Here is a 57,671-nt window from a genome sequence, read left to right on the forward strand (position 1 = left end):
AACGCGAGCCGCACGGTGACGCTCGCGTCGACGACCTCGACGGGCCGGACCCACACGACGTTCGCCAGCGCGACCCCCGCGCCGGCGCCCGCCGCGGGCGCGAGCGCGCGCTCGGCCGCCGCGTGGATCATCTCCAGGTACGCGGCGCCCGGCAGCACGCGGCGGCCGTGCAGCAGGTGATCGCGCAGGAACGGCTCGCCGCCGTCGAACGTCGACGTGAACGCGACCTGCGACAGCGTCGACACATTCCGGTGCAGCAGCGGATGAAGCCGGCGCGACGGATCGTGCGCGTCCCGCGCGCCGCCGTACACGTCGCCGCCGAACGGATAGCCCGGCAGCCCGATTCGCCGGCCGCCGCGCGAGAGCGCGCGCCAGTCGACGTCGTCGCCCGCGACCCACCGCTCGGCGAGCCGGTGCGCGTCGCCCGCGTGCGCATGCGTCGCGTCCGCGCGCGCGGCGCCGCGCGGCGCATGCGCGCCGCCCGCCGCGACGTAGGCGGCGAGCTGCTCGCACAGCATGTCGATCGAGTCCACGACGAACGCGGCGCGCGAGCCCATCGGCTGCCGCCCGCGCTGCAGCGTGAACGCGACGTCGGCGAGCGCCGGCCGCCGCGCGTCGTCGCCGCGCAGCGCGTCGAGCAGTTGCGCGGCGCGCTGCGTCAGTTGCGCAGGCGTCTTCGCCGACAGCGGCACGACCGTCTGCGCGTCGGGCGCATCGGGCGCATCGGGCGCATCGGGCACATCGGGCGCTCCGGTCGCGCCGGTCGCAATCGCGGCGTCGCGCGCGTCGCGATGCGCTTCGACGAGCGCGTGCGCGTTCGTGCCGCCGACGCCGAACGCGCTCACCGCGGCGAACGTGCGGCCGGCGCGCGGCGCGATCGGCGTCGCGCGCTCGACCACGTAGAACGGCGACGACGCGAGATCGAGCGCCGGATTCGGCGCATCGAAGTTCAGGCTGGGCGGCAGCATGCGCTGCTCGAGACTCAGCGCGACCTTGACGAGGCCGACGAGCCCGGCCGCCGTGTCCAGGTGCCCGACGTTGGTCTTGACCGAGCCGAGCCCGCAATGGCCCGTGCCCGCGCCGTGCGCGCGATACGCGTCGGTCAGCGCGGCCACTTCGATCGGATCGCCGATCTGCGTGCCCGTGCCGTGCGCCTCCACGTAGACGATGTCGGCCGCGCGCACGCCCGTCCTGCGCAGCAACGCGTCGATCACCTGCGCCTGGCCGCGCACGCTCGGCGCGTAGAAGCCGGCCTTCGCCGCGCCGTCGTTGTTGAGCGCGACGTCGCGCACGATCGCGTAGATTCGGTCGCCGTCGGCGAGCGCTTCCGCGACGCGCTTGACGAGCACCGCGACGACGCCCTCGCCCGGCACCATGCCGTCCGCGTTCCGGTCGAACGTCTTGATGCGGCCGTCGCTCGAGAAATTCAGCCCCGGCTGGTGGACGTAGCCGAGCCGCTCATCGGCGAAGAGCGTCGCGGCCGCGACGAGCGCCTGCTTCGCGTCGCCCGCGCGGATCGTCTGCCACGCCGCGTACAGCGCGGCGAGCGACGACGAGCAGTTCGTGTGGACGTACAGGCTCGGCCCGGTCAGCCCGAGCTTGTACGAGATGAGCGCCGGAATCGTGCCGCCCTGCTCGAGTATCCATCCGACGTAGTCGGCCGGATCGTCGAGCACCGCCTCGGCCGCCGCGCGCGCGCCGTCGGCCTGCTTCGCCGCGTACCGGCTGTGGCTCGCCGATACGAACACCGCCGTGTCGGGCGCGTCGGCGGGCACGTAGCCCGCGTCCTCGAACGCAAGCCACGCGTGCTGCAGCAACTGCCGCGCCTGCGGGTCCATCAGCGCGGCGTCGCGCATCGAGACGCCGAAGAACTCCGCGTCGAAGCGGTGCTTGTCGGCGATCGTCGCGCGCACGCCGACCGTCTGCCGCGCGCCCGCGAGCGCCGACGCGACGCCGTGCGCCATCAGCCGCCGCGCGTCGAGCCGCTCGAGCGCCGAGCGGCCTTCGCGCAGATTGCGCCAGAACGCGCGCGCGTCTGCGGCGCCCGGCACGCGCAGCGCGATGCCGATGATCGCGAGGCCGTCGGCCGGCGCGTCGCCGTGCGAGGCGGCTCGCGCGGGCTCGCCGTCGCCGCCGGCCGCGCCGCCGCGCGAATCGATTGCGGCGGCCTTCGATGCATGCGCATCGGACGGCGCGGCCGGCGGCGCGTCTGCCCGCTCGTCCGCCGCCCGGGGCGCTCGGTCGCGCTGCGCGCCCGCCGCCTCGCCTGCCGGCCGGCCCGGCGGCGTCGCCACCGCCGCGCCGGCTTCGACGCCCGCGCGCGCGTTCGCGCCGCCGGCGCGCGGGCGCGCCTCGGCCGACGCGATGTAGCCGGCGATGTCCCGCACGCACGCGTACTTGAACAGCGTCGTCGCGGAGAACGTCACGCCGAACCGCTGCTCGATGCGCGCGGCGAGCGCGACCGCGAGAATCGAGTCGCCGCCCGCGTCGAAGAAGCCGTCGGTCGGGCCGATGTCGCCGACCTTCAGCGTCTCGCGCCACAGCGCGAGCACCTCGCCCTCCAGGCCCCCCACCAGCCCGCCTGCCTCCAGCCCATCCGCCGCCTGCGCGCCGGCCGCCGCGGCGAGCGGCCGCGCGGCAAGCCCGCGGCGGTCGATCTTGCCGTTCGGCGTGAGCGGCACGGCGGGCAGCGCCTCGTAGCATGCCGGCACCATGTGCGCCGGCAGCGCCGCGAGCAGCCATGAGCGCAGCGCGGACCACGACGGCGCGGCCGCGCCGCCGCGCACGACCACGTAGCCGACGAGCCGCTTGAGCCCATGCGCCTCGTTGACGACGGCGACCGCGTCCTCGATCGCCGGATGGCGCTTCAGGTGCGCCTCGATGTCGCCGAGCTCGATGCGAAAGCCGCGCAGCTTCACCTGCGCGTCCGAGCGTCCGGCGAACTCGAGCGAGCCGTCGTCGCGCCAGCGCGCGATGTCGCCCGTGCGGTACGCGTTCGCGCCGCGCCCGGCATTGACGAACGGATCGCGAACGAAGCGCTCGGCGCTCAACTCGGGCCGGCCCAGATAGCCGCGCGCGACGCCGTCGCCCGCGATCACCATCTCGCCGTAGAGGCCGGGCGGCAGCAGCCGGTCCTGCCCGTCGACGATGTACACGCGCGTGTTCGCCAGCGGCGCGCCGAGCGTGATCGGGCGGTCCGCCGCAATCGGCGCCATCGTCGACCAGACCGTCGTCTCGGTCGGCCCGTACATGTTCCACGCGCGCGTGCCGGTTTCGGCGAGGCGCCGCCGCACCGTCTCGGTGAGCGGCTCGGCGCCGCAGAGGAGCGCGACGCGCTCGGCGTTGCGCCAGCCCGCTTCGAACAGCATCGCGCACGCGGTCGGCGTGATTTGCATGATCGTCGGACGACGCTCGGCGATCGCCTCCATCAGCACGCGCGGATCGCGCGCGGCGTCCGCTTGCGCGAGCATGCACTCACCGCCGACGGCGAGCGGCAGAAAGAGCTCGGGCACCGACATGTCGAACGCGTACGTCGCGAGCGCGAGCATCCGCTCGCCGGCCGCCATGCCCGGCGCGCGCGCCATCGAGCACAGCAGGTTCACGACCGCGCGGTGCGGCACCATCACGCCCTTGGGCTTGCCCGTGCTGCCCGACGTGTAGATCACGTACGCGAGATCGTCGGGCGTCGCGCGCGGCAGCGGCGCGCGCGAGCCGCCCGCCGCGCAGCGCGCCGCGTCGAGCATCACGCGCGCGCCGTCGGCGCAGAGCGGCGCCGCGACGGGCGCGGATTCGGCGTCGGTGAGCACGTGCTCGAGCTGCGCATCGTCGACGATCGCCCGCAGGCGCGCGTCGGGATAGCGCGGATCGAGCGGCACGTATGCGGCGCCCGCCTTCATGACGCCGATGAGCGCGGCGAGCAGATCGACCGAGCGCGTCATGCACACGCCGACGAGCGCGCGCGGCGCGGCGCCCGCATCGACGAGCGCCGCCGCGATCGCGTCGCTGCGGCGCTTCAGCTCGCCGAAGCCGAGCGCGTCGCGCGCATCGGACACCGCGCGCGCGTCGGCGCGCGTGCGCGCGTGCTCGTCGACCAGCTCGTGCAGGCAACGATCGTCCGGATACGGTGCCGCCGTCGCGTTCCATCGCGATACGATCCGCTCGCGCTCGGCCGGCGTGACGAGCGGGTAATCCGCCAGCGGGCGCCGCGGATCGGCAAGCGTCGCGTCGAGCAGGTGGACGAAGTGATCGAGCATGCGCGCGGCGCTCGCGTCGTCGAACAGATCGGGATTGAATTTCAGGTGCACGACGCTCGCGGACGCGCGCTCGAACACCTCGACGCCGATCTCGCTCTCGCCCGCCTGATGCTCGATCTGCAGGAAGCGCGCGCGGTGCCGCGCGCAGAACGCGGCCTCGGCGTCGGCGCCCGCGAAGTTCTGATACGCGAAGAGCGCCTGGAACACGGGCGCGAGCGCCGCGTCGCGCGGCACGTTGAGCCGCTTGACGAGCTCCGGGAACGGATACGCGGCGTGATCGCGGCCGGCGTTGAGCGTGCCCTGCACCTGCGCGGCGAACGCGGCGAACGTCAGCCGTGCGTCGACGCGGCTGCGCAGCGGCAGCAGATTGACGAAGTTGCCGACCGCGCCGCGCGCGGCGAGCGGCCGGCGCGACACCGGCACGCCGACGACGATGTCGTCCTGCGCGGCGTAGCGCGACAGCAGCAGCTTGAACACGGCGAGAAACAGCGCCGCGCGCGTGAGCCCGCCTTGCGCGGCGAACGCGGCGGCGCGCTCGCCGAGCACCTCGGGCAGCGCGCGCTGCACGACCTTGCCGTTGAACGTCTGCTGCGCGGGGCGCGGGCGGTCGAGCGGCAGCTCGAGCGCGGGCGGCGCGCCGTCGAGCGCGCGCCGCCAGTAGTCGAGCGTCGCGGCGGCGTCCGCGCTCGCGAGCCAGCGCGCCTCGTCGGCGACGTACGCGTCGTGTGCCGGCGCGAACGGCTCGATGGCGGGCGTCGCGCCCGCCGCGCGCGCGTCGTGCATCGCGAGCAGCGTGTCGACGAGCGGCAGCGTCGACGCGCCGTCGTACGACAGATGATGGACGACGAGCATCAGCACGAAATCGGCGCGGCCCCGCTCGAACGCGAAGAGCCGCCACAGCGGCCCCGCGCGCAGATCGAACGGCTCGCGCTTCGCGTCGGCGAGACGCGCGGCGAGCGCATCGTCGGACAACGCGCCGACGCGCTCGTGGCGCAACTGCGCGGGCGCCGACGAAAACGCCGCGCGCCGCGGCTCGCCGTCGCGCTCGACGATCGTCGACGTGAGGATCGGAAACGCGAGCGCGAGATCGAGACACGCGCGGCGCAGCGCATCGATGTCAAGCGCCCGCGCGACGTGCAGCACGACGGGCACGTGATACGCGGTGCTGCCGGGCGCCGCGCGCTGCGTCGCCCAGATGCCCTGCTCGACCGACGAAAGCGGCGCGCTCGCCGAGCGCTCGCGCAGCGCGTCGAGCACGCGCTGCGCCGAGCCGGTGTCGAGCAGGCCCTCGCGATAGGCGAGCAGTATGTCTTTCTTGTTCACGTGGTCTCCGTCAAACCAGGTCGACGATGTCGTCGAGATCCATTTGCCCCGCGCGGAAGCGCTCGAGCAGCGCCGCGAGATCCGCGGGTGCTTTGGATGCCTCGGATGCTTCGGATGCTTCGGATGCTTCGGATGCGTCGGATGCTTCGGATGCGTCGGATGCCTCGGTTGCTTCGGACACGACAGACGCTTCAGCCACGTCGGACGCCATCGCGGCATCCGGCGCTCGCGCAGCCTCGGCGGCGCGCCGCCCGCCGTCGCGCGCGATCCGCTCGGCGACGTGATCGCGCAACGCGCCGAGCGTGCGATGCGCGAACAGCTCGCGCACGCTCAGCTGCACGCCGAGCGTCTCCTCGATGCGCGTCGCGAGATGCAGGTCGAGCATCGAATCCGCGCCGTACTCGCCGAGCGGCACCGCAAGCTCGAACGCATCGGGCGCGACGCCGAGCGCCTGCGCGAGCGCGTCGCGGATCACCGCCTCGATCCGCGCGTGCGGCGCGTCGGGGGCCGGCCGCCCGGGCCGTGCGGCCGGCGCGCCGGCGATCTCGCGCGGACACTCCCAGTGGCGCGCCCCGTCGAGCGGCGGCTGCGCGAAAACGCGCGGCGCATGCCGGCTCGACACGTCCTCCTCCAGCACGACGTGCGCGTTGACGCCGCCGAAACCGAAGCTGTTGACGCTCGCGCGGCGCGGCACCGCCGCGCCGTTCGCGTCGTCTCGCGGCGCGGGCCACGGCGCCGCCGCGCGCGCGACGACGAGCGGCGAGCCCGCGAGGTTCGCGTGCGGATTCGGCCGCTCGAAGCCGGGCACGCCCGGCAGCACGCCGTGACGCAACGCCATCAGCACCTTGCAGACCGCGAGCAGCCCCGAAGCCAGCTCGACATGACCGAAGACCGGCTTGACGCTGCCGATCCGGCACGACGCGGCGGGCGCGGCCGGCGCGGGCTCGCCCGACAACGCCGCATACGCGTCGCGAATCGCGTTCAGCTCGATCGCGTCGCCGACGGGCGAGCCCACGCCGTGCGCTTCCAGGTACGACACGGTGCGCGCGTCGATGCCCGCGTTTCGATAGGCGGCGGACATCGCCTCGCGAATGCCGGCCGCGTTCGGCGCGGTCAGCGCCGCGCCTCGGCCGCCGTGATGAACGGCCGTGCCCTTGATGCATGCGTAGACGAAGTCGCCGTCGCGCCGCGCGGCCGCGAGCGGCTTGAGCACGAGCGCGGCCGCGCCCTCGCCGCGCACGAAGCCGTCGCCCGCCGCGTCGAACGAGCGCGTGCGCCCGCTCGGGCTCAGGAAGCCGAGCTCGGCGAAACCCTCGAACTTCTCGGCCGACAGCAGCAGATTGACGGCGGCCACGACCGCCTGGTCGCACTCGCCGTCGCGCAGGCTGCGCACCGCGCGATGCAGCGCGACGAGCGACGACGAGCACGCGGTGTCCGTCATTTCGCTCGGCCCGCGCAGGTCGAGCGCGTACGAGATGCGGTTGGGCATCAGCGCGGGCGCCATCGACGTCATCGAGAACGGGTTGTCGGCGGCGTCGAGGCCGGCGCCGTATTCGTTCGCGCCCGCCGCGACGAACACGCCGGTCCGGTGCGCGGCCGCGCGCGCCGCGTCGCCCGCGTCCTGCAGCGCGCGCCACGCCTCGGTCAGCAGCAGCCGCTGCTGCGGGTCCATCCGGCGCGCCTCGCGCGGCGAGATGCCGAAGCGCGCCGCATCGAAGCGATCGATGCCGTCGAGCACGGCGGCGCGGTAATCCGCGCCCGCGTCGGCGGGATCGCGCGTGCGCAGCCACTTCGCGCCCACGTCGCGCACGCACGAGCGCTCGTCGACGATGCAGCGCCACAGCGCGTCGAGGCCGTCCGCGCCCGGGAAGCGGCAACTCGCGCCGACGATCGCGACGTCGAACGACGCCGCGTCGCGCGCGGGCGATGCGGGTGACGATGCCCGCGCGGACGAGATGGACGATGCGGACGATGCAAGCGAAGTGTCCGGCGCATCCGCGCCCGTGCGAGCGCGCGGCGCGGCGTCGAACGCGGACGATGCGGCGGCGTCGACGGCCGGCAAGCGCGCGGAGACGAAATCGGATGCGGACGACGATGCGAGCGACGATGCGGGCTCGACATCGCGCGCGCCCGCCGCTGCCGGCGCGCGCGCCGCGAGCTGCGAGCCGACGTACGCGGCGAGCGCGTCGACCGTGTTGTGCTCGAACACGGCTGTCACGTCGAGCGAGAGATCGAGCGCGCGGTTGATCGCGTCGACGAAGCCCATCCCGATGATCGAGTCGAGCCCGTAGTCGCCGAACGCGCCGTCGCCCTCGATGCTGACCGGCTCGACCTTGAGCGCCTCGCCGAGCAGGCTGCGCAGCAGCGCGGCGGTGCGCGTCGCGTCGGATGGCGCGGCGGGCGATTGCGTGGGCGCCGGCGTCAGCGCCGTCTCCGTCTCCGATACCGCCTCCAACACCGATTCCGACTCCGCTCCCGTCGCCCACGCCCACGGCTCGGCCTCGCGCGCACGCATCGCTTGCGCATCCGCCGCGTCGACGACGTCGCCCGCGTCGGCGAGCACGATCTGCTGGCCGAGATCGTGCGCATCCGCCCACGGGAACGCGACGTCGGCATACCCTTCGCTGCGCAGCGCGAACGCCCAGTGGTGCGCGTCGAGCGCGGGCGAGCCGTCGATGCGCAGCGCGGCGTCCTCGTATGCCCACCAGCCGTCGAGCAGGCCGAACGTCAGATGCGTGAAGAGCGACTTGTCGCTGATCTCGTTGACGACGAGCAGCCCGCCCGCCCGCAGCGCGTCGCGGCAATGCCGCAGGCTCGCGCGCACGTCGGCCGTCGCATGCAGCACGTTCGTCGCGACGACGATGTCGAAGCCGTGCGGCGCGATGCCCTGCGCGGCCGGCGCGCGCATCACGTCGAACAGGCCGTAGCTCATGAACGGCGCGCCCGCGCCGAAACGGGCCGCCGCGTGATCGAGAAAGCCCGGCGAGACGTCGGTGAAGCGGTAGTCGTCCACGCGCACGCCGCGCTCGCGCAGCACCGCGAGCACGCGCGCCGTCGTGCCGCCCGTGCCCGCGCCGACCTCGAGGATGCGCACGCCGCGCTCGCGGACCACGTCCGCCGCGCGCGCGGCGACGATCTCCGCGACGGCCAGGTTGAAGTAATCGGCGACGGGATGATGGCGATAGACATTCTCGACGAGCGCCATCGAGCCCTTCGGGAACATGATTTCGGTCGCCTTGCGCCGTCCTGTCACGATGTCGGCCAGATGGCGCAGCGTCGCGTCGACGAGCGCGTATTGCGCGCTTCGGCCGGCGTCGCCGTCGCACGCCGCGCCGAGCCGCGCCCACGCCCGCCACGCGTCGTCGGCCGACATCGCGGCAGCCGCGTGCGCGCCCTCGCGCAACGCGCGCAGCCAGTCGAGCGACGCGGCGAACCAGCGCGCGTGCCGCGGCGCGATGCCGAGCGCGGCGCGCAGCGCGTCGCCGCCCGCTTCGGCGGCGCGCCGCGCGCCGAGCGCGTCGAACGTCGCGTCGAGCAGCGACAGCAGCACGTCGCGCCATTCATCGCGCTGCAGCCCGCCATGCAGCCGCGCCGCCGCGGTCCGCTCGGCGTCCGGCCGCACGCGCGCGACGCTGTCGAGCGCGCGCGGGCCCGCGCCCGGCGCATGCAGCGCGACGCGGCGCGGCGTCATGAGCGGCGCGATCGCGTCGTCGCGCCGCACGTTGATGAGCGCGAGCTGGCCGACGTCGCACGCAAGCAGGCATTCGAGCGAGCGCATCGCCGCGTCCGGCTCGATCGAGCCGATGCCGAGCCGCGCCATCCGGTCGCGGTGCGCGGGCGTCGCGACGACGCCCGCATGCCCCCAGAAGCCCCAGTTCACCGTCTTCACGGCGAACGGCGCACGCGCGGCGAGATGCTGCGCGAACGCATCCTGGAACGCGCAGCCCGCCGCGTAGTTCGCCTGCCCCTGCGGGAACGAGAACGCGGCGAACGACGAGAAGAACAGCATGAAGTCGAGCGGCTCGTCCGCGAACGCTTCGGCAAGCCGCACGCTCGTGTCCAGCTTGGCCGCGAGCACGCGCCGGAAGTCGGCCTCGGTCATCGTCGCAAGCGTCGCGTCGCGCAGCGCGAGCGCCGAATGCACGACGCCGTGGATCGCGCCGTAGCGCGCCTTCACCGCGTCGCGCACCGCGCCCATCGCACCGGCGTCGCTCGCGTCGGCCTGCAGGTACAGCGGCGGCGCGCCGATCGATTCGAACGACGCGCAATCGGCGGCGATCCGCCCGTCGGCCGCGCGCCGCCCGACCCATACGACGCGTGCGTCCGCGCGGCGGATCAGATGCTCGGTCAGCACGCGGCCGAGGCCGCCCGCGCCGCCGACGATCACGTAGACGCCGCCGCGACGGAACGCGGATTCGCGCGCGGCCGGCGCGTCGACGCGCGCGAGCGCGCGCCGGTGCCAGCGGCCGAGGCGGTTGATCCGCGGGCCCTCGCCCGCCGGCCCGGCTTGCGCGACGAGCGCCGCGCCCGCGTATGCGCGAGCGCGCTCGACGTCCGCGCACAGAACGCGCCAGCGCGGCAGATCCCGGCCCAGCACGCCGGCCATGCCGTGCAGCGCCGCGTGCGCGGGATCGATCGGCTCGCCGGGATACAGCGCGACCGCCTGCTCGGTGACGATCGCGAGCGTGAGCGCGTCGTCGCGGTAGCCGTGCGCGAGCAGCGCCTTGACGATGCGAAAGAGCGCGATCGCGCCCGACTCCTGCGCGTCGATCAATGCCTGAGCCGAGCGCGCGTGCGCGCCCGGCGCGACGAACACGAGCGCGTCGAGCCGCGGCGCGTCGCCGAGGATCGCCGCGAGCCGCGCGGCGTCGGCCGCGTCGGATGCCGGCATGCGGCGCACGCTCGCGCCGCCGAACGCCGCCGCGGACAGATCGTGCACGCAGGCGTCGTCGGCGATCGCGAGCACGCTGCGCGGCGCGACGGCCCGCGCGCCGGCGTCGCGCTCGGGATCGAGGTCGCACGCGAGCCAGCGCGGCAGCAGCAGCCAGTCGTCGCCGTCGGCGGCCGCCGGCGTCGCCGCCGATGTCGATATCGCCGGCGATGTCGCCGCCGATGTCGATGTCGCCGCCGATGGCGATTCCGCGGCCGGGCCGAATGCGGCCCGCGCGTCGCCGCCGGCAACCGCTTCGTGCGGCGCACCCGCCGCCTGCGCCGCCGTCCGCCACGAAGCGGCCGCGCGCGACGCGAAGCCGCGCATCGTCACGCAGGCTTCGCCTGCGTCGTCGCACAGCACGAGATCGAGCGCGCCGTCGCCGGCGCGGCGCGCGAGCGCCCACATCGCCGGGCCGCACGCGCCGTGCACGTCGAGCCGCGCGAGCCGGTAAGGCGCTGCGAGCAGGTCGCCGTCGAGGCCGTGCAGGCCGATGAGCGACTGAAGCGCGCCGTCGAGCAGGCCAGGCCACATCACGAGGCGCGGGTCCGCCGGGCGCGCGCTGCGCAGCCGCGCAAGCGCGCGATCGCCATCCGCCCACACGCGCTCGATCGTCCGATGGCTCGGCCCGTACTGCACGCCACGCCGGGCGAACGCGCGATAGCACGCGTCGGCGTCGAAGGCGGGCGCCGCGCGAAACGCGTCGCGCATCGCATCGACGTCGATCCGCTCGCCGCCGCCGCGTGCGGCGCGCGACGGCGAGCGTCCCGTGCAGCAAAGCGCCGGCTGCGCGTGCGCGGACGTTTGCGAGATCGAGAACGCGATGCCGTCGCCGTCGCGCTCGAGCGCGATCTCGAGCGTCGCGCCGCCGTCCGGCACGATGCACGGCCGCAGCCATCGCACGTCCTCCAGCGTCGCGCCGCCGTCCGCATGCATGTCCGGCGCGGACGCTGCGAGCGCGGCGCGCGCCATTTCGAGATACGCGACGCCCGGCAGCACGCGGCGGCCGTCGACGCGATGATCGGCAAGCCAAGGCTCGCGGCCATCGAATTCGACGACGAAACGCTGGCGGCCGAATTCCGAGCGGTTCGCATCCAGCATCGGATGCAGGCCGCCGCCCGCGCGCGCCGCGCGCCGGCGCGCGTCGAGCGGCGCCGGCAGCCAGTGGCGCGTGCGCGCGAACGGATAGACCGGCAGATGCATGCGGCGCGGCGCGGGTCCGAACGGCGCGCCCGGGCCGTATGCGCGCCGCCAGTCGATCGACGCGCCGCGCACCCAGTCGTCGAGCGCCGCGCGGTGCTCGCCGCGCGCGAGCCGCGCGTCGGCGACGCCGGCGGGCGGCGCGTCGCCGCGCCGGGCGCGGCCGTTCCCGCGCAGTTGCTTCTTGCCCGGTTCGCCGCGCGCGAACGCATCGAGCGAGGCGATCAGATCGGCGATCGACGTCGCCTCGAACGCGAGCCGCTCATCCATCGCATCGCGCCCCGTCTGCAGCGTATAGGCGATTGCGTGCAGATCGGCGTCGCCCTCGCAGCCGGCCGCTAATTCGCGCAACTGCGCGGCGCGCGCGCGCAGGCCGTCCTCGTTTCTCGCCGACAGCACGATCCACGCCGGCCGCGCGCGGGCCGGCGCGGTCGATGCGGGCTCGTCGCGGCCGTCGCGCTCGTCGTCGCTGCGGTATTCGCGCACGATCACGTGCGCGTTCGCCCCGCCCGCGCCGAACGACGACACGCCCGCGACACGCTCGCCATCGCCCGGCCGCTCCCATCGCTCCAGCGCGCGCTGCACGCAAAACGGCGTGGTCTCGAACGCGATGTTCGGATTGAGCGTGTCCGCGTGCAGCGACGGCACGAGCATCCGATGCCGCATCTGCAGCAGCACCTTCGTCAGGCCCGCGATGCCCGCCGCGCTTTCCGCGTGCCCGATGTTCGACTTGACCGAGCCGATCGCGCACGGCGCGCCGCGGCGCGCGCCGGGCTCGCCGAACGCGCGCGCGAGCCCGGCGATCTCGATCGGATCGCCGAGCGTCGTGCCGGTGCCGTGCGCTTCGACATAGCTCACGTCGCCGGGCGCGACGCCCGCCTCGCCGAGCGCGGCTTCGATCACGGCCGCCTGCCACGCCGGATTCGGCACCGTGTAGCCGTTGTTCTTCCCGCCGTGATTGAGCGCCGTCGCACAAATGACACCGTGGATCGCGTCGCCGTCCGCGATCGCCGCGCGCAGCGGCTTGAGCACCGCGACGCCAACGCCCTCGGCCGGCACGTAGCCGTCGCCGCCCGCGCCGAAGCTTTCGCAGCGGCCGGCGCTCGACACGAAGCGGTTGTCGGCGAGCATCAGATACTTGTTCGGATGGACCGACACGTTCACGCCGCCCGCCAGCGCCAGCTCGCATTCGCCGCGCTGCAGGCTGCGGCACGCGAGATGGAGCGCTGTCAGCGACGACGAGCACATCGTGTCGACGGCCATGCTCGGCCCGTGCAGGTCCAGGTGATACGACACGCGATTGGCGATCGACGCGGCGCTGCCCGACAGCGCGGCCGGCCGGCCGGCCGCCGATTCCTCGATGCCGTAAAGCTGGTATTCGGAGTACATGACGCCCGCGAACACGCCGACGCGGCCCGCGCCGAGCGACGCGCGCGCGTAGCCCGCATCCTCGATCGCCTGATACGACGCCTGCAGGAAGAGCCGCTCCTGCGGGTCCATGCGCTCGGCGTCGCGCGGCGCGATGTTGAAGAACGCCGCGTCGAATTCGTCGACGCCTTCGATGAAGCCGCCCCACTTGCTGTAGGTCTTGCCCGCCACGCCCTTCTGCGGATCGAAGAAATCGCCGTGGTTCCAGCGCTCGGCGGGAATCTCCGTGATGCAGTCGCGGCCGTCGCGCAGATTGCGCCAGAACGCGTCGAGGTCGCGCGCCTGCGGATAGCGGCCGGCGAGGCCGATCACGGCGATCGCGTCCGCCGTCGCGGCCGGCGGCGCGCTCGCGGCGCGCGAGCGCGTGGCGGCCGTGGCTGCGGCAAACACGCGGCGCGGCGGCGCGAGCGGCGCAACACGCGACTGTTCCGCCTGTTCCGTCTGCGTCGCCCGCGTGGCCGCGCCCAGCGTGGCCAATGCGCCGGCCGCGCCGTGCTCGGCGCGCGCGTCGGGCGCGAACCACGCCGCGCCCGCATGCCGTCGCACGAAATAGTCGGTCAGCTCGGCGAGCGTCCGGTATTCGAAGAACAGCGTCTTCGGCAGCGCGTCGACATGCCGCCCGAGCGACTCATTGAGCGCAACGACGGTCAGCGAATCGATTCCGTATCGCTCGAACGGCGCGTCCGGCTCCAGCCGTGCGACGGGCACCTTCAGCACGTCCGCGAGCAGCGCACTCAGGCGCGCGCCGACGCGCGCGCGCAGCGCCGACGCGCCATCCGGCGAGCCCGCGCCGGCAAGCGGCGCGATCGATCGCGCCGCCTCGTCGCGCGCCGAACCTTCGGCGGCGGCCGCGTGCGCGCCGCGTTGCGGCGCTCCGGCGTCGGGCGGCGTCGCACGGGCGTCGATGCCGGCGCACTCGACGCAGGCCTCAGCGTCGGGGGCGTTGTCGGCGTCAGCGTCGGCGTCGGCGCCGATGTCGACTTCGGCGTCGCCGCCCGGCGCGCTCGCGTCGAGCGCGCGGGCGATCGCGCGCAGCGTGCGCTCGCCGCGCACGAACCCGAGGCCGACGTCGGCCCGGCCCGCGCGCTCGCCGATTTCCCGCGCGAGATGCGCGAGCGCGACGGCGTCCAGCCCGTATTCGTCGATGTCGGCGTCGACGTTGATGTCATGCGCATCGACGCCGATCAGCGACGCCGCGAGCGCGCGCAGCGCGTGCAGATCGACGCGCGCGGCGGGCATCGGCCGCGCCGCGCGCGCGCGCGGCGGCATGGCGTCCGACGTCGCGAGCCACGCGGCGATCGCCGCGCGCTCGCCGTACAGCACCGCGACGTTCGCGTCGTCGCGCGCGAGCGCCGCGCGCCACGCCGCGATGCCCTCGGCGCTCGGCAGCGGCGCGAGCCCCGTCGCCGCCGCGAGCCGCGACGCGATCGCCGCGGGCATGCGCATCCCCGCATCCGCCCACAGCGGCCACTGGATCGACAACGACGCGCCGCGCGACACGCCGCCCGCCACTCGCGCGCGGCGCTCGGTCATGTAGCCGTCGACAAACGCGTTCGCCATCGCGTAGTCGGCCTGCCCGGCGTTGCCGAACGCGCTCGCGAGCGACGAGAACGCGACGAAGAAATCGAGCGGCGCGTCGCGCGTCGCTTCGTCGAGCCACACGGCGCCCGCCACTTTCGGGCGCAGCACCGCATGCACGCGCGACGGCTCCTTCGCGACGACGAATGCGTCGTCGACGACGCCCGCCGCGTGCACGACGCCGCGCAACGCTTCGCCGTCCCGCTTCAGGCCGGCGATCCATGCGTGCACCTGCTCGCGATCGGCGACGTCGACGCGGCAGTAGCGAATCCGCGCGCGCTCGTCCGCCGTCGCGAACAGATCGGACGGCGCATGCGCCGAGCGCCCGAGCAGATACACGCGCGCCGCGCGCGTGCGGGCAACGATGTCGCGCGCGATCGCGCGGCCGATGCCGCCCGCGCCGCCGGAGATCGCATAGACGCCGTCGTCGCGCAGCGGCGGGCCGCCTGCGGGCTCGCGGCCGTCGCGATCGTCTTCGTCGGCATCGATCGCGAACGCTTCGCGGCCCGCGCCGCCGTAGCGCAGATGCCCCGTCCACGCGCGCTCGGCGAGCAGCGCCGCGGCGAGCCGCGCGCGGTCGAACGACTCCGACACGAGCACCACGTGCCCGCTCGCGAGCGGATTCTCGTCGGCCGCCGTCTTGAACAAGCCTGCAAGGCCCCAGGCCGTCGCCGAATCCGCTTCGCGGCAGACGGCCTGAAACAGCACGGGCCGGCCCGGCTTCGCGGCCAGCTCGCGGCGAACGGCGGCGAACGCCTGCGTCGCGCGCGCGGCGAACGCATCGGGCAGCGCGTGCGACGACACGTCGTCCAGCATTTCGCAGCGCACGGCGTCATGCGCGGCCAGCTCGGCCGCCAGCGCGCCGAAGTCCGGCGCGAGCAGCACGACCCGCGTCGCGGCTTCGGCCGCGCGCGGATCGGGCTCGGCCGCGCGCCAGCGCCACCCGCGCAGCGCGGCCGTCGCGCGCGCGGCGGGCGGCGCCCCCGCCAACTTGCGCCAACGCGCGGAAACCCAGCCGCGCAGGCTCGCGCAGATCGCGCCGTCGTCGTGCACGAGATCGATGTCGATCGGGCGCGTATCGACGCCGCCCGCGCCGCCGCCCGCGGGCGCCGCGACGCGTATCGCCGCCCACATCGTCCGCGCGGCGCGCGAGTACACGTGCAGCGCGCGCAGCATGAACGGCACCGCCGCGTCCTCGCGCGGCGCGCTCAGCGCCGCCGACGCCTGGAACGCCGAATCGACGATGCCCGGGTGCAGGCCGAAGCCGTCGAAATCGGCATCGGCGAGCGCGCCGAGATCGAGGCGCGCGAGCGCCGCATGCTCGCCGAGCCGCACGTGCGCGACGCCGCGATGGGACGGCCCGTAGCCGATGCCGAGCGAGGCGAAGCGCGCGTGGAGCGCCGCCCCGTCGACGCGCTCGCCCGCGCAGGCCGCACGCCATCCGTCGAGGTCGAGCGGCTCGGGGGCCGGCTCGTTCAGTTCGTCGACGACGCCCTCGCTGTGCAGCGTCAACGCCGCGCCGACCGCCGCCGCCCGATCGGCCGGCCGGCTCAAGATGCGATACGCGAACGCCGTCCCCGACGGCGTCAGCTCGACGTGCACCTCGGCGCCCGCGTCGCCCGCGACGAGCGGCGCGCGCCAGACGACGTCGCGCAACGCGACGAAGCGCGCCGCGCGCCCGCCCGCCGCCCGCACGCGCTCGAACGCCGCCCGCGCCATGTCGAGATGCGCGGCGCCGGGCAGCACGCGCTGCCCATCGATCAGATGATCGCGCAGATACGGCTCGCTGCCCGTGAGCGTCAACACGACGACGTGCGGCGCGGCCGCCGCCTCCGCGCGCTCGCGCGCGCCCGGCTCGCGCGCGTTCGCCCCGGCCGATGCGCCGCCCGCGCGCGCCGGCGCCGGATGCCAGTGGCGTTCGCACGCGAACGGATAGCCCGGCAGCCGCACGGTGCGCCCCGGCGCGGGTGCGACGACGAGCGCCGACGGCGTCGCGCCTTCGCGGTACGCGTCGCCGATCGCCTCGAGCAGACGCCGCGCTTCGTCGACGTCGCGCGCGGGCGCGTCACGCCATGCGGCATAGCGCGCGCTCAGGTGCGCCGCGTAATCGTCGAGCAGGCGCAACGCGCCCGTGCGCCGCGCGGGCGCGTTGCGCACCGCGTCGGCCGCCGCGCGCAGCGCGTCGATCGCGTCGGCCTTGCCGCGCGCGAACACGGCGCTGCGATGCTCGAAATGCTGGCGGCCGTGCAGCAACGTATGCGCGACGTCGGCCAGATCGCCGTCCGACCATGCGTCGGACGCGAGGCAATCGGCCAGGTCGCGAAGACGCTGCGCGAGCGCGTCGCCCGTCTTCGCCGATACGACGAAGAGCACGCCGCCGCGCGGCGCGTGCGGCGCCCGCGCGCGCGCCGGCTCGGCCGCCTCCACGATGACGTGCGCGTTCGTGCCGCTCATCCCGAACGCGCTGGCCCCGCCGAGCCGCCGCGCGCCGTCCGGCCACGCGCTCGCGACTGTGTTCACGCGCAGCGGGCTGTCGCCCCACGCGACGAATTCGTTGCCCTCGCGCCAGTGCGCGCTCGGCGGAATCACCGCGCGGCGCAGCGCCTCGACGAGATTGACGAGGCTCACGAGCCCCGATGCGGCAAGCGTGTGACCGACGTTCGGCTTGTTCGACGTGACCGCGCAGAAATGCCGGCGGCCGGTGGACGCGCGCAGCGCGTCGCCGAGCGCATTGAGCTCGACCGGATCGCCGAGGCGCGTGCCGGTGCCGTGCGCGACCACATAGCCCAGTTCGGCCGGGTCGATGCCCGCGGTGCGCCACGCGTCCGTCAGCAGCCGGGCCTGCGCGAGGCCGCTCGGCGCGGTCATGCCGTTCGTGCGGCCGTCGTAGTTGACGCCGCTCGCGCGAATGACGCCGTGAATCGCGTCGCCGTCGGCGAGCGCGTCGGCGAGGCGCTTGAGCGCGACGACGACGACGGCCTCGCCGGGCACGAAGCCGTCGGCGTCGCGATCGAGCGCGCGGCACACGCCGTGTTGCGACAGCATGCCGGCGCGCGCCATCTTGTCGTGCAGTTCGGCCGACAGCATCAGGTTGACGCCCGCGGCGAGCGCGATCCCGCATTCGCGCGCGTGCAGGCTGCGGATCGCGAGATGCAGCGCGACGAGGCCCGACGAGCACGCGGTGTTCACCGAGAGGTTCGGGCCCGTGAGATCGAGAAAATACGACAGCCGCGCGGCGAGCACGCCGTTGTGGTCGCTCACGATGCTGCGCGGCTCTCGCGACAGCCCGCCGTATTCGCCCGCTTCCGCGCCGACGAACATGCCGAGCGCATGGTCGGCGAGCGCGCGCGCGCCGATGCCCGCGTCCTCGAGCGCAAGCCACGCGTGCTGCAGCAGCAGGCGCTCGCGCGGGTCCATCCGCTGCGCTTCGGCGGGCGCGATGTCGAAAAAGAGCGGATCGAATTCGTCGATGCCGGGCACCGGCGCGAGCCACGCCGCCGCTTCGTCGCGCGGCGCGGCGAAGCGGTCGTGCGGATCGACGCGCCGCGCGGCGCCGCGCCCGCTCATCAGCAGCGACCAGAACGCGTCGATATCGCGCGCGTCGGGAAAGCGGCCGCTCATGCCGACGATCGCGATCGGTTCGTAGGCGGGGGGAATCGGCGCCGGGTGCGGCGCGGATGCGAACCCGGACGCGGACTCCGGCGCGATTTCGGGCGCGATTTCGGGCGCCGTGAGCGGCGGGCGCGCGTCGGCTGCGCGCTCGCCCGCGCCCGCCTCGGGCGGCCGCACGTCGATCCGGCTCGCGCGCGCGCCGTCGGCGCGGCCGGCCGCCGCGCATGCGCGGCCGGCGCTCGCGTGCGCCGCGCCGGAGCGCGCGCCCGCGACGGCCCGCGGCGCATCGTCCAGACGCGTCGCGAGGTGGCCGGCAAGCCGCTTGAGCGTCACATGGCTGAACAGCATCGCGGGCGACATGTCGATGCCGAACGCTTCGCCGACGGCGCGCGCGAAATCCATCAACCCGATCGAGTCGAAACCGAGATCGGCGAAGCTCGCCTGCTCGTCGAGCAAAGCCGCGTCGGCGCCGAGCACGCGCGCGGCGATCCCGCGCAACGCGGGCAGTCGCGCCGATCCGTGCGCGTCGCGCTCGCGCGGCGCGCTCGCATGCGCATGCGCCGGCGCGCCGGCCGCCACGATCGGCGCGGCCGCGTCGGTTGCCTCCGCCCGTTCGGTATCCCGGCTCGCGTCGCTCGCCGCATTCGGTGCAGCCGCCCCGCTCGATGCCGCGCCCGGCGATGCGTCGGCCACCGGCGCGCCGTCGATCGAGCCGAGCCACGACACGATGCGCGCCCGCTCGCCCGCGAGCACGACGGGCGCGGCGCTCGGGCTCGCGAGCAGGCGCTCGAACCACGCGAAGCCTTCGTCCGCATCCAGCATCCGCTGGCCGCTCGCCGCGAGATAGCGGTCGCGCTTGACCGGATCGTCGAATCCCATCGCGCCGTCGCGCCACAGCGGCCACGCGATCGCGACGACCCGGCGGCGGCGTCCGTGCGCGTCCACGCGGCCGTCGGCGCGCTGCGCGTAGGACATCAGCAGCCGGTTGCCGAGCGCGTACGCGCCGCAGCCGAAATCGCCGACGATGCCGGCCAGCGACGAGAACAGGCAAACGAAATCGAGCGGCAGCCCGGCCGTCAGGCGGTCGAGCACCGTCGCGGCCGCGAGCTTCGGCGCGAGCACCGCGTGCACGTCGTCGAGCGATTTGTCGGCGAGGCTCGCGCGATCCTCGCAACCGGCCGCATGGATCACGCCGTTCAGCCGCCCTTCGTGACGGCCGATATCGTCGAGCACCGCGGCCATCGCCGCCGCGTCGCAGACGTCGGCTTGCAGATAGCGCAGCGTGCCCGCGCCGGCCTCCGCGCACAGCGCCGCGACGCTCGCCTGCACGCCCGCATCGTGCGCCGATCGCCCGAGCGCGACGACCCGCGCGCCGTACCGGCGCATCAGGCGGACGGCGAACAACCGGCCGAGGCCGCCCAGGCCGCCCGTCAGCAGATAGCAGCCGCCCGTGCGCAGCGGCGCGCCGCCGGCCAAGCGCGCCGCGTTCTCCGACGCCGCGTTCGCGGCCCGCGCGAGCACCGCCACGCTGCGTTCGCCCGCCGCGTAGCGCACGGCCGCGCCGCCCGCCGCGCGCGCTTCCTGCAGGAGCGCGCTCACCCAGAGCGCCTCGGGCGTGCCGTGATCGAACAGTACCGGCGTCACCGCGAGCGCCGGGCGCCGCGGCGCGAGCACGGTGACGAGCGCCGGCCATGCGTCGGCGGCAAGGCTTTCCGACACGCCCGCCAGAAGCACGCGCCGCAGCGGGGCGCGCGTCTTCGCAAGCGCCTGGAGCAGCGTCAGCAGGCGGTCGTAAGCGCGAACGTCGATCGGCGCGCGCGCATCGCGCGCGAGATCCGCGCAATACCAGACCGAGATGGGCGCGGCCGCGCCGGAAGTATCCACGCCCGACACATCCGCGCGGGCCCGATCCGCGATGCCGTCGAGCGTGCGCACAAGCGCGTCGACCGCGCGCGCCGGCTCGCCCATCGTCGCATCCGGCTCGACGAACATGCAGGCGGGCGCCGTCGCGATCCGCGCAAGCGCGCGCTCGACTGCCGCGCGTTGCGCGGCGTCCGCAACGACGCAGACGACGACGGCGGCATCCTCCGGCCGCGCCGGCGCAGGCCGCGCGTCCGCCGCCGGCGCAAGGTGCCATCGGGGCTCGAGGACGAACACGTCGCCGTCCGCCGCTCCGGCTTCATCGACGGCCTCATCGACCGCTTCATCGACAGCCGGCCCGCGCGCCGGCCCGGCGACCGCGCGCGACGGGCGGGGACCGGTCCAGCACACGGTGCGCTCGAACGGATAGTCTGGCAACGGGACGTGCGGCGTCGGGCCGTCGGAGGGGCCCCAAGCGTCGGGCGATGCGCCGCGGACGTACCGCGATGCACGGCGGCGCGCGCGGCTCAGATCGTCCGCGCCCGCGCGCGCGCGTTCGCCGTGTTCGCCGTGTTCGCCACTGCCATCGTGATCGGCCTGCTCGTCGTGCGGCCCGGACGCGTCGACGAGATTGCCGTCGTCGTCGAGCGCGACCCGCCCCGCACGATAAACCGACGACGCCGTGTCGGCCCGCGCGCGCAGCGCCGCGAGCGCGCCGTCGACGTCGCATGCGGCCACCGCGATGCGCGACGCGAAATGCTCCCTTCGGCTCACGAGCGCCGCGCAGATGTCGGCGAACGCATGGCGCGCGCCGTCTCGCGCGAGCCATTCGACGAAGCCCGCGCGCACGCGCTCGAGCGCGGCATCGGTCTTCGCCGACAGGCACAGCACGCCCGCGCCGTCCGCCCGCCCGGCGGCGACGGCGGCGCGCGCGGCGGCCGGCGCTTCGCGCAGCACGACGTGCGCGTTGGTGCCGGCGAAGCCGAACGCGCTCACGCCCGCGATTCGCGCCGCGCTCGCGCCGTCGGCCGAAGCGCCGGCCTCCCATGGCGCAAGCGCGTCGGCGACCGCGAGGCCCGCGGCCGCGAAGCGTGCCGCGTCGACGCGGTGATTGAGCGCAGCGAAATGCGGCATCGGCGGCAGCATCCCGTGATGCAGCGCGAGCAGCGTCTTGATGACGCCCGCGATGCCCGCGGCCGATTCGAGATGCCCGATGTTCGCCTTGACGCTGCCGATCGCGCAGCGCGGCGCGAGCGCATCGCGCGGCTGCGCGCCGAACACGCGCAACAGCCCTTCCAGCTCGATCGGATCGCCCTTCGGCGTGCCGGTGCCGTGCGCCTCGACGTACGACACCTGCGCGGGCGACACGCCGGCCGCGTCGAACGCGGCGCGGATCACGCGCGCCTGCGCGTCGGCGTCGGGATACGTGAGCGAGTACGTCCGGCCGCTGTGATTGACGGCGCTGCCCGCGAGCACGCCGAAGATCCGGTCGCCGTCGTCGAGCGCGCGCGACAGCGGCTTGAGGAGCACGAGCCCGCCGCCCTCGCCGCGCACCATGCCGTCGGCCGCGTCGTCGAACGCGCGGATCGCGCCCGTCGGCGACAGCATCCGCGCGCGCGCGAATCCCAGGTAGCGCCGGGGCGTCAGCAGCAGGCTCACGCCGCCCGCGAGCGCCATTTCGCATTCGCCCCGCCGCAGCGCCTCGCGCGCGAGATGCAGCGCGTAAAGCGAGCCGGAGCACGCGGTGTCGACCGTCACGCTCGGCCCGCGCAGATCGAACCAGTACGACAGACGGTTCGACGCGACCGACGCCGCGACGCCCGACGCGTAATACGCATCGATCTCGCTCGCGTGCGCCTCGACGATTTCCTTGTAGTCGAGATTCGCGATCCCGACGAACACCCCGACATCGCGCTTCGCGACCGCCGACGGACGCAGCCCCGCATCCTCGAAGCAGTGCCACGCGAGCTCGAGCGCGAGCCGCTGCTGCGGGTCCATCTTGTCGACCTCGCGCGCGGACATCCCGAAGAACCCGAGATCGAACGCGCCGACCTCGTCGACGAAGCCGCCCCAGCGGCTGTTGCACGCGTTCGCGTCCTGCTGCGGATCGCCCCAGTACGCGCGCCAGTCCCAGCGCTCGCCGGGAATCTCGCCGATGCTCACGCGCCGCTCGCACAGGTTGTCCCAGAATTGCCGATAGTCCGACGCGCCGGGAAACCGGCACGCGATGCCGATCACGGCGATGTCGTCATGCTGCGCACGCGTGGTGTTCAATTGCTCGATCCCCATCGGAAAAATCGCTCGCCGTCGGCGCTCGATCGGTTGTCCGGGCCGCCGGCGCTCAGCGGCCCACCATCGACAGATAACGCCGGCTCAGCAGATCGGCCGCGTCCTGCAGGATGCGCGCGGCCATCTCGGCGACATGGCGGTTGCGCCAGTTCTCGAGCGCGGTGTTCCTGACCCACTGGTTGAACGCGCCGAGCGCGGGGCCGCACTGCACCTGGAAATTGACCTTGTCCGCCTCGTTGCCGGCGAGCGCCGCGCGCGTCGCGAACCCGAAATACCAGCGGAAGATCAGCGCGAGCTTCTGCTTCGGATTGCCGCGCGCGCGCTCGATCTCGTCGGCCGGGTAATAGCGCTCGCAATCGGCGTAGACCTCGGCGAGCGACTTGCCGAAGTACTTGTCTTCGAGCTGACGCCGCACCGCGTCCGGCAGGTCGTCGACGCTGTCGTACTGCTTGTAGAGCTCGTACAGGCGATTCGCGCGCGCCGGGAAGAACACGCCGCGCCGCAGCACCTGAACCTTCGCGCCCAGCTCGAACATGTCGCCCGCCGGCGCGTAGTCGGTGTCGTGCACGTTGATCTGCTGCAGCATGTCCTTCACGACGTCGCTGATGCCCGATTCGACCGTGCACTGGTTGATCGAGCCCGTCAGGATGAAGTCCGCGCCGAGCACGAACGCCGCGGCCGCCGCCTCCGGGGTGCCGATGCCGCCCGCGACACCCACCGGCACCTTGTCGCGATAGCCGCGCTCGCCCGCGATGTCCGCGCACAGCCGCCGGATCGCGGGCAGCAGCGCGGGCATCGCGCCCATGTCCGTGTGGCCGCCCGAATCGGCCTCGACGCACACGGCGTCCGCCACCGGCATCGCGCGCGCCGCGCGCGCCTGCGCGTCCGAGATCACGCCGTCGCGCACGAACCGCTCGAGGAATTTCTCCGGGATCGGCGACATGAACGCCGTCGCGACCTCCGGCCGCGACACCTTCGCGAGAATCTTGTGCGCGCTCACGGTCGCGCCGTCGCGGTCCACGCTGAGGCCCGCGAGCTTGAAGCGCGCGAGCGCCGGCGTGACGTGCATGTACGCCGCGGCCTCGACGCTCGTCACGCCTTCGCGCAGATAGAGATCGACCGTCGCTTCCTCCAGCCGCCCGCTCAGCAGGTTCATCCCGTACGGCTCGCCCGCCGGCAGCGCGCCGCGGATCGCGCGGACCGCGTCGCGGATCGCGTCGAGCGACAGGCCGCCCGTGCCGAAGTAGCCCTTCATGCCGGCCTTCGCCATCGCGACGACCATGCGCACCGATGCGATGCCGTGCACCATGCCGCCCGCGACGTACGCGTACTTCAGGCCGAAGCGGCGCTTGAACTCGGGACAGCCGAGTTGCTCGACGCGCGCGGCCGGCGCGATGCCGTTGGTCGACGTTGACGCCGGTGCCCGCGCGAATGCGGGCGCAAGTGCCGGTGCCGGTGCCGGTGCCGGTGCCGGTGCCGGTGCCGGTGCCGGTGCCGGTGCCGGTGCGGATGCGGATGCGGATGCGGATGCGGGCGGCATTGTCGACGCGGCCGTCGCCGCACGCGCCGGCGACGCGGCCGGCGGTTGCGCGTCGGCCATCCCCGTCGGCCGAGGCGGCGCCGACGCAGCGACGGCCGACGCCGCACCGGCCTGCGGCCGCGCCGCCGCGCCGCTCGCGCCGGCCTTCTGCGGCAGGATCTTGCGCAGCAGATCCGTGAGCACGGTGCCCGTGCCGATTTCGGCGAAACGCTCGACACCCTGCTCCGACAGATAGCGAATCGTATCGACCCACCTGACGGGACTCGCGATTTGCTCGACGAGGCCGCGGCGGACCTCGTCGCCGCGATACGGGCGCCCCGTGACGTTCGCGATCACCGGAATGCCCGGCGCGCCGATATCGAACGGCGCGATGAAGCGCTCGAACTCGCGCTGCGCATCGCGCATCATCCGCGAATGGAACGCGCCCGACACCGGCAGCACCACATACGCATAGCAACCGCCCTGCTCGAACCACTGCTGGGCGCGGCGAATCTCGTCGGCCGGCCCGGCGATCACGATCTGCGTCGGCGCGTTCAGATTCGCGATGTCGATCCCGCGCAGGTCCGACAACGCGAGGATCTCGGCCACCCGCGCTTCATCGAGGCCGAGCACCGCCGCCATGCCGCCGTCGCGCGCGGCGCTCATCAGTTCGCCGCGCTTCTTGACGAGCCGCAGGCCGTCCTCGAACGAGAACGCGCCCGCGGCGAACAGCGCGCTGTACTCGCCGAGGCTGTGCCCCGCGACGAACGCCGGCGCGCCGGCGTCGTCCTCGCGCCGCGCCAGATACGCAAGCGCGTTGACCACGTACATCGCCGGCTGCGTGAACTGCGTCTGCCCGAGCCGGTTGTCGGGATTCTCGATGCAGAGCGCCGCGAGGTCGTAGCCCAAGATCTCGTTTGCGAGCCGCATGCGATCGGGAAACCGCGCGAACAACGCGGCCCCCATCCCCTTGACCTGCGAGCCTTGCCCTGGAAACAGAAACGCGTGCATGGATACGCCCTCGCTGACTGGCGCGGCCGGCGCACCCGCCGGCCGCGCATTGCTTGCATGAAGATTCGAGACTCGCCCGAGCGCGCGCGCGTCGTCGCCGAACGGGCCCATCACGACGTGCAACCGGTCGTTCGGCACGCCCAGCCTGCGCGCGAAGTTCGCGAGCGTGCCGGACGGGCCGAGATCCACCCAGTGCAGCGTGTCGGGCGAGCCGGTTTGCTCGATCGCACGCGCCGCCTCCTGAAAACGCAGCGGATCGATCGCGATGCGCGTGAGAAAGCGCGCGGTCGGCGCCTCGACGATGCCGCCCGCCGTGCATGACGCCCACGGGATCGTCGGCGCGCGGCACGACAGGTTCGCTTCGCGCGCGTGCAGCCACGGCACGACGGGCGCGACGTTGCGCGAATGAAAGCCGAAGCGCACCGGCAGACGATGGAAGACGACGCCCTCGCGCGCGAGCGCCGCTTCAACCCGCACAAGATCGGCGCGATTGCCGCCGATGACGAAATGCTCCGCGTAGTTGACGCCGACGAGATCGCTGAACTCGCGCAGCGTGTCGCTGCCTCGATAAATCGAGGCCGGGCCGAGCACCGCGAGCATGAAGCCGGGCTCGCACGCGCGCGCCATCGAAGCGGCCTGATCGATGAGCCACGCGACGATCTCCTGCGCCGGTGCGACTTGCGCGAGCGCGGCCGCGACGAAATCGCCGAGGCTCGAGCCGAGCACGATGTCCGGTTGCGCGCCGCGCGCCTGCAGCGTTCTCGCGAGCGCGTACTGCACCGCGAACAGCGCCGGATGCGTGACGTGCGTGTCGTCGAACGGCTCGCCCGCGCGCGCGTCGCGGCCATACAGACGCGCGACGAGCGACGTCCCCGTCTTGTCGCGCGTCACTTCGTCGAACCGGTCGACGTGATGACGGAACGTCGGCTCGGACTCGTACAGCGCGCGCCCCATTCCGACGTACTGGCTGCCTTGCCCCGAAAACATCCAGACGATTCTGGACGGGCCGAATGCATCGCGCCGCATCGCTGATCAGACGCAGCACGCGTCGTGCGCGAAACGCAGATCGGGCGAGCGGCAAACGACGCTCGCCTGCAGCGGCCGCGCGCCGTCCGTCGCCCCGGCGCGCACGAGCTCGATCGAGCACGCGCCGCCCGAGGCGTCGACGGCCACGGCCACGCGATACCGTGCGTCGACCGCGAAGGCGCCGAACGCCCATGCGTGCGCGTGAGCGTCGGCCTGCGCGACGTCGCGAAACCGCACGATCCGATCGTCACGCCACACGAAGCGACAGTCCGCGAGCGGCTTGGCGAGCCCCAAACCGATGGCCTTCAAGTACGCCTCCTTCAGCGTCCACGTCTCGATGAAGCGCGCGAATCCGTCAGCGGCGGCGTGGATCGCCGCCTGCTCGATGTCGCTGAAGTATTGCGCGGCGATATCCGCATAGCGCGCACGCGCGATCGACGCGTCCTCGATATCGACGCCGATCCGCATGTCGAATCCGACCGCGATCGCCACGCCGCCATCGCAATGGGAAAGATTGAATTGCAGGCGGGCGTCGCGCGCAAGCGCGGGCTTGCCGAACCGATTGCGGACGAACGAAACGTCCGACGCGGGCACGCCGGCGTAATGCGCGAGAATCTCGCGCAACAGCGAATGCGCGATCACGTAGTCCCGCTTGTTCGGAAAGAACAGGAATTTCTCCGCGCGCGCGGCTTCCTCCTCGGACAGCGCGGCGGCGAATCGCGCGAGCTCGCGCGCGTCGATCGCATGCGTGCGCGCAACGAAAATCAGCACGTGCCTTTCGCGCGACAATTCCGGGAAATCCATCCGATCGATTCTCTTCCTTTAATGGCACGAGCGAATGGAATATCCCGCTCATTCACGCGACGCCGAAGAATGCCAATTTGACTGGGGCTATCCTACGAATCGCAACGAGCGCCTTCAAGTGTAAAAATACACAGTCGATCGAAGGTGAAATTTCACAAAATAGCTGATAAATCCGTGCCCGCTCCGGGCATTCGTTGTGCAATCCTCCCGTATCGCGCGGTGCGGCAGACGCCCGCTCTCCGTCGACGGCAGAGGCGGGTCGGAACATTCCTGTTTTTCCTTCCGTGCAATTTGAACAACGCGATCATTTTCGATTCGTCGAATTGTCCGGCCGCATTAATTTGGCCGACAAATCCATTGCCATTTTTTCTTCATTCTTATTCGCCCGACACAATGAGGATGGCTAAATTTGATCCGCGTCATGGAAAAGCGCGGCGAACCGAATGATGATGCAAATCACGTTCGTCGCCGCGCGCGGCAGCGCCGCATCGCGAGACTGCGACGACATCGGACCGAATTCCACCGTAAAGGGAGCGACGAGCATGGACGAATGCGATTCGATGCCGGATATTCAGCGCTGGTGTGCCGACTACGTCGCCGACGCACTGGGCATCGACGCCCGCGACGTGAATCCGGACGCGCGCATCGTCGATCTGGGATTGGGTTCGCTGCTGGCGTGCGGCATGCGCTGTGAACTGAATCGTCTGCTTCCGGACACGGCGTCGTTCGACTGGGGCGATCCCGGCTGGACGCTGCGAACGCTGGCGCGGGCGCTGAGCGCCTATGCGCACGCGTGAGCGCGCATCAATCCGACCAGATCAGCGACAACCGCCTGCGGGAAATGTGCGCCTCGGACGGCGTGCCGAGCGCGCTGTTCACGTATCGCACGCCGTCAATGGTGCGCGCCTGATTCAGATGGCTGTGGCCGAACACGTGAATGGCCGATCCCAGCGCGCGGATCTGCCGGTCGAGCCGCCACGATCCCATGACGGGCGCAAGCGCCTTGACCCAAGCCGGCGCCATCGACGGCATCAGGTCGGCGCGCGGCAGAAAGTGCGAGCATGAGATCACGATATCGTTTCGGATATCCAAGTATTCGCGATTGTGCGCTTCCAGATGTCGCGCGACATCCGCGGGTGTCATGTCCTGCGGCCACACGCAGCGGCGATAGTCGCCCCACACTTGCAGCAGGCCGTCGGAAGGCTCGCCGAAGCTGTAGTCGTACCACGCGAGAAGCGGCACGACGGAAACGCCGTGCGCATGGAATGGATCGACGCGCACGCCCATGCGTTGCGCGAGCTCGCGCAACGCATGCCACTTGTCGATCGACGTCGCGGCCGTATCGCGCGGCCCGAGCCACAAGTCGTGATTGCCCGGCACGAACACGACCGCCTCGAAGCGCGCGCAGAACGCGCCGAAGGCGCGTTCGATGTGAGCGAGATCGGTGGCGACGTCACCCGCCAGAATAAGGACGTCGCGCGTGTGCTCGTATCGCGGCAGCGCGTCCAGCCATCTGGCGTTTTCCGGATATTCGACGTGCAGATCCGATATGGAGAACACGCGCATGTTTCGGCCGGCCGCCTATCGCGCGCGGCGCCCGACGGCGCAGCCGGATGCGCTCATACCGCCGTTTCGCGGAACTTGCCGTAGTGCATGAGCCGCTCGTGACGGCGAACGAGAAGCTGCTTCGCGTCGAGCGATTCGACGTTGCGCAGGCTTTCCTGCAGCACGCGCTTGAGCATCAGCGCCATTTGCTGCGGATCGCGATGTGCGCCGCCGACCGGCTCGTTCGCGATCTTGTCGATCAACCCGAGCGCCTTGAGGCGGTGCGCGGTCAGGCCGAGCGCGTTGGCCGCCTGCTCCGCGTAGTTCGGGTTCTTCCAGAGAATCGACGAGCAGCTTTCGGGCGAAATGACCGAATAGGTTGAGAACTGGAGCATGATCGACACGTCGCCGACGCCGATCGCGAGCGCGCCGCCCGAGCCGCCCTCGCCGATCACCGTCGTGATGATCGGCGTCTGAAGGCTCGCCATTTCCATCAGATTGCGGCCGATCGCCTCGGACTGGTTGTGCTCTTCGGCGTCGATCCCGGGCCACGCGCCCGGCGTGTCGATGAACGTGAAGATCGGCAGCCTGAATTTCTCGGCGAGCTTGAAAAGCCGCAGCGCCTTTCGGTATCCCTCGGGCCGCGGATAGCCGAAATTGCGCATCGCGCGCTCCTTCGTGTTGCGCCCCTTCTGGTGGCCCACCACGACGCACGGCCGATCGTTGAAACGCGCGAGCCCGCCGACGATCGACTGATCGTCCGCATAGCTGCGATCGCCATGCAGCTCGTGAAAATCCGTGAAGATGAAATTGACGTAATCAAGCGTATAAGGCCGCGCCGGATGCCGCGCCACCTGGACGATTTGCCACGGCGTGAGCCGCTCGTACAGTTCCTTCGTCAGCTTCTCGCTGCGCGCGGACAACCGGTTGATTTCCTCGGAAAGATCGATCGCCGATTCATCCTCGGAACAACGCAGCGCGTCGATCTTCGCATCCAGCTCGCCGATCGCCTTTTCGAAGTCAAGATACGTTACGTTCGTCATGTATTTCTCCGGCTGCACATGCAGACTCTCAGGTATTCGACGAGAATTATCGTCGGACCGCCCACCTTTTTTTCGGCCGCTTTCGATGTTCGTTCGGGATGCGCGCATTCGCCGCGGAGGATGTCACCGATGATCGATGGCCGCGAATGCGCCGCTATGCACGGCCGCGATACTAACACACCGCCCCGGGTTCATTGTGCGGCGCACGTCCGCTATCGCGCCGCCCCCGCCGCCCCGACGCCGCCCGCCCGACGCGATGCCGCCGCAAGGCCCCGCCCGCCCATCCCGGCACGAGCGCCGCGCGCGCCGCGAGACGGCCGCCGACGCGTCAGGTGATCTCGTCGAAACCCGCCACGCCGCCGCTGCCGTTGATGCCCATCACCTTGCACGTCGCGCCTTGCGCCGCGATCAGCTTGCCGTCGAACGCCGGGCCTTCGAGCTCGAGAAATTCCTCGCAAAACGGCAGCCAGTAACCGGACGCGCGCCGCTTGCGCAGCAGCTTCGGCACCCGCTCGCGCAATTCGTCCGACAGCGCGTGCTCGATCCCGTCTTCGTCGTCGCGCGTATCGGCCACGAGACAAACCGTGTTGCCGTCAAGCAGCGCGTCGTGGTCGAGTATGGCCGGCACGTCGAGCGCGACGAGCAGATCGGCCTTGCGCCCGCAGACGTCGACGTCGAAACCGGCCTGCGCGACATCGATATGCGCGACGCCGCCGCGCCCCGACGTTTCGAGGCTCGACGCGATCCGGTAGCGGCCGCACGCATAATCGGCGAGACAGTCCTCCATCCACGACGACAGCTTGCGCACGTTGGGCCGGTATCCGCCGACGATCTTCAGCGAGAACCGCCCTTGCCGGCCGATGACGGATTCCACGGCCATTTCGACTCCGGGTTGTGTTTTGTTCATCTCGCGCTTACACCGGAATCAGGCCGACCAGGGTCGCCTTGACCGCCGCGTGCGTCTTGTTCGTCGCCCCGAGCTTGCCGACGACGTTCTGAATGTGGAAGTTGATGTTGCGCACCGACATCTGGAGGATGCTCGAAATCTCCGACACCGTCTTTCCTTCAGCGGTCCATAACAATATCTGTCGCTCGACGAGCGACACGCGGGCGATCTCCCCGGGAATCGTCTCGTCGCGCATCAGGCTGCCGATCGTGTCGTGCGCGAGATGCGCGAGCCAGATCATTTCAGGCTCGATGTCGTCCAGTTCTTCCTGCACGATTTCCCGCGTCCCGCGAGCGAATTTCAGCGTGCCGACGGCGCCCCAGCGGTCCCGCACCGACAGCGCCCACCCATACCGGACGCCCTGATCGGACGTCTCGGCCCAAAGGCCGTCCGCCATCGATTCGAATACCTGCGTCGCATCGGCCGTCACGCCGCACGCCTGCGCGTCCGTGTCGGCGCCGCGCCCGCTGCGGTCCGCGTCGAGCACCGGCGACGCCGCGCAGGCGTTCGGGTAGTTGCTCCAGACGAACGTCCGTCGCCGGGTGATCGGGATGGGCGCCGTGAGCCGATACGCGCAAAACTGGAATCCCAGTTCCGTCCCGCGTTGCAAGACCACGTCGAAGGCATCCCCCGCGGACCTCGACGCTCGCATCCGGCGCACAAACTGTTCTCTACCCGCAGACATGCCCGCTCCACAGACTTGGTGGTTCATTTCAATCCGAACGCCGCCCGCGAAGGCCGCGCTTCACCGCCACGGACGCGCCGACGTGCAGCGTCTCGCTCTCGCCCGCCGCCTTTCTCGCGACTCGCCCCGCGCGAAATCGCGCCGCCACGCGGCCGCCGCGCGCATCCGCACCGCATCCGCACCGCATCCGCCGCGCCGGCCTGCAGTTGCCGGCCAAGCGCGTGACACGCCCGCCAGGGTGCCTCGCGCAAAATGAGATCCCGGCCCGAATCACGAAAGGCAAACCGCTCGTCGGCATGAGGCAAAGCGACACAAAAGCGCAACGTTGCATCGAAGGAACGCGCCGCGAGCCGCAAAGCACATTGCCGCAATCCGTCGCACGCCGGCCAATGCGCCGCCGGCATGACAACCTCATGCCGCGTTCGGTTGAATCCGAACACGACGACACTCCGATCGAGAATCAATTTCGCCAATCAAACGGCATTCATTTATCGCCATTCGATAATGATGCAAACGGCGACGACTCCAATACGTTGTCGATTCCGATTGGATTCGATTCCAGCGTCAAACAAAATCAATCAAATGGCGAGATTAATGCCCGACTCGATGCCTACTGCTGCAGCGTGAGACGCCATCGAATCAATCAAGCTCGCGCGACGAAACGCCCGCGATGCCGATCCGCTCGCTCGCGGAAATTCGGCCGGACAATGTTTTCGGCCCGCCCTCGACGATGAAGACTCGACGCGCCGCCCGCGCTGCCGCCTTCGGCACGAATGTCCCGCGTCGATGCGACTACCGCCGGCGTCGCCCGCATATCCCCCGCCTTCGGCATGCAATGCCGCCGCATCGCTCAATATGAACGAGCCGACGAAAGATGCGCCTCGCGCGGCCGGCCCGCACTAGTCATGCTCATGCGACATGGCCGATGGAAGACGAAAGCCTGCCTGCATCCGGGTGCGGACACGTCCTGCCAGAAGAAGCAAGAGAACATTCCGCCCGCGCGTGGAAACGGTCCGTTCGATGCGAAAACGGACATCCGAGCGGACATCTGAGCGGCGATGCGCACGATCGCTTGCGCAGCGCTTCATGTGCGCGCAACGCGCACGCCTACGCCAAGCACATCGAAATCCGATGCCGCCCACGGGCACTGATCGGCCTCGACCGGCACGCCGCCGAACGCGAACGACTCAGCCGAGTTCAAAGCGCAGCCCCTACGGACGCCGAACCGGGACAAGCACCGTGATAGTAAATATCGAAACTTCCACGAAAAACGCTCGCTTCTGAATCGGAACAAACTGCTATCGGAATTTTGACGAAGACGACACGCGTCATACGGCCCTCTCTCACTTCTATTTCAACCACGCTATTTGAAGGCATGATGCATGCTTATTTTTACGTTGTCAACTTGAGCGGAATACTCGACAAATCAGCGCTTTTTATCAACCATATCGGGTAAAGTAATCGCCCGACGACGATAAAAATGACCCTACCCATCCCCTCTCAATGATGCGGATTTTTTGATAAAAATTAATTTTTCAATCCTTACGCGACACGCAATAAAAGCCGAAAGAAAAATGATATCCAAGATGCCCGATCAAGCCGACTGACTGAAAAAAACGCTTTCGGAAAATTCCGATTTCCGGACGACGCGGATAATCCACGCTCGCCGAGCATCGTGGTGTCATGAATGTCCGTTCCATGCCGCCGCATCACGTTCGTTCGGGCGTTCGATCCTCCGCATCGATCGGACGCTCCGTTCACCGGAATCCATCGTCTGCCGTTACGGTGCCGCAGTCAAAGCGGAATCGCGAATGGAACCGGCATGCCGGGCACGCCGCCGTTCGTCGGCCGGCGGCCGCGATAGGGCGAATCGGCGGCGCTTGCCGCCGGCCGCGCGGCGCGGCATTCGCTCCGACTCGATCGGATGATCCGAAGGCGCGCGCCGCCGCCGATGCCTATCGCTTCGAATGGTCGGAAGGCGGCGCGGCGGCGAGCGATAACGCTCGTGCGCGCCCAAATGGAAAGTGCGCATCGGGCGCGATCCGCTCGACGCGCACGCAATATCCGTCACGATGGAACCGCGATCCGAGCCGCGCGCGTCCTGGCCGGGAGAACCGCACGCTTCACGCGCGCATGCGCCCGACGCCGACGACGCGCGCCCGTCGACGCCGCTCGAATCCGTTCACTCCGGATACGAATCGTCGACCTTGAGCTTCGCGAGCTTGAAGATCGTGCGAAGCGTGCGCGGATGGATGTCGCGGTGCGCGGCGAGCGACGACAGGATGAAGTCGAGCACCTTCGCATGCCTGAGCAGCACGAGGCAGTTTTCGAGATCGGGGGCATGGGCCGCGTTCAGGCGTTCGGCGAACTGCAGCATCTCGACGGCCAGCTCGCGCGCCATGTCGAGTTCGATCTGCTGCTTTTCGCCCCAAGCGACGGGCTGCGGCTGCTCGAGCAGCTTCGCCAGGAAAGCCTGGAATTGCGCGTCGGACTGGTTCGGAAGCGCGTCCATGTCTTGCTCCGTGCTGCAATTGAGCGAGCGAGCCCGGTGGGTGCGCCCGACAAGTTTCACTGTATCCGCGCGAATCGGCCGGCGCGGTCCTCGTGCCCGATGTCACGCAGAAACCGTGCCAGCGCCGTACGCGCCTATCGCGCACGTCGTGCGCGATGGCCATCGACGGCCGCCCGGCCGCATCCCCGCGCTGCCGAAACGCAATGCGGCGACGTCGCCGGCCGCGGGTGCGCGCGCACGCACCCGCTCCGCGCGAGAATCCGTCGTCAAAATGATTCACCGACGTTACGTAACACACGCATTGGCCGCCGGGACATGGCGACATGTCTCACAGTTGAAACATCGCGTCAGTTGCGGCCTGCGCGCGGCGCGCCGCGACCGCCCTGTCATGGAACCCGTTCCGGCCTCGTTCGTCCGCCATGCGAAAAACGGCGCGGAACGAACCGCAACGCGTCGGCATCGCACCGATCGCCGCGAGATCCAGCGCGGCAATCCTCGCCCGGCGGCTGCGCGACGGCCCGCCGCATCGAACCTTGCAATGCCTGCCCGCAACCGGCGCGCATTCCTTGCGGCAAATGGCGCGCAACGCGCTTCGCCCGACGAAATCAAGCGTATTCCCGAACGATCGAATTCGGCGGCCATATAAAGATGGCCCTTCGGGGGCCTGGTGAAGTGACCTTTTACACATTCTTACAGCGGTGCCCCGGCCATTTCGCCAGCCCGAATCGACTCGCAGCGCCTTGGCCGCACTCCTGTGCGCGGGCCGCTCGGGTCTTCGATGCAATTCGAGTTCCCATGTACGAATGCGTCGAGATCGCGGGGTCGATCCGCGCCCGGCACGCAACGGCCCGTTCAGCCCATGCGCCGATTCGACGAACGCTCGAACGCGGCGCTCCTCCGCAGGCAGCCAACAGACCAAGAAGAACCGTATCCGCGCGCCGGCGCACGCATGCGAGGAGGCCGGCGTGCCGTCGCCGACCGCACGCTCGGCGCCGAGCCGCTCGTGCGTGCGCGCCCTTTGTCTCATCGCTCGCACTATCGCCATGCAACCGAGCGACATGCCCGGACCGCCACGAGAAACCGCCCGACCGGAGCGCGCGCCTCTTCGCCCGTCACGCATGACGAACGGGGAACGCGCAACCGCCGCGCGCCGCTGATCGACCCGACGGGCAAGTAGCGCGATAACCGGCACCATGAGGACGCGGCGCGCCGTGCTCGCGGGCGACGAACTGCCGGGCGACGAGAACCGGCTCGCGAACGGACGACGCGTCGCGCAGCAAGGTCCACGCGGCCGCCGCCGACGGGCCGGCGGCATCGCCGCCGCCTCGCGGCGCGCCGCGAACGGACGAGGCCCCGAACGCCGCGCACGCTTCGCGATCCTGAGCGCCGCGCCCGCCCCTTACAAAATCCTAAAGATTCGCCCGCGCGTGCCGACAACCACGCCATCAGAGAGCGGTGACGCGTGCGTTCCGCCAACGTACCCGCCCCCCGCACTCCGGAGTCATTCATGCACGTGCCATTCCTGCGGCGCGCGAGCGTCGGCGCACGCCTCGCGGCGCTGTCGAGCGCGCTCTTCGCCGTTCTCTTCGCCGCGTTCGTCTGGGCGCTGACCCACGCCGCCGGCAACCAGGTCGCCGATCAGGTCCACGCGAGGATCGACGAGAAGGATCGCTCGATCGCCGCGATGATCGCGCTTTTCGACGAAGCGCTGAGCGCCGAGGCGAGCCGCGCGATGACGCTCTTCGCGAGCTTCCTGCCGGCCGGCTACGCGCTCGACGCCGCGCGCACGATCGACGTCGCGGGCACCGCGACGCCCACGCTCACGGCGGGCGGCCAGACGCTGAACCTCGACTTCTCGATTCCCGACCAGTTCCTGCAAAAGAGCGGCGCGATTGCGACGATCTTCGCGCGCCGCGGCGACGACTTCGTCCGCGTGACGACGTCGCTGAAGAAGCAGGACGGCAGCCGCGCGATCGGCACGCTGCTCGACCGCAAGGGCCCCGCGTACGCGCCGCTCGTCGCCGGCCGGACCTACACGGGTCTCGCGACGCTGTTCGGCAAACGTTACATCACCCAATACAAGCCGATCGCGGATGCGAGCGGCGCGATCGTCGGCGCGCTGTTCGTCGGCATCGACGTCGGCGCGGAAATGCGGCTCGTCGAAACCGGCATCCGCCAGTTGAAAATCGGCGAGCACGGCTACTACTTCGTGCTCGACGCGTCGGATGGCCCCGCGCGCGGCACCCTGCTCGTCCATCCGGCGCGCGCGGGCCAGCGCGCCGACGAGGCGGCCGCGCCATACGCGCGGATGCTCGCCGCGAAGGAAGGCCAGTTGTCCTACACATCGACCGACGCCGCCGCCGGCGACGACGGCCCGCGCGCGAAGTTCGTGTCGTTCGTGACGGTTCCGCAGTGGCAATGGCTCGTCGGCGGCATCGCGATCGACGACGAAGTGATGGCCGACATGCGCGCGACCCGCAACCGCTTCGCCGCGATCGGCTGCGCGTTCGTGCTCGCGTTCGCGGCGCTGTTCGTCGCGGTCGTCAAGCGCGTCGTCAGCCGGCCGCTCGATGCGGCGGCGCACGCGTCCGAGCGCTTCGCCGCGGGCGACCTCAGCGTGCGGATCGCCGCGCGCGGCGCGCACGGCATGCACGATGACGCGGCGCAGCCGCGTGAGAGGCGCGGCCGAGGCGACGAGATCGGCCGGCTCGTGCGCGCGGTCGACGGAATCGGCGACGGCCTCGCGCGGATCGTCGCGCAGGTGCGGCGCGGCGCGGCCGACATCGCGCACGGCACCGTGACGATCGCGGCCGGCAGCAGCGACATGGCCGCGCGCATCGCAACGCAGGCGAGCAGCGTCGAGCAGACCGCGGCGAGCATGGAGCAGATCACCGCGGCCGTTCAACAGAACGCCGATCACGCGGCGCAGGCGAACGCGCTCGCGACCGGCGCGTCGAGCGCCGCGACGACGGGCGGCGCGGCCGTGCAGCGCGTCGTCGCGACGATGGGCGACATCCAGGGCGTCGCGCGCAAGATCGCCGAGATCACCGGCGTGATCGAGGGCATTGCGTTCCAGACCAACATCCTCGCGCTGAACGCAGCCGTCGAGGCGGCGCGCGCGGGCGAGCACGGCAAGGGCTTCGCGGTCGTCGCCTCCGAGGTGCGCGCGCTCGCGCAGCGCAGCGCGGCGGCCGCCAAGGAAATCGACGCGCTCGTCGGCGAATCGGCGTCGACGGCCGAGCACGGCTTCCGGATCGCCGAGGACGCGCGCGCGGCGATGCAGGACATCGTCGCGCGCGTCGATCAGGTGCGCGCGATCATCGCCGAGATCAGCGCGGCGTCGCGCGAGCAGTCGAGCGGGATCGAGCAGGTGAATCTCGCCGTCACGCAGATCGGCGCGGCGACGCAGCAGAACGCGACGCTGATCGCCGACGCCGAGCGTGCGGCCGCCGCGCTGCGCGACGAGGCCGCTCAGCTCGCGCACGCAGTCAGCGTGTTCAAGCTCGCGGCGGACGAAGGCGTGCTCGACGCGCGTTGACCCAACCCACCCGCGCCCGGCGTGTTTCAGGGCTGGACGTTGACCGTGCCGAACCGGTCGCGCACGTCATACCAGATGCGCGGATCGACCGGATCGCGGTACGAATAGTCGGTCACGGTGCTGAACGCGCCGAGATGCGTCGCCGTGCAAGCGAAGTTCAGCGTCGTGCCGCCGCCGTACGGCGTCGCGCCGACCGTCACGGGCGTCGGCCCCGACCACCGGACGCTGCAGCCGTTCGAGCTGCTGCCGACGTTGTAGCCGCGGCAATTGAACGTCGACGTGCCCTGACTCACGGCCGGCGTGTTCGGCCATCGCGCGATTGCAAGATCGACGCCGCACGAAAGCGGCAGCGGATTGCCGGCCGCGAGCGAGAACGTGCCGCCCGGCACGCGCAGGTTCGCGATCACGGGCGTCGACAGGATCGGACCGCCCGCGACGCTCGCGCTCACGGCCGCCGAGGCCGCATCGGCGCCGCGCGCGCCGGCGGCACGCGCGTGCGCCGCCGGCTCCGGATACTGGCAGACGACCACGGCCGTCACGTCGCCGCCGGCTTTCAGCGTGCCCTGATCGGTGATGTCGCGCCCGCCGTTCGCCGCGCACAGCAAGTTGCGCAGCGCCTTCGCGTCGCCCGCGAGCGGCGCGGCACCGACGCCGCCCGCCCACGCTGCGCCGCCGTGCAGGCACGCCAGATCGATGATGCAAACCAACGCTGCCTTGATTTTCAGGTGTTTCATGGTCATCCCCGCCGTTAGTCAGTCATGACATCGCCCCATATCATCAGACGATATGGGGCGACTTTGACAACGGGGTGACAACAAGGGGCAACGGCGAACGGAGATGGCGGCTCCGCGCCCGCACGCGTCGCGCGGCTCGCATCGCACGTCGCACGTCGCGCGGCTCGCGCGCCGGTCGGGCAACCGGCACAGGCGGCGAGTCCAGCATGCAGATGCGAGCCGTCGATCGCCGCGCTGCGCCGCGCGCTCGATGATCGATGATCGGCGATCGGCTACCGCGCGGCGTCCGCGGTCCGCGGCCGGCCGCGGACCGCGCCTACCCTTTCTTCGCGGCGTCCGCCACCAGATCGATCGCCGAGCGCGAGCCGACCTGCGCGCGCAACTGGAATTTCTGGATCTTCCCGGTCGATGTCTTCGGCAGCTCGCCGAACCGCACCGTCTTCGGGATCTTGTACGCGGCGAGCAGCAGCCGGCAGTGCGCGATGATCTCTTCCTCGGTCGCGCTCATCCCTTCGCGCAGCTCGACGAACGCGCACGGCACCTCGCCCCACTTCGGGTCCGGCAGCGCGACGACGGCCGCGACCGCGACGGCCGGATGCCGGTACAGCGCGTCCTCGACCTCGATGCTCGAAATGTTCTCGCCGCCGGAGATGATGATGTCCTTGCGGCGGTCCTTGATCCGGATGTAGCCGTCCGGCGTCAACACGCCGAGATCGCCCGTGTGGAACCAGCCGCCCGCGAACGCCTCGTCGGTCGCGTGCGGGTTCTTCAGGTAGCCCTTCATGCAGATGTTGCCGCGAAACATGATCTCGCCGAGCGTCTCGCCGTCGGCCGGCACGGGCGCCATCGTGTCGGGATCGAGCACGGTCGCGCCCGCCTGCAGGTGATAGCGCACGCCTTGCCGAGCGTTCAGTTGCGCGAGCTCGTCGTCGGGCAGCGACGCCCAGTGCGCCTGCTTCGCGCAGACGGTCGCCGGGCCGTACACCTCGGTGAGCCCGTAGACATGCGTGAGGTCGAAGCCGATCTCCTTCATCTTCGCGATCACAGCCGGCGCGGGCGCGGCGCCCGCGACGAACGCATGCACCTCGTGCTCGATCCCCGCGCGCCATTCGGCCGGCGCGTTCGCGATCGCGCTCTGCACGATCGGCGCGCCGCTGTAATGCGTGACGCGCTCGCGCCGAATCAGATCGAGCACGAGCTTCGCATCGAACTTGCGCAGGCACACGTTCACGCCCGCACGCGCCGCGACCGCCCACGGGAAGCACCAGCCGTTGCAATGGAACATCGGCAGCGTCCACAGGTAGACCGCGTGCTTCGGCATGTCCCATTCGAGGATGTTGCTGATCGCGGCGAGGTACGCGCCGCGATGATGGTAGACGACGCCCTTCGGGTCGCCCGTCGTCCCCGACGTGTAGTTCAGCGCGATCGCCTCCCATTCGTCTGACGGCGGCGTCCACGTGTACGTCGGGTCGCCGCCCGCGAGGAACGCCTCGTAGTCGATCGCGGCGGGAAAGCGCGCGGGATCGGCGGGCATCGCGTCGGCCACGCTCACGATCGCGAGCCCCGGCACCTCGAGCGCCGCGCGGTGCGCGAACTCCGCGTATTCGGTGTCGACGATCAGCACCTTCGCCTCGCCGTGACGCAGCATGAACAGCATCGACGCGATGTCGAGCCGCGTGTTCAGCGCGTCGAGCACGGCACCCGCCATCGGCACGCCGAAGTGCGCCTCGATCATCGGCGGAATGTTCGGCAGCAGCGCGGCGACGGTGTCCCCCCGCTCGACGCCCGCGCGTTCGAGCGCGCTCGCGAGACGCCGCGCGCGCGCATAGGTCTCGCCCCACGTGCGGCGGATGTCGCCGTGCACGACGGCGAGGCGCTCGCCGTACACCTCGGCCGCGCGCGCGATGAAATCGATCGGCGTGAGCGGCACGTAGTTGGCCTCGCGCTTGCCGAGCCCCTCCTCGAACTTCTGCGTCATGATGTCGTCTCCTGCAAGGCGTGCGCCTCGGCATCGTTGGTTTGTGGTCCAATTGAACAAGCCTACTCGCGGCCATTGTGAGCCGTCTGTCACCCAAGCGACAGACTCGCCGGCGACGACCGCGCGTATTCCCTATCCTCGCAAACCCTGTGTGATGCCAGACGACGTCCAAGCTCCGCGCCGCCCGCCGCCGCTCGCCAATGAAGCCGCCGAAGCGCCCGCCGAAGGGTCCGTGCAAGCGCCCGTCGCGGCAGCCGACGCCGGCGAGCTCCGCGCGCTCTTCTCGCACTGCGGCTGGTTCAACGCGCTCGCGCCCGAGCATCAGGCGCTCGTCGTCGCGCAGTCGCACGCCGAGTACCGCGACGCGGGCGACTGGGTCGCGCGCCGGCAGGCGCCGAGCGAATACTGGATCGGCGTGCATCGGGGGCTCGTGAAGCTCGCGATCTACAACGCTTCCGGGCGCGGCTGCACGTTCTCCGGCGTGCCGTCGGGCGGCTGGTTCGGCGAAGGCAGCGTGATCAAGCGCGAACTGCGCAAGTACGACGTGATCGCGATCCAGCGCTCGCTCGTGCTGTTCGTGCCGACCGCGACGTTCCACGCGCTTCTCGACAGCAGCCTGCCGTTCACGGGCTTCGTGATTCGCCAGTTGAACAACCGGATGGGCGAGTTCATCGCGTCGATCCAGAACAGCCGGCTGCTCGACGTCGACGCTCGCGTCGCGCAGTCGCTCGCGCAGCTGTTCAATCCCGATCTGTATCCGGACACCGGCGCGACGCTGGCGATATCTCAGGAGGAACTCGGCATGCTCGTCGGCGTGTCGCGCCAGCGGATCAACCAGGCGCTTCAGCATCTCGAGCGGCTCGGCGCGCTGCGCGTCGCGTACAACCAGATCGACGTGCTCGATCTGCCGAAACTCGCGGCGTTCGGGATGGAGCAGATCTGACGGCGGACGGACGCGCCGATCGAGCGGCGGGCCGCGGGCGGCGGGCGGCGGGCGGCGGGCGGCGCAAGGAAGACACGAGAGTCGCATGGCTGTCGCGTGAGGCCGGCCGCGCGGGCATCGAAGGATATCGCGTGACGGCCTCGGAATAGCGACAGCGCGCAAGCGCCGGCTCCCGCCGCGCGCCGCCCTGACGACGCCTCCGGCAAGCGCGCCCGAGCACTCCCGTCCGGCGCCGCGAACGCCGCGCCGAAGCGGGTTATCATGGCCCGTTCCCGCGCGCCGCGTCGGCCGCGGCCCGTTACGGACGCTTCGCGCCCCCACGCCGTCTCGCATGAGTTCCATCGCCTGCGCCCCGCCCGCCGCCCCCGTCTCCCGCTTCTGGCGCGATCCCGCGCTGCCGTTCATCGAGGCGCGCGCCGTCGACGACGGCCGGCGAATCTGCTACGCGAAGCATACGCACGAAACGTTCTCGATCGGCGCCGTCGTCGGCGGGCGCAGCATCTATCTGAACGGCAGGGCACGCGAGCCGGTCGGCGCGGGCGCGGTCGTCATCGTCAACCCGGAAGACGTCCACGCGTGCAACCCGCTCGGCGATCGGCCATGGGTCTATCGGATGCTGTACGTCGACGCCGGCTGGATCACGCGCCTGCAGCACCAGCTCGGCTTCAGCGCGAACCGCGATTTCCGGCCGTTTTCCGAACGGCTCTCGACGAGCGCGGGGCTCTATCGCGAGCTGAACCGCCTCCACCGCGCGCTCGCGTCGCCCACGGCCGACACGCTGCAAAAGCAAAGCATGGCCGTCGCGTTCTTCACGGCGCTGCAACTGCGCGCTCAACCCGCGCTCGCGCCGGCCGCGCGGCGCAGTTCGCCCGCGAAGCTCGCACGCGCGGCCGAGTATATCGACGCGCATTGCACGCGCGCGCTCTCGCTCGACGATATCTGCACGGCGGCCGGGCTGTCGCCGTCTTATCTGATCCGCGCGTTCGGCGCGCATTACGGGATGACGCCGCACGCGTATCTCGTGAACCGGCGCATCCAGTACGGCCGCGCGCAACTGAAGCTCGGCCGGCCGATCGCGGACGTCGCGCTCGACGCCGGATTCGCCGATCAGGCGCATTTTCAGCGGGCGTTTCGGAAGGTGGTGGCGGCGACGCCGGGGCAGTATCGAGGATGACGAAGGAAGGATCGGCGGTGCGGCCGGGACCGTTTCCCGGCATCGCCGTCGATGCCGGATTCACCGGTTGGATGTGTGTCCGGCGGCATGTCGAGGCCGCCGGGCCCCGCTAAACGAGCCGCTGTTCCAACGAACGGCCACGTCGCGCGCCTTGGTTCGACCGTTTCGCACCGGAGCGGCGGAGCAGCGGAGCAGCGGAGCGGCGGACAAGCGATTCGATCGGCGCGCCTTCCGCGTGGACTTTGCCCGATTCGCGCGGCCACTCAGCGGAAGCGGCGGATTTCCTCGACTACGCGCGGATGTTCGGCGGCGCGTCATCACGAGACGCGGCTCGGCTGCGCGAGCATTCACGCTCCGAACCCACCGCGCGCCAGTGAAGCGCTGCGGTCAAAGGCGGCTCTTGCGATCCCGTGGCGCGCCCAAGCACCGCGCAGGCGGCTTGCCGCCGCCCGCAGCGGGGCGGTGATACGGTCGATTCAGCAAGCGTCCCGGAAAGTCATCGCTACACGTCAAGCAAGTAAAGCGCACTCAACGCGAGCAGCAACGCCATCGCCCGATTGAACATCCGCATTCGCCGCGCATCGTGCAGATACCGGCTCAAGCACGCCCCCGCCACCGCCCAGCTCGCGACCGACAGATAGCAAATCACCAGATAGATCGCCGCGAAGCGCCAGACGAGCGCGGCGTCGCCTTCCGCCGAATAGACGCTCATCCCCGCGACCGACGCGAGCCACGCCTTCGGATTGAGCCACTGCATCGCCGCGCCGCGCGCGGCCGAAGGCCCGCTCGCACCGCTCGCACCGCTCGCACCGCTCGCCGGCTCGCGGGCGTCGATGCGGCCGTCGTCGATCGCGAGCCGGTAACCGAGGTACAGCAGAAACGCCGCGCCGCCCCATTGCATCGCCTTCGCGAGGAACGGCCAGCGCTCGAGCAGCGCATGCATGCCGAGGCCGATCGCGACGAACAGCGCGACGAAACCGAGCGTCGCGCCCGTCACGTGGCGCAAGCTGGCCGCGACGCCGTAACGCGCGCCCGCGCTCAGCGCGACGAGATTGACGGGGCCGGGAGTGATCGACGCGGCCAGCGCGAAAGCGGCCATCGAAAGCAGTACGTCCATGCGGGGTCCTCGAATACGCTCGTTTCATCGGAGCAAACGAGGATAGGGGCGGCACGCATGCACGTATTGAACAAAACTGCCCACCCTATGGCGGCGAGGCGGCTTCGGCTTCGGCTTCGGCGGCGGCGGCGAAGCCGAGACCAGCGCGGCGCCGAAGCGAAGGCGCAAGCGGAAAAGCGCCACCGCGAACGAAGCCGCCTTCACCACGCAAAGCCAGCGATTCCGAGCCCCCGGGCGGCATCCGCGAGCACCCCAAGCAGCGCGCGGACGGCGAGAAGCCCGCCGCTGTCGCCGTCGAATGGGGAAAGCGCGTCGAATGACGTGCGCCACACCAATCCCCGCCACATTCACGCGTTCATCGCGATGGCCATCACGATCCTGCTGGCTACGCCGCTCGCGCCGATGCGCACACCGACCGACGTGCCGATGTCGATCGACATGCCGGTCATCAGCATGATCGGGAATTACAACGGCCTGTCCGCGCAAGAGACGACCGACCGGATCACGTCGGTCCACGAGCGCACGCTGACCACGACCGTCGGCAACATTCAGCACCTCGGATCGCGGCCGCTGCGCGGCATCGCGCGATCGCCGGGTTGAACCGGCTGCCCGTGCGCGCGGCCGGCGGCCGCGCGGCGGCGCGCGTTGAAGACGACTTGCGCGGCGGGCGGCGCCCCGCTCAACGCGCCGCGATCCGCCTCGCCGCCTCATCCTCCGTCTCGCGAAGCGGCACCGCATCCTGCCAGCGCCGCACGTAGTCCGGCACGCCGGCGGGCGCGGCCGCCGTGACCGGCGCGAAGCGCGCGTCGCGCATCGGCAGCACGCCCGCCCACACCGGCAAGCCGAGATCCGCTTCGTCGTCCTTCGGGCCGCCCGTGCGGACCTTCGTCGCGGCTTCGTCGAGCCCGATGCGCAGCACCGTCGTCGCGGCGAGTTCGTTCGCGTCGCCCGGGCGCGCGTCGCGGCTTCTGCCCGGCGCGATCCGCTCGACGAACGCATCGAGCACGGCCGCCTTCCGCGCGTCGGGCACGACCTCGAACTCGCCGTAGATCACCGCCGACCGGTAGTTCATCGAATGATTGAACGCCGAGCGCGCGAGCACGAGCCCGTCCAGGTGCGTGACGGTCACGCACACCTGCGCGCCCGCCGCCGCGAGCTTCAGCATCCTGCTGCCGTTCGAGCCGTGGATGTACAGATGATCGCCCTCGCGCCAGCACGCGGTCGGAATGCAATGCACGCCCGATTCGTCGGCGAATGCGACGTGGCACACGTACGCATCGTCGAGGATCGCTTCGAGCGTCGGGCGATCGTAGTGGCCGCGATGGGCGACGCGGCGCACGCGGGTGCGCGCGGTCGGCGCGCTCGGGTCCTGGATGGTATCGGCTGCGGTCGAGGTCATCGGCGTGGCTCCTGCATCGGCGTGGTCGTTTCGAAAGGCTCGACGATAGAAAATCTGTGGCACCATGAATAGATCCATGCGATCACGAATTTTTGGAGCCACGATGGACTACGGCGTGTTGCTGTCGAACTTCGAGCGGGACAACGCGCACGATGCGCTCGCACGCGCGTCGCAGCAGCATCGGCTCTACGCGTGCCTGCGCGCGGCGATCCTGAACGGCACGCTCGAGCCCGGCACGTATCTGATGTCGTCGCGCGCGCTCGCCGAGACGCTGCGCATCGCGCGCAACACGGTGCTCTACGCATACGAGCGGCTCGCCGCCGAGGGCTTCGTCGTCGCGCGGCGGCAGGGCACAATGGTCGCGCGCGTCGGGCTGCCCGCGGCGAGTGCGGCCGCCTCGCCCGCGAACGCGAGGCCCGCGCTCGCGCGGCGCGTCGCGGCGCTGCCGGAGATCGACGCCGACGACGAGCGCGAGCCGCTGCCGTTCCTGCCGGGGATGCCCGCGCTCGACCAGTTTCCGCTCGCGCCGTGGCGGCGCGCGCTCGAGCGCGCGTGGCGGCGGATCGGCCCCGCGCAGCTCGGCCATGCGCCGCTCGGCGGCAATCTGCGGCTGCGGCAGGCGATCGCCGAATATCTGCGCGTGTCGCGCGGAATCGGCTGCGATGCGCAGCAGGTGTTCGTCACCGACGGCACGCAGCACGGTCTCGATCTGTGCGCGCGCACGCTCGCCGACGCGGGCGACACCGTCTGGATCGAGAATCCCGGCTACGCCGGCGCACGCGCCGCGTTCGAGGCGGCCGACCTGCGGCTCGTGCCGATTCCCGTCGATGCGGACGGCCTCGCGCCGAGCGCCGGGCACTGGCGCGCGCATCCGCCGCGGCTCGTCTACATCACGCCGTCGCATCAGTATCCGCTCGGCGCGGTGATGAGCGTCGAGCGGCGCCTCGCGCTCGTCGCGAACGCGCGCGCGGCGGGCGCATGGATCGTCGAGGACGACTACGACAGCGAGTTCCGCCACTTCGGCGCGCCGCTCGCCGCGCTGCAAAGCCTCGGCGACGACGCACCCGTCGTCTATCTCGGCACGTTCAGCAAGACGATGTTTCCGACGCTGCGGATCGGCTTCGTCGTCGCGCCGGCCGCGCTCGCGCCGGAGCTGCGCCGCACGATCGGCGCGCTCGCGCCGCGCGGGCGCCTCGCCGAACAGCTCGCGCTCGCCGATTTCATCGAGGCGGGGCATTTCACGAGACACCTGCGCCGGATGCGCCGGCTCTACGACGAACGGCGCGGCGCGCTGCAGGACTCGCTCGCGCGCCATCTCGGCTGTGCGCTGACGGTCTCGGGCGGCGCGGGCGGCATGCATCTGTCCGCGCGGCTCGACGCGCCCGTCGCCGACGTCGACGTCGCGCGCGCGGCGCAGGCCCACGCGATCACGGTGCGGCCGCTGTCGCGCTTCTGCCTGCCGGGCACCGATCGGGCCGCGTACAACGGCCTCGTGCTCGGCTACGGCGCGGTGCCGACCGAGCAGATCGACGCTTGCGTGCGGCGGCTCGGCATCGCGATCGACGATGCGCGGCACGGCGCGCGGAAGGCCGCGCGCGACGCCGCGCGGTGAACCGGGCCGCGCGCGCGAATCCGCCGGACGCCGCCCCTTCTTCGCATCGCGTCCCGCGCGAGCGCCGGCTTGCCCGCTTTCGTCTAAGCTGGTCGCTCGCGCCCGCCGCCGTCGCGCGGCGGATCGTTCTCTCCTTTTTGCGGAGCATGCCCATGCACATCGACCTCACCGGCAAGACCGCCCTCGTGACCGCCTCGACCGCCGGCATCGGCCTCGCGATCGCCGAGGGACTCGCGCGCGCCGGCGCGCAGCTGATCGTCAACGGCCGCGGCGAGGCGTCCGTCAAGGCCACGCTCGCGCATCTGCGCGTCGCGGCGCCCGGCGCGAGCGCCCAGGGCGTCGTCGCCGACCTGTCGGACGCCGACGGCGCGCGCCGCGTGATCGACGCCGCGCCGTCCGTCGACATCCTCGTCAACAACGCGGGCATCTACGGCCCCAAGCCTTTCTTCGACATCGACGACGCCGAGTGGGAGCATTTCTTCCAGATCAACGTGATGTCGGGCGTGCGGCTCGCGCGCCATTACCTGAAGGGCATGCTCGAACGCGACTGGGGGCGCATCGTGTTCATCTCATCGGAATCGGCGCTCAACATCCCGGCCGACATGATCCATTACGGCTTCACGAAGACCGCGCAACTATCGATCTCGCGCGGGCTCGCGAAGCTCGCGGCCGGCAGCCGCGTGACGGTGAACGCGGTGCTGCCCGGCCCGACGATGTCCGATGGCGTGAAGGCGATGCTGAAGGCGACGGCCGACGCCGAGCACAAGAGCGTCGAGCAGGCGGGCGTCGATTTCGTGCGCGCGCACCGGTCGAGCTCGATCATCCAGCGGCCGGCGACTTGCGACGAAGTCGCGAACCTCGTCGTCTACGTGTGCTCGCCGCAGGCGTCGGCGACGACGGGCGCGGCGCTGCGCGTGGACGGCGGCGTCGTCGACACGATCGCGTAGCGAAGAGCTGGGCCGTTCGGCTGCTCAGCCGGGCCGCGCGCTCGACGCGCACGAATCGCGCGACCGGCCCGAGCCGCCGAATCCGCTCGGCCCACCGCTCACGCTCGCGGCTCGTCGCGCGCCGAGCGCGCGCCGCCGCGCAGCAGCCCGCTGCGGTCGGCCTCCGCGCAGGTCGCGAAGCCGTGCCGCGAAACCGCGCCGCGCCGGTCGAACACGACGTAATACGGCCGATGGTCGTTGCCGTGGCGCAAATCGTAGTTGTAGCAGACGCCCGTGCCGTTGCGCACGATCCAGACGCTGGCCGGATTGCCGCCCGCCTTCACGACCTGCGCCTGCGTCGCACCCGGCTGCGCGGCCGCCTTCGGCAGCGGCAGCCGCGCGTAAGAGAATGAGTCGAACCAGCCGCTGATCCAAGAACAGCCGCTCATCAGCAGCGCAGCGGCAAGCGGGCCGGCAAGGGCGGAAACGGTGCGGTTCGTCGTCTGGATTCGCATGCTGCTCTGGCTTGGCGGCGCGGTGCCGGTGCAGTGGAAAACTGCATGCTAATCGACGTTCCACCGTCTTTTTGTTGAAATTTCTAAAAACAGTCAGAAAAACAACGCGCCGTTCGTTCGGCGCGCGCCGTCAATCGACCCACTCCGCCCACAGCACGGTCAGCACCGTCATCAACGCGGGGCCGACGAAAAGGCCGAGCAGCCCGAACGTCTCCGCGCCGCCGAGGATGCCGAACAGCACGAGCAGAAACGGCAGCCGAGCGGAGCTGCCGATCAGCACCGGCCGCACGAAGTGCTCGGCGACGAACACGACGACGGCCCCGAACGCCGCGAGCCCGATCGCCCAGCCGAGCGCGCCTTGCACAAAAAGCCACAGCGCCGCGCCGCAAAACACGAGCGGCGCGCAGAACGGCAGCATCGCGGCAACCGCCGTGACGAGGCCGAGCAGCGCCGCATGCGGCAGGCCCGCGAACGCGTATGCGAGCCCGAGCAGCACACCCTCGCCGAAGCCGACGACGACGAGCCCCGTCACCGTCCCGTGCACGGCGGCCGCCATCCGCTGCAGCAGCGCCGCGCCGCTATCGCCGAACGCACGCCGCACGCCGGTGAGGAGCGCCCCCGACAGGCGCGGGCCCGCTCGGAAAATCACGAACAGCGTGACGAGCATGAAGCCGAACAGCACCGCCGCGTGCACGAGCCGCGAGCCGAAGTGGCGGCCGAACGTGACGACGCTCCCGCCGTCGACGCCCTTCACCGCGCTCGCCGGATGCAGCGGCTGCGCGAGATGCGCTTGCCACCACGCGCTCGCCTGCTGCGAGCCGAACGGCAGATGCGACAGCGCGTCGGGCATGGGAATGCCGGTCTGCTCGACGCGATGCAGCCAGCCGAGCAGTTCGCGGCTCTGCTCGATCGCCTCGACGAGCCCCGCCGCGACCGGCACGACGACGAGAAGCGCGATCGCCGCCGTCAGCGCGGCGGCGACGAGCGTCGCGCGGCCGTGGAACGCGGGCAGCGCGTCGATCCGGCGCAGCGCGGGCCACAGCGCGATCGCGACGACGCCCGCCCACGCGATCGCCGGAATGAAATCGCGGATCACCCACAACGCAAGCGCGACGAGCGCCGCATACAGCGCGCCGAGCGCGATCGATTGGGCCTTCGGACGGCCGGCGGGCTCCGGCGGGACAGACGCGTTCTGAACCATGAGGACTCTTGGCGAAAGATGAAAGCGCGGCGCGCGCCGCGGCGGACACCGCCATCTTAAAGGACGCGCGCGAGCGCGCCGGTGCGGCGGCCGAGCGTCGCGCACGGCCGCGCTTCAGCGCAGCGTTTTCGTCATGAACACACGGCTCGTGCCGGGCGGATCGCACGGCACCTCGCCGAAGCGGCGCCAGCCGAACTTTTCGTAGAACGCGGGCGCCTGGAAGCTGATCGTGTACAGCACGGCCGCACCGCAGCCGCGCTGGCGCGCTTCGTCCTCGGCGAGCCGCAGGATCTCGCGGCCGACGCCGTCGCCGCGCAACGCGTCGGCCAGATAGAACAGGTCGACGAACATCAGGCCGAGCGACGTGCGGCCCGTCAGGCCGCCGAGCAGCGCGCCCGTGTCCGGGTCCTTCGCGAACACGGCAAGCGCCCGCTCGTCGTTCACGCCCACGCGCTCGACGTTGTACGCGGTGAGGCCCGCGCCGATGAAATCGATCTCGGCCGGTTCGGGGCGATCGGTGACGACAAGCGTGACGTTCGGCATGGCGGACCTTGGGGCGATGTGGATGGCGAATCGGATCGGTTCGGTTCTGAATTCGATCGAAACGGCGATCTTATCGCGCACGCGCGGCGCGCTCAAATGCGCCGGACCGGCCGCCACGCGCGCGCGCCGCGCGCGCCGCCGTCAGCCGACGACGTGATAGCCGCCGTCGATGTACTCGACGTTGCCCGTCAGCGCGGCCGCGTCGTCGCTCGCGAGGAACGCGGCGACGTGGCCGACGTCGTCGATGTCGACGAGACGATGGCCGGGCGTGCGCTCGCGCACGCGTTCGAGCAGCGCGTCGAAGCGGTCGATGCCGGACGCGGCTCGCGTCTTCAGCGGCCCCGGCGACAGCGCGTGCACGCGGATGCGCCGCGGCCCGAGCTCCGCGGCGAGATAGCGCACCGAGCTTTCGAGCGCCGCCTTCACGGGCCCCATCAGGTTGTAGTCCTCGACCGCCCGCTCGGCGCCGTAGAACGTGACCGTCAGCAGACAGCCGCCGTTCGTCATCAGCGGCTCGGCCAGATGCGCGACGCGAATGAACGAATGGCACGACACGTCCATCGCCATCGCGAAGCCCGCCTGCGAGCAGTCGGTCACGCGGCGATGGAGGTCTTCCTTCGGCGCATACGCGATCGAGTGCAGCACGAAGTCGAGCTGCCCCCACTCGCGCGCGATGCGCGCGAACACGTCCTCGAGCTGACCGGGCTCGCGCACGTCGCACGGCACGACGAGCCGGCTGTCCAGACGCTGCGCGAGCGGCCGGACATAAGGCTCGGCCTTCTCGTTCAAGTAAGTGGTCGCGAGCTCGGCGCCCTGCTCGCGCATGATCCGCGCGCAGCCGAACGCGATGCTGCTTTCGTTTGCAATGCCGATGATCAAGCCACGCTTGTGCTGAAGTCGCATTGAGATCTCCTTCGACGGTCGTCCGATGGGGCGCGCGATGCGCGGGACCGCGCGGCGCGGTTCGGGCTGCCGGCGCATGCACGCATGCGGGGCATTCACGCCGTGAATGCCCCGCTGCGTTTCAAGTTCGCCGGGCAGGCGGCTTCGCGCCGCTCGCCGGAAGACTGTCGGCGATCGATGCGGGCCGACAGTTGATCGACGTCAATCGGAGAAGGAAACGGGAATCGCTTTTTGCTTGCCGAATGCGACGCGCGATTCATTGCAGAAAGATGACGCTTCGCACACGACGTGCGCCGCGCAGGAAACGCGGGGGCATTGCGCGAATCACGGCGTCAAGCGATCGACCGCTTCGAAGCGGACAGGCGGCGCGCGGAGAAGAACCGCGTGCGCTTCGCCGCCGGAAGGCACCGCGCGGCGTGCCGCGCGCCACGCCGCCGAGCGTGCGGGGCATCGAGCGATGTATCGACGCCGAACGATGCCGGCCGATCCGATGGCAGTCGCCCGCGCGAACGCCTCGCTGCATCGACACCATCGAAGCGTCCGCGCCCGGTGCCTTCACGCCTTCACGCCTTCACGCCATCACGCCTTCACGCCTTCACGCCTTCACGCCGCGCGATAACGCTCGAGCCAGTGCGCATACGGCGCCGGCAGCGTCCACGACGCGCGGTCGACGCCGAGCTCGAGCGCCGCGCGATACGGCCAGTGCGGATCGGCGAGATGCGCGCGGCCGACCATCACGAGATCAAGCTGCCCGTCCTTCACGACGCGTTCGGCGAGCGCCGGCGCATCGATCCCCCACGCGGACGCGACGGGCAGTTGCGCCTCGCGGCGCACGCGCTCGGCAACCGGCGCGAGAAACGCGGGGCCCCACGGAATGCGCGCGTCGGGCGTCGAGAAGCCAACCGTCACGCTCAACAGGTCGAGCCCTTCCTGCTTGAAGCGCTTCGCGAGCCCGATCGATTCGGCGAGCGTCTCCTCGTCGCGACCGTCGTACTCGATCACGCCGAAACGCGCGGTGAGCGGCAAGCGCTCGGGCCACACCTCGCGCACGGCCGCGAGCGTCTCGACGAGAAAGCGCCCGCGATTCTCCGCCGAGCCGCCGTACGCATCGGTGCGGCGGTTCGAATGCACCGAGAAGAAACTCTGGGCGAGATAGCCATGCGCGAAATGCAGCTCGAGCCATTCGAAGCCCGCGTCGAGCGCGCGCTTCGCGGCCGCGACGTAATCGGCCTTCACGCGAGCGATGTCGTCGAGCGTCATCTCGCGCGGCACCTTCGGCAGATGCGCGCCGTACGGCACCGCGGAAGGCGCGATCGTCGGCCAGCCGCGCGCGTCGCCTTCGGCGATGTGGTCGTCGCCTTCCCACGGCCGGTTCGCGCTCGCCTTGCGGCCCGCGTGCGCGAGCTGGATGCCGGGCACCGCGCCCGCCGTCTTGATCGCGTCGACCGAGCGCGCGAACGCGGCCGCCTGCCCGTCGTTCCAGAGGCCGGTGCAGCCCGGCGTGATCCGCCCTTCCGGCGACACCGCGGTCGCCTCCGCGATCACGAGCCCCGCGCCGCCGCGCGCGATGCCCGCGAGATGCACGTGATGCCATTCGTTGGGCACGCCGTCCTCGGCGACGTACTGGCACATCGGCGGCACCGCGATGCGGTTGCGCAGCTTGACGTCCTTCAGTTGAAACGGTTCGAACAATGCAGCCATCTACAACTCCTTCGGTATTCGTATTGCAGTCGGTGGGGAACTCGGGTGATGCGGCGCGTGCGATGGGCGACGTCTTCCGGCGACGCACATGCATCGCGACGCGATTCGATGCGCGGTGACGCGAATCGATGCGGTTGAATGCGAGCCGACGCGGTTCGGCGCGGCTAGACGACGGCGCGCGGGCGGCGCGCGACGCGGCGGCCGCCCGCGCCGCGGGTCACGACGTCTCGAGCAGCTGGAGCAGCGCCTCGGCAACGGGCTCCGACGACGCCGGGTTCTGCCCCGTGACAAGCAGCCCGTCGACGACGACGTGCGGCGCCCAGTCGGCCGCGCGCGAGTAATGGCCGCCGTTCGTCTTCAGCATGTCCTCGACGAGAAACGGCACGACCTCGGTAAGCTCGACGGCCGCCTCCTCGCTGTTCGAGAAGCCCGTGACATGGCGCCCCTTCACGAACGACGCGCCCGATGGGTCCTTCACGTTGCGCAATACGCCTGGCGCGTGGCAGACGGCCGCGACGGGCTTGTTCCTCGCGATCGCACGCTCGATCAGCGCGATCGAATGGCGGTCCTCGGCGAGATCCCACAGCGGGCCGTGGCCGCCCGGGTAGAACACCGCGTCGTAATCGTCTATCGACACGTCGGCGAGCTTGCGCGTCGACGCCAGCGCGGCCTGCGCTTCGGAATCCTTGTCGAAACGGCGCGTCGCGTCGGTCTGCGACGCCGGATCGCTGCTCTTCGGATCGACGGGCGGCAACCCGCCGCGGGGCGACGCGAGCGTGAGCTCGGCGCCGGCGTCCTTCAGCGCGTAGTACGGCGCGGCCAGCTCCTCTAGCCAGAAGCCGGTTTTCTTGCCGGTCGTGCCGAGTTCGTCGTGCGAAGTGAGAACCACGAGAATCTTCATCTGGATGCCCTCCTTGAAGTCTTGAGAATCAGGCGGCGCGGCCCGGAAGGCCCCGCCGGTCGTGCGTCTTCGAAACGGCCGACTTGTCGGGCCGCGCCCGGCACGGGCGGCGCGGCGGCGCGCGCCGGGCGCCGCGTGGCCGCCGAATCGCGTCGCGCCGCGCGGCTCGCGGCGTCATCCCGCGCGCCGCGCCGCTTCAACCCGTATCGCAGCGACCGCGACTCGAAGCGGCATTCGCGCATCGCGTGCCGGCATCGTGCGCGCTTGCCGCCGCACGAATGGCCCATCGCCCGACATCGCCGACGCGCTCGCCGATGCGTTCGTCGACACGTTCACTGGCCGCCCTGCCATCGTCGAACGAACGCGGCTTCGCGTCGAGCCTTTCGACGCTCGGCAAACGCGGATCGATCGCGCATCGGTCCGTTTGCCGAATCGGACTCGGTTCGCGTTGCAGTCGTCGAAATCCCGCATGATGGCCGCCCTCTAATAGACCAGTCGTCTACAAAATAGTCGTAAAAAACGCGGCGGTGCGACTTCCATCGCACGCGCCGCCGCGCATCGCATTCGTGTTCAGCGCGCTCCCGGCAGGCCGAGGGCGCGACGGGTGCTCGCCATCGCGACCGCCAGCGGCTCGCCGTTGCGCCGGATCTTTTCGATCAGCGTCGCGCCGATCCATAGCTCGTACAGCATCTCGGCCGTCTGCTGCGGATCGAGTTCGGCTTTCAGCGAGCCGTCGTCGAATGCCGCCGCGATGCATGCGGCGAGCCGCGCGACAATCTGCGACGTGCCGCGCTCGAGCGCCGCGCGCATCGCTTCCGACAGATCGCAGACTTCGGCGCCCAGCTTGACGACGAGGCACTTGCCTTCGGGGTCGTCGCCCATCTGCATTTGCTGCCATTGGGTCCAATAGCGCATCAGCCTGTCGATTGCGGTGCCGGGGCCACGCACGAGCAACTCGTCGAGGTGAGCAAGGTAGTCGTCGAAATACGATTCGAGTATCGACTCGCCGAACGCCTCCTTCGACCCGAAATAGTGATAGAACGACCCCTTCGGGACGCCGGCTGCCGCCAGAATCTCGTTCAGCCCGACGCCCGTGAAGCCCTTGCAGAGCATGATGGGCTTGGCGGTGTCGAGAATGTGCTGCCGGACATCGGCGGTGGTGGTTGCGGCGTTCATGGTGGTGGATGATAGCGTCGAATTAGACCGGTCGTCTAGTGACGGGAGGATTGGCCCTGGGAACGGTGTGGGATGAGTTTGGAGGCGGAAACGGTGGGACGAGATGTCGATGCCCGCGCGAACCGCGTTGGGGCTTCGCGTTTTTTCCTGTCCGTGTCCATTGGCGGCCAACCGATTGCGAAGCGTGCAGAACAGTATCGTTTCGGCGATTGTTTTGTCTGGCGGGAAACGGCCAGAAGCGCCATTCGCTCGCGGAGTTGCCTGGACGGCCAGACGTCGGCTCTGCATCAGTAAACGGTCATTCCATTCGTGATGTTGAATGTGCATCATTGGCCAATCCGGCTGTTCACCAATACGGTCAATCAATCAGTTCACGAGCACTGCGTCGAAGACTGATTGTGCGTCGCCGGCCAAGCGCCGGCAGAGGATTAGTGATCGAGGCAGGAAGGCGAACGCCGTCGGACCGCCGAGGTTCACGCGAAACAGCTTCCGCCGGCCGCCAGTGAACGAAATCGGAGTATGCCGTAAGATGTAGCTCGCCGAGCGACTCGCCCCAGTGACGCTATGCCCTCAGAGACCGCATCAAGCCGATCTCGTCGGTGGCCGCCATCGCCACCGGTCCGCCCTGTCGTCTTCGTGGGGCCGTCGTTGTCGCACGACGATGCACGCGGCATTCTCGATGCCGAATATCGTCCGCCAATACGCCGCGGTGACCTGGATGGCTTCGGGCAGGGAATCATCGTCGCTATCATTGACGGCGTATTCGATCAACAGTTGGCGGTCACACCGAGCGAGCTGCGCGCAGCGCTGGCACGGGGGGCGCGGATATTCGGCGCGTCGAGCATGGGCGCACTACGCGCTGTGGAGGTACCCGGTGTCGTAGGCGTAGGCCGCATCTATGAGATGTTCCGGGATGGGGTCGTTGACCGCGATGACGAAGTCGCGGTCACTTTCGATGCTCAGTCGCTCACCGCGCTTTGCCAACCGCTCGTGAACATACGACATGCGCTGGAGCGCCTCGCCGCGACCGGAACGCTGGCACGGCCTTTGGCAAAACGTATCTTGCGCACGGCGCAATTGATGCCGTATTTCGATCGCACGTATCCGCTCATCCTCGCGCGCGTCGGCCTCGACGATCACCGTGACGCTGCCCAGCTTGCGGAAATGCTGGCCTCGCATGACCTGAAGCGCGAGGACGCGATTACCTTGCTGGAATACTTGCGCAACGTAGACGCTGAGCCAGTGGGGTCGGCGCCTCGAATGCAATCGGCGATCACACTACCGACAAACGCTCGTGATGTGCCATCTCCCGACGAGCCGTTGCACTTGTGGGAGTTCGGACCGCCGTTGCCATTTCGCGAACTGCTCGAGTTCCTGGCATTCACCGGCGGCCTACGGGCCGTTGCCCTCCGCGCCGTGGCCGCGCTAGCAAGCGAGGACATCCCCGAGATCACAGATGCTTCGGAACTCCAGGCACTATTCGATCGCCGCATGGCACAAATTGGCCGCACCTGGCACTGGCTCACCGAGGAAGAGGTAACCACCAGCCTGCGCGGTCTTGGCATAGGAACCGATGCGCTGCAAGCGTCGGTCGTCAGCGAGTCCATCGACGAGCTGCGCGCCATGGTCTTGTTGCGCAATGCATCAGCCCCCTTCCTGCAAGCCCTTCGAAACCACTTGTTCCTAGACGAGCTGATGCTCAAACGCGAGGCAGCGCGCGCGTTGAGCCTTCGTTGGCTGGCGACCCGCGCAACCAGTTGTGGAGCCGCGCCGAGCGCGCATGATCGAGACTCGGCCCGGCGTGCGCTGTGTCGACAACTTGACGTACGTGACTTCAAGGGCGCAGTGCGGCAGTTGAGTGCTTGGGGCATCACGCCTTCGCGCTGCGAAGACTTCGTGACCGAGCTCGCATTGGCACGAAGGGCATGGCAAGCAGATAGCGTAGTTCCGCAGCCGAATTCGCGTCGTTGGCGATGGCTGCCGGCAAGCCGCAAGGCCGCGGGCAGCCGGCGCTTTTGTATGCCGGCCGCGACGGCATACACCATCGCCACGCGCTTGCGCAATGTGGTTGGCATCACGCGCGTGGCGATGATCACTGGTCTTGGGACCCTAGGCATTCCCAATGCACAGGCGTTCCGGCCGGACGGCCAGTGGTCAAGCACCGTAGGCAGCGGGAAGAGTGAGAGTGCAATCGGCGCGCGAATTGGCGCGATCATGGAGGAGGTCGAAAAGTGGGCACAGGAGCGCTACTCCCAGAATCTGGACCGACACGTCGTATGCGTGTCCAGCTATCGGGGACTGCGGCGTCGCGCGGAATCTGCAGTGGACCCAGCGACTTTGGATTTGCCTTACGACAGCCAATACAGCGCCAAGCTCGTCATGCCTTGGGTGCGCGGTTTCGACCTCGCCGCCGGGGCTCCCTGTCTGCTGCCCGCGGCGGCGGCAAGCCACATGCGACTGCCGCTCGATATCTTTTACTCCCCGCAGGGCGCGCGCAAGACCGTCACGACCAATGGGCTTGCCTCGGGCATGACGCTGGCCGAAGCGTTGACACACGCATTGTGCGAGTACGTCGAGCGGCATGCGCGCACGATCGACGCGATCGTCAACGACAATCCGGGTGCGCCCTACGCTGCGCGTAGCCCCGTCACCGACCTCGATCGCGCGCCAGCGTCGACACGCCGCCTGCTGCGCCGGATCGAACGCGCGGGATATCGGCTGGTTGCACGTTCGATCGCGGTCGATATCGCAATTCCAACATTCATCGCGACCATCTTGCTACCCGAAGGGCACGCTGACGGCACGCTGTTCGGCGACGGTTGGCAACAGGCCAGCGGCTGGGCAGCGCACCCCGATCCCGAAACCGCGTTGAACATGGCGATCCTGGAAGCAAGCCAAACCATCATGAGTCACATAGCCGGCGCACGCGAAGATTTGACGTTGGCCGCGCGCAGCTTGGGCCGTCACGAGCGGACCGAATCCCGTCGTCGGCCCGCTCTTGTCCCCGAGTTCGATGGAGACGCGCCGCGCCTGCCTTTCGATGCGATCCGCGGCCTTGTGTCGGACGATGCGGCGGCCGATGTGCGCTGGATCGTCGCGCGCTTACGCGACGCAGGCCTCACGCGCATAGTGATGATCGACTACTCGATCGCCGAAATCGCCCCGGCACGTGTCGTACGGGTCATTGTCCCCGGGCTGGAAACCACCAATCCTTTCCATACCGGCATGCGCGCCCGGATCGCGCTATTGAGCGATCTACTCGGCGTTCAGTACGGGAAGCCGCGCGTCGGCACGTAACGGCGGGCGCCCAAGAGCTGCTGCACCAGCGGCGATGGCTCGGGTATGGCGGCAAGCTGGATCGACATATCCTCCTGCGTCACACAGTAACTTCGGATGTAGCTCGCCAAGACCGCGTAGCGGGTGCGGCGCGACCGGTTCGGCCTCGAGGTGTGCCACCATGCGCCATCCGCAATGACGGCGCTACCCGGTGAACCGGTGAGAATTGTTGCGTCATCACACCAATCCCGGCCCATGTCGGGCAAGTGGCCTCGCCGATGGCTGCCGGCGATGCCGGCAGTGCCTCCATTCTCTTCCGTGAACGCGTCGATCATCCAGATCACCTGGCCGCTGAGCGGGAACACCGGATAAGGCTGCTGCATCGTCCAGTATGGGTAGTCCGCATGCCAATACTGCTCGGTGCTGCCGGGCAACAGGGCGTTGGCCGTCATGGTGGAGCACACCATGTC

Annotated in this window: 31 protein-coding genes and 1 pseudogene (2 of these 32 only partly in view); 9 read left to right on the forward strand and 23 right to left on the reverse strand. The window is 70.6% G+C overall.

Annotation, left to right across the window (positions count from 1 at the left end; translation table 11 throughout):
- From BTH_RS30280 to BTH_RS08570, 4 genes are all read right to left on the reverse strand, one after another.
- Positions 1-5,576, reverse strand: partial view of a non-ribosomal peptide synthetase gene (locus BTH_RS30280; protein ID WP_119027190.1) — the 5' portion only. The gene continues 5,983 nt to the left of window position 1, outside the view; the window shows 5,576 of its 11,559 coding nt (coding positions 1-5,576); the start codon lies at positions 5,574-5,576; its stop codon lies off the left edge, out of view.
- A 10-nt stretch (positions 5,577-5,586) separates the two neighbouring features.
- On the reverse strand, positions 5,587-22,458 hold the full coding sequence (locus BTH_RS08560) for an SDR family NAD(P)-dependent oxidoreductase (protein WP_227739550.1): 16,872 nt from the start codon (positions 22,456-22,458) through the stop codon (positions 5,587-5,589).
- Between the two features lie 67 nt (positions 22,459-22,525).
- Complete coding sequence (fabD, locus tag BTH_RS30285) at positions 22,526-25,990, reverse strand: ACP S-malonyltransferase (protein WP_009897636.1); 3,465 nt, start codon at positions 25,988-25,990, stop codon at positions 22,526-22,528.
- Positions 25,991-26,035: 45 nt separating this feature from the next.
- Positions 26,036-26,800: a 4'-phosphopantetheinyl transferase family protein gene (locus BTH_RS08570; RefSeq protein WP_223297118.1), complete on the reverse strand. Its 765-nt coding sequence runs from the start codon at positions 26,798-26,800 to the stop codon at positions 26,036-26,038.
- A 575-nt stretch (positions 26,801-27,375) separates the two neighbouring features.
- Between BTH_RS08570 and BTH_RS08575 the strand changes: the two genes are divergently transcribed.
- Positions 27,376-27,630, forward strand: coding sequence for an acyl carrier protein (locus tag BTH_RS08575; protein ID WP_009897641.1), 255 nt, complete (start codon positions 27,376-27,378; stop codon positions 27,628-27,630).
- Between the two features lie 7 nt (positions 27,631-27,637).
- On the opposite strand, the gene BTH_RS08580 is transcribed toward BTH_RS08575, so the two are convergent.
- The 6 genes from BTH_RS08580 to BTH_RS08605 all read right to left on the reverse strand — a co-directional run bounded on the left by BTH_RS08580 (position 27,638) and on the right by BTH_RS08605 (position 33,564).
- Positions 27,638-28,399 (reverse strand): metallophosphoesterase, encoded by a 762-nt coding sequence (locus BTH_RS08580; RefSeq protein ID WP_009897643.1) that lies wholly within the window; start codon positions 28,397-28,399, stop codon positions 27,638-27,640.
- A gap of 53 nt (positions 28,400-28,452) precedes the next feature.
- Positions 28,453-29,421 carry an acetyl-CoA carboxylase carboxyltransferase subunit alpha gene (locus BTH_RS08585; protein WP_011401357.1) on the reverse strand — a complete coding sequence of 323 codons (969 nt, stop codon included), beginning with the start codon at positions 29,419-29,421 and terminating at the stop codon, positions 28,453-28,455.
- Positions 29,422-29,749: 328 nt separating this feature from the next.
- Positions 29,750-30,301: a hypothetical protein gene (locus BTH_RS08590; RefSeq protein WP_009897646.1), complete on the reverse strand. Its 552-nt coding sequence runs from the start codon at positions 30,299-30,301 to the stop codon at positions 29,750-29,752.
- Between the two features lie 34 nt (positions 30,302-30,335).
- Positions 30,336-30,983, reverse strand: coding sequence for a LuxR C-terminal-related transcriptional regulator (locus BTH_RS08595; protein ID WP_009897647.1), 648 nt, complete (start codon positions 30,981-30,983; stop codon positions 30,336-30,338).
- A gap of 92 nt (positions 30,984-31,075) precedes the next feature.
- Positions 31,076-31,525 carry a hypothetical protein gene (locus BTH_RS08600; RefSeq protein WP_230589017.1) on the reverse strand — a complete coding sequence of 150 codons (450 nt, stop codon included), beginning with the start codon at positions 31,523-31,525 and terminating at the stop codon, positions 31,076-31,078.
- A gap of 1,709 nt (positions 31,526-33,234) precedes the next feature.
- On the reverse strand, positions 33,235-33,564 hold the full coding sequence (locus BTH_RS08605) for a hypothetical protein (protein ID WP_009897654.1): 330 nt from the start codon (positions 33,562-33,564) through the stop codon (positions 33,235-33,237).
- Between the two features lie 334 nt (positions 33,565-33,898).
- Between BTH_RS08605 and BTH_RS34380 the strand changes: the two genes are divergently transcribed.
- Both BTH_RS34380 and BTH_RS08615 read left to right on the forward strand, forming a co-directional pair.
- Entirely contained in the window at positions 33,899-34,210 is a 312-nt protein-coding gene (locus tag BTH_RS34380) for a hypothetical protein (protein WP_154660036.1), read from the forward strand.
- A gap of 861 nt (positions 34,211-35,071) precedes the next feature.
- A complete protein-coding gene (locus tag BTH_RS08615; protein WP_009897657.1) occupies positions 35,072-37,102 on the forward strand; it encodes a methyl-accepting chemotaxis protein in 2,031 nt (676 codons plus the stop codon).
- A 26-nt stretch (positions 37,103-37,128) separates the two neighbouring features.
- Here BTH_RS08615 and BTH_RS08620 read toward each other — a convergent pair whose 3' ends face one another.
- Both BTH_RS08620 and BTH_RS08625 read right to left on the reverse strand, forming a co-directional pair.
- Positions 37,129-37,842 carry a hypothetical protein gene (locus BTH_RS08620; RefSeq protein WP_025369889.1) on the reverse strand — a complete coding sequence of 238 codons (714 nt, stop codon included), beginning with the start codon at positions 37,840-37,842 and terminating at the stop codon, positions 37,129-37,131.
- Between the two features lie 310 nt (positions 37,843-38,152).
- Positions 38,153-39,814, reverse strand: a complete 1,662-nt coding sequence (locus BTH_RS08625; protein WP_009897660.1) for an acyl-CoA synthetase — start codon at positions 39,812-39,814, stop codon at positions 38,153-38,155.
- 154 nt (positions 39,815-39,968) lie between these two features.
- Between BTH_RS08625 and BTH_RS08630 the strand changes: the two genes are divergently transcribed.
- Positions 39,969-40,757, forward strand: coding sequence for a Crp/Fnr family transcriptional regulator (locus BTH_RS08630; protein WP_009897662.1), 789 nt, complete (start codon positions 39,969-39,971; stop codon positions 40,755-40,757).
- A 331-nt stretch (positions 40,758-41,088) separates the two neighbouring features.
- Positions 41,089-41,931: an AraC family transcriptional regulator gene (locus BTH_RS08635; RefSeq protein ID WP_009897663.1), complete on the forward strand. Its 843-nt coding sequence runs from the start codon at positions 41,089-41,091 to the stop codon at positions 41,929-41,931.
- A 502-nt stretch (positions 41,932-42,433) separates the two neighbouring features.
- On the opposite strand, the gene BTH_RS08640 is transcribed toward BTH_RS08635, so the two are convergent.
- Positions 42,434-43,048: a LysE family translocator gene (locus tag BTH_RS08640; protein WP_009897665.1), complete on the reverse strand. Its 615-nt coding sequence runs from the start codon at positions 43,046-43,048 to the stop codon at positions 42,434-42,436.
- A gap of 363 nt (positions 43,049-43,411) precedes the next feature.
- Here BTH_RS08640 and BTH_RS35610 point away from each other — a divergent pair.
- Positions 43,412-43,633, forward strand: a pseudogene (locus tag BTH_RS35610) (multidrug transporter); the annotation flags it as partial.
- A gap of 94 nt (positions 43,634-43,727) precedes the next feature.
- Here BTH_RS35610 and BTH_RS08650 read toward each other — a convergent pair.
- Positions 43,728-44,447, reverse strand: a complete 720-nt coding sequence (locus BTH_RS08650; RefSeq protein WP_009897670.1) for a pyridoxamine 5'-phosphate oxidase family protein — start codon at positions 44,445-44,447, stop codon at positions 43,728-43,730.
- Between the two features lie 103 nt (positions 44,448-44,550).
- On the opposite strand from BTH_RS08650, the gene BTH_RS08655 reads away from it, so the two are divergent.
- Entirely contained in the window at positions 44,551-46,059 is a 1,509-nt protein-coding gene (locus BTH_RS08655) for a PLP-dependent aminotransferase family protein (protein ID WP_009897673.1), read from the forward strand.
- 152 nt (positions 46,060-46,211) lie between these two features.
- A complete protein-coding gene (locus BTH_RS08660) occupies positions 46,212-47,006 on the forward strand; it encodes an SDR family NAD(P)-dependent oxidoreductase (RefSeq protein ID WP_009897675.1) in 795 nt (264 codons plus the stop codon).
- Between the two features lie 98 nt (positions 47,007-47,104).
- Here the strand turns inward: BTH_RS08660 and BTH_RS08665 are convergent, their stop codons facing one another.
- The 8 genes from BTH_RS08665 to BTH_RS08705 all read right to left on the reverse strand — a co-directional run bounded on the left by BTH_RS08665 (position 47,105) and on the right by BTH_RS08705 (position 53,925).
- Positions 47,105-47,500: an outer membrane protein assembly factor BamE gene (locus BTH_RS08665; protein ID WP_009897676.1), complete on the reverse strand. Its 396-nt coding sequence runs from the start codon at positions 47,498-47,500 to the stop codon at positions 47,105-47,107.
- Positions 47,501-47,630: 130 nt separating this feature from the next.
- Positions 47,631-48,701, reverse strand: coding sequence for an AI-2E family transporter (locus tag BTH_RS08670; RefSeq protein WP_009897678.1), 1,071 nt, complete (start codon positions 48,699-48,701; stop codon positions 47,631-47,633).
- A 114-nt stretch (positions 48,702-48,815) separates the two neighbouring features.
- Positions 48,816-49,244 carry a GNAT family N-acetyltransferase gene (locus BTH_RS08675; protein WP_009897680.1) on the reverse strand — a complete coding sequence of 143 codons (429 nt, stop codon included), beginning with the start codon at positions 49,242-49,244 and terminating at the stop codon, positions 48,816-48,818.
- A gap of 141 nt (positions 49,245-49,385) precedes the next feature.
- Complete coding sequence (gene fabI, locus BTH_RS08685) at positions 49,386-50,147, reverse strand: enoyl-ACP reductase FabI (RefSeq protein ID WP_009897683.1); 762 nt, start codon at positions 50,145-50,147, stop codon at positions 49,386-49,388.
- A 603-nt stretch (positions 50,148-50,750) separates the two neighbouring features.
- A complete protein-coding gene (locus BTH_RS08690) occupies positions 50,751-51,848 on the reverse strand; it encodes an NADH:flavin oxidoreductase/NADH oxidase (protein WP_009897685.1) in 1,098 nt (365 codons plus the stop codon).
- A gap of 217 nt (positions 51,849-52,065) precedes the next feature.
- Positions 52,066-52,749, reverse strand: a complete 684-nt coding sequence (locus BTH_RS08695; protein ID WP_009897689.1) for a type 1 glutamine amidotransferase domain-containing protein — start codon at positions 52,747-52,749, stop codon at positions 52,066-52,068.
- Between the two features lie 196 nt (positions 52,750-52,945).
- Entirely contained in the window at positions 52,946-53,146 is a 201-nt protein-coding gene (locus BTH_RS35045; RefSeq protein ID WP_146032706.1) for a hypothetical protein, read from the reverse strand.
- Between the two features lie 173 nt (positions 53,147-53,319).
- Positions 53,320-53,925 (reverse strand): TetR/AcrR family transcriptional regulator, encoded by a 606-nt coding sequence (locus tag BTH_RS08705; protein WP_009897693.1) that lies wholly within the window; start codon positions 53,923-53,925, stop codon positions 53,320-53,322.
- Positions 53,926-54,573: 648 nt separating this feature from the next.
- On the opposite strand from BTH_RS08705, the gene BTH_RS08710 reads away from it, so the two are divergent.
- Complete coding sequence (locus BTH_RS08710) at positions 54,574-57,222, forward strand: YcaO-like family protein (protein WP_009897694.1); 2,649 nt, start codon at positions 54,574-54,576, stop codon at positions 57,220-57,222.
- On the opposite strand, the gene BTH_RS08715 is transcribed toward BTH_RS08710, so the two are convergent.
- Positions 57,192-57,671, reverse strand: the 3' portion of a protein-coding gene (locus tag BTH_RS08715; RefSeq protein ID WP_223297120.1) for a phytanoyl-CoA dioxygenase family protein. The gene runs 315 nt beyond the window's last position; only the last 480 of its 795 coding nucleotides appear in the window; the start codon falls outside the window, past its right edge; its stop codon occupies positions 57,192-57,194. The genes BTH_RS08710 and BTH_RS08715 overlap by 31 nt on opposite strands.

The sequence above is a fragment of the Burkholderia thailandensis E264 genome (assembly GCF_000012365.1).
GTDB classification, from domain to species: Bacteria; Pseudomonadota; Gammaproteobacteria; order Burkholderiales; family Burkholderiaceae; genus Burkholderia; species Burkholderia thailandensis.

Bases quoted from the DNA above. Each gene is read 5' to 3' on its own strand.
- fabD (WP_009897636.1), bottom strand. From the start codon at position 25,990: ATGTTTTCGGGGCAAGGCAGCCAGTACGTCGGAATGGGGCGCGCGCTG.
- BTH_RS08575 (WP_009897641.1), top strand. From the start codon at position 27,376: ATGGACGAATGCGATTCGATGCCGGATATTCAGCGCTGGTGTGCCGAC.
- BTH_RS08580 (WP_009897643.1), bottom strand. From the start codon at position 28,399: ATGCGCGTGTTCTCCATATCGGATCTGCACGTCGAATATCCGGAAAAC.
- BTH_RS08585 (WP_011401357.1), bottom strand. From the start codon at position 29,421: ATGACGAACGTAACGTATCTTGACTTCGAAAAGGCGATCGGCGAGCTG.
- BTH_RS08590 (WP_009897646.1), bottom strand. From the start codon at position 30,301: ATGGCCGTGGAATCCGTCATCGGCCGGCAAGGGCGGTTCTCGCTGAAG.
- BTH_RS08605 (WP_009897654.1), bottom strand. From the start codon at position 33,564: ATGGACGCGCTTCCGAACCAGTCCGACGCGCAATTCCAGGCTTTCCTG.
- BTH_RS08615 (WP_009897657.1), top strand. From the start codon at position 35,072: ATGCACGTGCCATTCCTGCGGCGCGCGAGCGTCGGCGCACGCCTCGCG.
- BTH_RS08620 (WP_025369889.1), bottom strand. From the start codon at position 37,842: ATGACCATGAAACACCTGAAAATCAAGGCAGCGTTGGTTTGCATCATC.
- BTH_RS08625 (WP_009897660.1), bottom strand. From the start codon at position 39,814: ATGACGCAGAAGTTCGAGGAGGGGCTCGGCAAGCGCGAGGCCAACTAC.
- BTH_RS08630 (WP_009897662.1), top strand. From the start codon at position 39,969: ATGCCAGACGACGTCCAAGCTCCGCGCCGCCCGCCGCCGCTCGCCAAT.
- BTH_RS08635 (WP_009897663.1), top strand. From the start codon at position 41,089: ATGAGTTCCATCGCCTGCGCCCCGCCCGCCGCCCCCGTCTCCCGCTTC.
- BTH_RS08640 (WP_009897665.1), bottom strand. From the start codon at position 43,048: ATGGACGTACTGCTTTCGATGGCCGCTTTCGCGCTGGCCGCGTCGATC.
- BTH_RS08650 (WP_009897670.1), bottom strand. From the start codon at position 44,447: ATGACCTCGACCGCAGCCGATACCATCCAGGACCCGAGCGCGCCGACC.
- BTH_RS08655 (WP_009897673.1), top strand. From the start codon at position 44,551: ATGGACTACGGCGTGTTGCTGTCGAACTTCGAGCGGGACAACGCGCAC.
- BTH_RS08660 (WP_009897675.1), top strand. From the start codon at position 46,212: ATGCACATCGACCTCACCGGCAAGACCGCCCTCGTGACCGCCTCGACC.
- BTH_RS08665 (WP_009897676.1), bottom strand. From the start codon at position 47,500: ATGCGAATCCAGACGACGAACCGCACCGTTTCCGCCCTTGCCGGCCCG.
- BTH_RS08670 (WP_009897678.1), bottom strand. From the start codon at position 48,701: ATGGTTCAGAACGCGTCTGTCCCGCCGGAGCCCGCCGGCCGTCCGAAG.
- BTH_RS08675 (WP_009897680.1), bottom strand. From the start codon at position 49,244: ATGCCGAACGTCACGCTTGTCGTCACCGATCGCCCCGAACCGGCCGAG.
- fabI (WP_009897683.1), bottom strand. From the start codon at position 50,147: ATGCGACTTCAGCACAAGCGTGGCTTGATCATCGGCATTGCAAACGAA.
- BTH_RS08690 (WP_009897685.1), bottom strand. From the start codon at position 51,848: ATGGCTGCATTGTTCGAACCGTTTCAACTGAAGGACGTCAAGCTGCGC.
- BTH_RS08695 (WP_009897689.1), bottom strand. From the start codon at position 52,749: ATGAAGATTCTCGTGGTTCTCACTTCGCACGACGAACTCGGCACGACC.
- BTH_RS08705 (WP_009897693.1), bottom strand. From the start codon at position 53,925: ATGAACGCCGCAACCACCACCGCCGATGTCCGGCAGCACATTCTCGAC.